Origin of the sequence: Pseudomonas sp. CYM-20-01 (genome assembly GCF_023169845.1) — a bacterium.
GTDB classification, from domain to species: domain Bacteria; phylum Pseudomonadota; class Gammaproteobacteria; order Pseudomonadales; family Pseudomonadaceae; genus Aquipseudomonas; species Aquipseudomonas azotoformans.
In genome coordinates this window covers 3,270,720-3,327,491 of the sequence record NZ_AP025169.1, presented here as the reverse complement: position 1 = coordinate 3,327,491, position 56,772 = coordinate 3,270,720, and the positions used below count along the sequence as shown (strand labels likewise).

At 62.1% G+C, this 56,772-nt stretch carries 54 protein-coding genes (2 of these 54 running past the window's edge); 28 read left to right on the top strand and 26 right to left on the bottom strand.

Features of this window, described 5'->3' with window-relative positions:
* Both M2497_RS14825 and M2497_RS14820 read right to left on the bottom strand, forming a co-directional pair.
* A protein-coding gene (locus M2497_RS14825; RefSeq protein WP_071495390.1) for a RidA family protein crosses the window boundary here: on the bottom strand, positions 1-301 show its 5' portion. It extends 170 nt beyond the left edge of the window; only the first 301 of its 471 coding nucleotides appear in the window; it begins with the start codon at positions 299-301; its stop codon lies beyond the left edge, outside the window.
* On the bottom strand, positions 298-516 hold the full coding sequence (locus M2497_RS14820; RefSeq protein ID WP_248488146.1) for a DUF6434 domain-containing protein: 219 nt from the start codon (positions 514-516) through the stop codon (positions 298-300). The genes M2497_RS14825 and M2497_RS14820 overlap by 4 nt, the downstream gene beginning before the upstream one ends.
* Before the next feature lie 508 nt (positions 517-1,024).
* Between M2497_RS14820 and M2497_RS14815 the strand changes: the two genes are divergently transcribed.
* Positions 1,025-1,456 (top strand): nuclear transport factor 2 family protein, encoded by a 432-nt coding sequence (locus tag M2497_RS14815; RefSeq protein WP_058424070.1) that lies wholly within the window; start codon positions 1,025-1,027, stop codon positions 1,454-1,456.
* Between the two features lie 28 nt (positions 1,457-1,484).
* On the opposite strand, the gene M2497_RS14810 is transcribed toward M2497_RS14815, so the two are convergent.
* Positions 1,485-2,810: a PLP-dependent aminotransferase family protein gene (locus M2497_RS14810; RefSeq protein ID WP_248488145.1), complete on the bottom strand. Its 1,326-nt coding sequence runs from the start codon at positions 2,808-2,810 to the stop codon at positions 1,485-1,487.
* A gap of 90 nt (positions 2,811-2,900) precedes the next feature.
* Between M2497_RS14810 and M2497_RS14805 the strand changes: the two genes are divergently transcribed.
* Positions 2,901-3,791 carry a DMT family transporter gene (locus tag M2497_RS14805; RefSeq protein ID WP_248488144.1) on the top strand — a complete coding sequence of 297 codons (891 nt, stop codon included), beginning with the start codon at positions 2,901-2,903 and terminating at the stop codon, positions 3,789-3,791.
* On the opposite strand, the gene M2497_RS14800 is transcribed toward M2497_RS14805, so the two are convergent.
* On the bottom strand, positions 3,788-4,354 hold the full coding sequence (locus tag M2497_RS14800; RefSeq protein ID WP_248488143.1) for a YceI family protein: 567 nt from the start codon (positions 4,352-4,354) through the stop codon (positions 3,788-3,790). The two genes, M2497_RS14805 and M2497_RS14800, sit on opposite strands and share 4 nt — an antisense overlap.
* A 121-nt stretch (positions 4,355-4,475) precedes the next feature.
* Between M2497_RS14800 and M2497_RS14795 the strand changes: the two genes are divergently transcribed.
* Positions 4,476-4,970 (top strand): PaaI family thioesterase, encoded by a 495-nt coding sequence (locus tag M2497_RS14795; protein WP_248488142.1) that lies wholly within the window; start codon positions 4,476-4,478, stop codon positions 4,968-4,970.
* Between the two features lie 44 nt (positions 4,971-5,014).
* Entirely contained in the window at positions 5,015-5,902 is an 888-nt protein-coding gene (gene yghX / locus M2497_RS14790) for a YghX family hydrolase (protein ID WP_248488141.1), read from the top strand.
* A 21-nt stretch (positions 5,903-5,923) separates the two neighbouring features.
* On the opposite strand, the gene M2497_RS14785 is transcribed toward yghX, so the two are convergent.
* Both M2497_RS14785 and M2497_RS14780 read right to left on the bottom strand, forming a co-directional pair.
* Complete coding sequence (locus M2497_RS14785) at positions 5,924-7,108, bottom strand: DUF2252 family protein (RefSeq protein WP_248488140.1); 1,185 nt, start codon at positions 7,106-7,108, stop codon at positions 5,924-5,926.
* A gap of 77 nt (positions 7,109-7,185) precedes the next feature.
* On the bottom strand, positions 7,186-8,064 hold the full coding sequence (locus M2497_RS14780) for a LysR family transcriptional regulator (RefSeq protein WP_248488139.1): 879 nt from the start codon (positions 8,062-8,064) through the stop codon (positions 7,186-7,188).
* A gap of 131 nt (positions 8,065-8,195) precedes the next feature.
* Between M2497_RS14780 and ampC the strand changes: the two genes are divergently transcribed.
* Complete coding sequence (gene ampC / locus M2497_RS14775) at positions 8,196-9,338, top strand: class C beta-lactamase (protein ID WP_248488138.1); 1,143 nt, start codon at positions 8,196-8,198, stop codon at positions 9,336-9,338.
* Between the two features lie 46 nt (positions 9,339-9,384).
* Here ampC and dctM read toward each other — a convergent pair whose 3' ends face one another.
* The 8 genes from dctM to M2497_RS14735 form a co-directional block, all read right to left on the bottom strand.
* Positions 9,385-10,665: a C4-dicarboxylate TRAP transporter large permease protein DctM gene (gene dctM / locus M2497_RS14770; RefSeq protein ID WP_058424079.1), complete on the bottom strand. Its 1,281-nt coding sequence runs from the start codon at positions 10,663-10,665 to the stop codon at positions 9,385-9,387.
* Positions 10,665-11,297 carry a TRAP transporter small permease gene (locus M2497_RS14765; protein WP_248488137.1) on the bottom strand — a complete coding sequence of 211 codons (633 nt, stop codon included), beginning with the start codon at positions 11,295-11,297 and terminating at the stop codon, positions 10,665-10,667. Before M2497_RS14765 ends, dctM begins: the two co-directional genes overlap by 1 nt.
* Before the next feature lie 149 nt (positions 11,298-11,446).
* Entirely contained in the window at positions 11,447-12,430 is a 984-nt protein-coding gene (gene dctP / locus M2497_RS14760) for a TRAP transporter substrate-binding protein (protein ID WP_248488136.1), read from the bottom strand.
* A 102-nt stretch (positions 12,431-12,532) separates the two neighbouring features.
* Entirely contained in the window at positions 12,533-13,348 is an 816-nt protein-coding gene (locus tag M2497_RS14755) for a CoA ester lyase (protein ID WP_248488135.1), read from the bottom strand.
* 15 nt (positions 13,349-13,363) lie between these two features.
* Positions 13,364-14,557, bottom strand: coding sequence for a CaiB/BaiF CoA-transferase family protein (locus tag M2497_RS14750; RefSeq protein ID WP_248488134.1), 1,194 nt, complete (start codon positions 14,555-14,557; stop codon positions 13,364-13,366).
* Between the two features lie 9 nt (positions 14,558-14,566).
* The gene (locus tag M2497_RS14745) at positions 14,567-15,916 is read right to left on the bottom strand and encodes an MmgE/PrpD family protein (RefSeq protein ID WP_248488133.1); all 1,350 of its coding nucleotides are present in this window, start codon (positions 15,914-15,916) and stop codon (positions 14,567-14,569) included.
* A 10-nt stretch (positions 15,917-15,926) separates the two neighbouring features.
* Positions 15,927-17,090 (bottom strand): acyl-CoA dehydrogenase family protein, encoded by a 1,164-nt coding sequence (locus M2497_RS14740; protein WP_058424085.1) that lies wholly within the window; start codon positions 17,088-17,090, stop codon positions 15,927-15,929.
* Positions 17,091-17,118: 28 nt separating this feature from the next.
* A complete protein-coding gene (locus tag M2497_RS14735; protein WP_248488132.1) occupies positions 17,119-17,937 on the bottom strand; it encodes a MaoC family dehydratase N-terminal domain-containing protein in 819 nt (272 codons plus the stop codon).
* 131 nt (positions 17,938-18,068) lie between these two features.
* Here M2497_RS14735 and M2497_RS14730 point away from each other — a divergent pair, with 131 nt between their 5' ends.
* A complete protein-coding gene (locus tag M2497_RS14730; RefSeq protein ID WP_248488131.1) occupies positions 18,069-18,968 on the top strand; it encodes a LysR family transcriptional regulator in 900 nt (299 codons plus the stop codon).
* Here M2497_RS14730 and M2497_RS14725 read toward each other — a convergent pair.
* Genes M2497_RS14725 through M2497_RS14710 form a run of 4 tightly spaced genes read right to left on the bottom strand, consistent with a single transcriptional unit; the run spans position 18,955 to position 25,171 of the window.
* A complete protein-coding gene (locus M2497_RS14725) occupies positions 18,955-21,831 on the bottom strand; it encodes a bpX6 domain-containing protein (protein ID WP_248488130.1) in 2,877 nt (958 codons plus the stop codon). The two genes, M2497_RS14730 and M2497_RS14725, sit on opposite strands and share 14 nt — an antisense overlap.
* The gene (locus tag M2497_RS14720) at positions 21,824-23,620 is read right to left on the bottom strand and encodes a hypothetical protein (RefSeq protein WP_248488129.1); all 1,797 of its coding nucleotides are present in this window, start codon (positions 23,618-23,620) and stop codon (positions 21,824-21,826) included. The genes M2497_RS14725 and M2497_RS14720 overlap by 8 nt, the downstream gene beginning before the upstream one ends.
* Positions 23,607-24,053, bottom strand: a complete 447-nt coding sequence (locus M2497_RS14715; RefSeq protein ID WP_248488128.1) for a hypothetical protein — start codon at positions 24,051-24,053, stop codon at positions 23,607-23,609. Before M2497_RS14715 ends, M2497_RS14720 begins: the two co-directional genes overlap by 14 nt.
* Entirely contained in the window at positions 24,050-25,171 is a 1,122-nt protein-coding gene (locus M2497_RS14710) for an AAA family ATPase (RefSeq protein WP_248488127.1), read from the bottom strand. Before M2497_RS14710 ends, M2497_RS14715 begins: the two co-directional genes overlap by 4 nt.
* A 91-nt stretch (positions 25,172-25,262) precedes the next feature.
* Here M2497_RS14710 and M2497_RS14705 point away from each other — a divergent pair, with 91 nt between their 5' ends.
* The 4 genes from M2497_RS14705 to M2497_RS14690 all read left to right on the top strand — a co-directional run bounded on the left by M2497_RS14705 (position 25,263) and on the right by M2497_RS14690 (position 29,248).
* Positions 25,263-25,751 carry a GFA family protein gene (locus tag M2497_RS14705; protein ID WP_248488126.1) on the top strand — a complete coding sequence of 163 codons (489 nt, stop codon included), beginning with the start codon at positions 25,263-25,265 and terminating at the stop codon, positions 25,749-25,751.
* A gap of 126 nt (positions 25,752-25,877) precedes the next feature.
* Positions 25,878-26,774: a dihydrodipicolinate synthase family protein gene (locus M2497_RS14700; RefSeq protein WP_248488125.1), complete on the top strand. Its 897-nt coding sequence runs from the start codon at positions 25,878-25,880 to the stop codon at positions 26,772-26,774.
* A gap of 91 nt (positions 26,775-26,865) precedes the next feature.
* On the top strand, positions 26,866-28,440 hold the full coding sequence (locus tag M2497_RS14695) for an aldehyde dehydrogenase (NADP(+)) (RefSeq protein WP_248488124.1): 1,575 nt from the start codon (positions 26,866-26,868) through the stop codon (positions 28,438-28,440).
* Between the two features lie 109 nt (positions 28,441-28,549).
* Entirely contained in the window at positions 28,550-29,248 is a 699-nt protein-coding gene (locus M2497_RS14690) for a GntR family transcriptional regulator (RefSeq protein ID WP_248488123.1), read from the top strand.
* 45 nt (positions 29,249-29,293) lie between these two features.
* Here the strand turns inward: M2497_RS14690 and M2497_RS14685 are convergent, their stop codons facing one another.
* The gene (locus M2497_RS14685) at positions 29,294-30,295 is read right to left on the bottom strand and encodes a 4-hydroxyproline epimerase (protein ID WP_248488122.1); all 1,002 of its coding nucleotides are present in this window, start codon (positions 30,293-30,295) and stop codon (positions 29,294-29,296) included.
* A gap of 21 nt (positions 30,296-30,316) precedes the next feature.
* Positions 30,317-31,741, bottom strand: coding sequence for an FAD-binding oxidoreductase (locus tag M2497_RS14680; RefSeq protein ID WP_248488121.1), 1,425 nt, complete (start codon positions 31,739-31,741; stop codon positions 30,317-30,319).
* Positions 31,742-31,993: 252 nt separating this feature from the next.
* Here M2497_RS14680 and M2497_RS14675 point away from each other — a divergent pair, with 252 nt between their 5' ends.
* The 6 genes from M2497_RS14675 to M2497_RS14650 all read left to right on the top strand — a co-directional run bounded on the left by M2497_RS14675 (position 31,994) and on the right by M2497_RS14650 (position 37,612).
* Positions 31,994-32,764 carry a transporter substrate-binding domain-containing protein gene (locus tag M2497_RS14675; RefSeq protein ID WP_248488120.1) on the top strand — a complete coding sequence of 257 codons (771 nt, stop codon included), beginning with the start codon at positions 31,994-31,996 and terminating at the stop codon, positions 32,762-32,764.
* Positions 32,765-32,815: 51 nt separating this feature from the next.
* Positions 32,816-33,478, top strand: coding sequence for an amino acid ABC transporter permease (locus M2497_RS14670; RefSeq protein WP_248488119.1), 663 nt, complete (start codon positions 32,816-32,818; stop codon positions 33,476-33,478).
* Positions 33,479-33,484: 6 nt separating this feature from the next.
* Complete coding sequence (locus M2497_RS14665) at positions 33,485-34,144, top strand: amino acid ABC transporter permease (RefSeq protein WP_248488118.1); 660 nt, start codon at positions 33,485-33,487, stop codon at positions 34,142-34,144.
* Complete coding sequence (locus tag M2497_RS14660) at positions 34,137-34,862, top strand: amino acid ABC transporter ATP-binding protein (RefSeq protein WP_248488117.1); 726 nt, start codon at positions 34,137-34,139, stop codon at positions 34,860-34,862. The genes M2497_RS14665 and M2497_RS14660 overlap by 8 nt, the downstream gene beginning before the upstream one ends.
* A gap of 126 nt (positions 34,863-34,988) precedes the next feature.
* Positions 34,989-36,803: a serine hydrolase domain-containing protein gene (locus M2497_RS14655; protein ID WP_248488116.1), complete on the top strand. Its 1,815-nt coding sequence runs from the start codon at positions 34,989-34,991 to the stop codon at positions 36,801-36,803.
* A 17-nt stretch (positions 36,804-36,820) separates the two neighbouring features.
* Positions 36,821-37,612: a MipA/OmpV family protein gene (locus M2497_RS14650; RefSeq protein WP_248488115.1), complete on the top strand. Its 792-nt coding sequence runs from the start codon at positions 36,821-36,823 to the stop codon at positions 37,610-37,612.
* A gap of 61 nt (positions 37,613-37,673) precedes the next feature.
* On the opposite strand, the gene M2497_RS14645 is transcribed toward M2497_RS14650, so the two are convergent.
* Together M2497_RS14645 and M2497_RS14640 are read right to left on the bottom strand one after the other, a co-directional pair.
* On the bottom strand, positions 37,674-38,951 hold the full coding sequence (locus M2497_RS14645; protein WP_071495368.1) for an ATP-binding protein: 1,278 nt from the start codon (positions 38,949-38,951) through the stop codon (positions 37,674-37,676).
* Positions 38,952-39,659, bottom strand: coding sequence for a winged helix-turn-helix domain-containing protein (locus M2497_RS14640; RefSeq protein WP_248488114.1), 708 nt, complete (start codon positions 39,657-39,659; stop codon positions 38,952-38,954). It lies immediately after the preceding gene.
* 157 nt (positions 39,660-39,816) lie between these two features.
* Between M2497_RS14640 and M2497_RS14635 the strand changes: the two genes are divergently transcribed.
* The gene (locus tag M2497_RS14635) at positions 39,817-41,016 is read left to right on the top strand and encodes an MFS transporter (protein WP_248488113.1); all 1,200 of its coding nucleotides are present in this window, start codon (positions 39,817-39,819) and stop codon (positions 41,014-41,016) included.
* Here the strand turns inward: M2497_RS14635 and miaE are convergent.
* Positions 40,972-41,574: a tRNA isopentenyl-2-thiomethyl-A-37 hydroxylase MiaE gene (gene miaE / locus M2497_RS14630; RefSeq protein WP_248488112.1), complete on the bottom strand. Its 603-nt coding sequence runs from the start codon at positions 41,572-41,574 to the stop codon at positions 40,972-40,974. The two genes, M2497_RS14635 and miaE, sit on opposite strands and share 45 nt — an antisense overlap.
* A gap of 155 nt (positions 41,575-41,729) precedes the next feature.
* Here miaE and M2497_RS14625 point away from each other — a divergent pair, with 155 nt between their 5' ends.
* Positions 41,730-42,593 (top strand): universal stress protein, encoded by an 864-nt coding sequence (locus M2497_RS14625; RefSeq protein ID WP_248488111.1) that lies wholly within the window; start codon positions 41,730-41,732, stop codon positions 42,591-42,593.
* A gap of 135 nt (positions 42,594-42,728) precedes the next feature.
* Here M2497_RS14625 and M2497_RS14620 read toward each other — a convergent pair whose 3' ends face one another.
* Entirely contained in the window at positions 42,729-43,199 is a 471-nt protein-coding gene (locus tag M2497_RS14620; protein ID WP_248488110.1) for a DUF1289 domain-containing protein, read from the bottom strand.
* A gap of 396 nt (positions 43,200-43,595) precedes the next feature.
* Between M2497_RS14620 and acnB the strand changes: the two genes are divergently transcribed.
* The gene (acnB, locus tag M2497_RS14615) at positions 43,596-46,205 is read left to right on the top strand and encodes a bifunctional aconitate hydratase 2/2-methylisocitrate dehydratase (protein ID WP_248488207.1); all 2,610 of its coding nucleotides are present in this window, start codon (positions 43,596-43,598) and stop codon (positions 46,203-46,205) included.
* 177 nt (positions 46,206-46,382) lie between these two features.
* Here the strand turns inward: acnB and M2497_RS14610 are convergent, their stop codons facing one another.
* A complete protein-coding gene (locus tag M2497_RS14610) occupies positions 46,383-47,660 on the bottom strand; it encodes a serine/threonine transporter (protein WP_248488109.1) in 1,278 nt (425 codons plus the stop codon).
* Positions 47,661-47,944: 284 nt separating this feature from the next.
* Between M2497_RS14610 and M2497_RS14605 the strand changes: the two genes are divergently transcribed.
* The 7 genes from M2497_RS14605 to M2497_RS14575 all read left to right on the top strand — a co-directional run bounded on the left by M2497_RS14605 (position 47,945) and on the right by M2497_RS14575 (position 54,217).
* Entirely contained in the window at positions 47,945-48,538 is a 594-nt protein-coding gene (locus M2497_RS14605; protein ID WP_248488108.1) for a TetR/AcrR family transcriptional regulator, read from the top strand.
* 183 nt (positions 48,539-48,721) lie between these two features.
* Positions 48,722-49,246: a cysteine hydrolase family protein gene (locus M2497_RS14600; RefSeq protein ID WP_248488107.1), complete on the top strand. Its 525-nt coding sequence runs from the start codon at positions 48,722-48,724 to the stop codon at positions 49,244-49,246.
* 53 nt (positions 49,247-49,299) lie between these two features.
* Complete coding sequence (locus M2497_RS14595; protein WP_248488106.1) at positions 49,300-50,253, top strand: 2-hydroxyacid dehydrogenase; 954 nt, start codon at positions 49,300-49,302, stop codon at positions 50,251-50,253.
* A gap of 129 nt (positions 50,254-50,382) precedes the next feature.
* Positions 50,383-51,450 (top strand): phosphotransferase family protein, encoded by a 1,068-nt coding sequence (locus M2497_RS14590; protein WP_248488105.1) that lies wholly within the window; start codon positions 50,383-50,385, stop codon positions 51,448-51,450.
* A gap of 9 nt (positions 51,451-51,459) precedes the next feature.
* Positions 51,460-52,227 (top strand): SDR family oxidoreductase, encoded by a 768-nt coding sequence (locus tag M2497_RS14585; RefSeq protein WP_071493152.1) that lies wholly within the window; start codon positions 51,460-51,462, stop codon positions 52,225-52,227.
* A 70-nt stretch (positions 52,228-52,297) separates the two neighbouring features.
* A complete protein-coding gene (locus M2497_RS14580; protein ID WP_248488104.1) occupies positions 52,298-53,731 on the top strand; it encodes a PLP-dependent aminotransferase family protein in 1,434 nt (477 codons plus the stop codon).
* 84 nt (positions 53,732-53,815) lie between these two features.
* The gene (locus M2497_RS14575) at positions 53,816-54,217 is read left to right on the top strand and encodes a cupin domain-containing protein (protein WP_248488103.1); all 402 of its coding nucleotides are present in this window, start codon (positions 53,816-53,818) and stop codon (positions 54,215-54,217) included.
* A gap of 136 nt (positions 54,218-54,353) precedes the next feature.
* Here the strand turns inward: M2497_RS14575 and M2497_RS14570 are convergent, their stop codons facing one another.
* On the bottom strand, positions 54,354-54,983 hold the full coding sequence (locus M2497_RS14570) for a DNA-3-methyladenine glycosylase I (RefSeq protein WP_248488102.1): 630 nt from the start codon (positions 54,981-54,983) through the stop codon (positions 54,354-54,356).
* A gap of 217 nt (positions 54,984-55,200) precedes the next feature.
* On the opposite strand from M2497_RS14570, the gene M2497_RS14565 reads away from it, so the two are divergent.
* On the top strand, positions 55,201-56,526 hold the full coding sequence (locus M2497_RS14565; RefSeq protein WP_248488206.1) for a C4-dicarboxylate transporter DctA: 1,326 nt from the start codon (positions 55,201-55,203) through the stop codon (positions 56,524-56,526).
* A 123-nt stretch (positions 56,527-56,649) separates the two neighbouring features.
* Positions 56,650-56,772, top strand: partial view of a FadR/GntR family transcriptional regulator gene (locus M2497_RS14560; protein ID WP_058424105.1) — the start only. Its footprint extends 579 nt past the window's final position; 123 of the gene's 702 nt are visible here — the first part of the coding sequence; it begins with the start codon at positions 56,650-56,652; the stop codon falls past the right edge of the window.

Here is a 56,772-nt window from a genome sequence, read left to right as displayed (position 1 = left end):
GCACGTACACGGTAATGCGCGGGATGGCCTTGATCTGGTCCAGCGAACCCAGGGCCTGCTGGAGCAACCCCAGGCAGCGCAACGCGCTGATGCCGGCAGCGACTTGCGCCTGGGCCAGGGTCAGGCTGTCACCGACCTTGCCCGGCAGCACGATGGCATCGCCGACACGCGGGATCTGGCCGCTGATGTACAGGTGGTTGCCATCGCGGACCAGCGGCGTGTAGTTGCCACCGATCTTGAATTCATTCAACTGATAGCCGATGCGCAGTTGGGCGGCCTGGTATTTTTCGTCGCGGGTCATGGGCGTGCATCCTCGTTGCGACGTTGCCACTCATCCACCACGTCGCCCAGGGTCTTGGGCCTATCGTTGCGAATCCAGGCCATGAAGGGCCGGTCGAACTTGAACCCTGGGCCGCAGTGCTCAAGCATGAAGCGGCGAACGTTCTGAGTGTTTTTGTAGTGGGGGGTGACGGGGGTGTCGCGGGTGATGGGGTCGCTGTGCCAGTCAAAATCCATGTTGTCTCTCGGGCGCCGTGGGGTTTCGGCGCTAGCATAGCGATGTGCTATTCGCACAGGAAGTGAGCTGTGATTCAACTGATGTGTTGGGACATCGTACAAGATAAAGGCTTGCTTATATTGCCTTAAAGCCCAGCCCTTTCAAGGTCTTTGAAAAAACGGCCATACCTGCCTGATACCCTCCCATCAAGGGTGAACACTACAACTGTGGCGAGCGGGCTTGTCCCGCGTTGGGCTGCGAAGCAGCCCCAGCACCAGCGGCCTAAGAATGCCTGGTTCAGCGCATTTCCCCTTCCAGGGTCGCTTCGCAACCCAACGCGGGGCAAGCCCGCTCGCCACAGAAGACTCATCGCCTGTTCTATCTGAAGACCTTGAAAGGGCTGACCTCAGTGCCGAAACTTTTCTGGATATTTCAAAATTTCACTTTCCTTCCCCCTCTGAAATATTGCATGGTTGTACGACGACTTACCCCGTCGTGCCAGCCCCCAACAACAATAAGGAAACACCCATGCAAAACGTCAAAGTGCTGATCGGCTTTCTGTGCCTGTTCAGCGGCTATGTCGCAGCAGCGCCTGCCCCTGCCGAAAAGGACGTGGCCCAAGCGGTCGACCAACTGACCCAGGCCATGCTGCACCTGGACCTCAAGCAGCTTCACGCGCTGACGTCCGACAAGCTCACCTACGGTCACTCCAGCGGCAAGGTGCAGAACAAAGACCAATTCATCGCTGACCTGGAAACCCACACCAGCGCGTTCAAGACCCTGGAAATGCAGAACCAGACCATCACCCTGCAAGGCGACACTGCACTGGTGCGCAACCACTTCCACGCTCTGGCCGTTAACAGCGGTGTAGAAGTGCCCACCGATATCGACAACTTCCAGGTCTGGCAGAAGCAAAAAGGCAAATGGCTGCTGATCGGACGCCAGGCCTACAAGTACTGATGCCCAGCGGTGAGCCGCTGACCCCGGCTCACCACGCCACCACCTTGCGCACCTTCAACAACGCCTCACGCAGCGCCGGCAGCGCCACCGAGCCCAAGGCCAAACGCAACGCATGCGGCACATGGGTCGACACGGCAAATGGCTCGGCGGTAGACACGGAAATGCCCTCGCGCTGCAAGCTCATGGCCACCTGATCGGCCCGCGCCTCGTCCGCCAGGGGCAACCACAGGAAATACGAAGAAGGATGGCTCACGTACGCCAGTCCCTTCAGCACCTGCGCCGCCAAGGCCTGCCGCGCCTGGGCATCCTGGCGCTTTTGTGCTTCCAGTTGCGCCACCGTGCCATCCTCCAGCCAGGCCACCGCAATGGCGCTCATCACACCCGGCACGTTCCAGGTGGTGGCCATGAGGGTGCGCTCCAGTGGTTTCACCCATTCCATCGGCGCTGCGACAAACCCGACCCGCAACCCGGTCGCGACGCTTTTCGACAGCCCGCCCACATACACCGTGCGCTCCGGTGCCAATGTCGCCAGCGGCGGCGGCGCTTCTTCGGCCAGGAACGCGTAGGCCGCGTCTTCGATGATCAGCAGATTATGCTGGCGGGCGATGGCGACCAAGCGTTCGCGCTGGGCCATGTCCATCACCCAGCCCAATGGATTGTGCAGGGTTGGCATGCTGTACACCGCGCGCACCGGGCGTTTGCGACACAAGTTGTGTAGCGCGTCCAGGTCCGGCCCCACCGGCGTGACCGGGATCGCGACGATTTCCAGGTGCAGGGTTTCGGCCAGCACCTTGAACCCCGAATAGGTCAAGGCATCCACCGCGATCACATCGCCGGGCTTGAGCAACGCCATCAACGTCACCGCCAGGCCGTGCTGGGCGCCGCTGACCAGCAGCACCTGCTCGGCGTCCACCCTGAGCCCGCGACTGAGCAAATGCCGCGCAACCGCCGCGCGCTCATGCAAGCGGCCGGCGTGGGGCTGGTAACGCAACAGAGCTTCAAGGTCGCCGCAGAGCGCCAACTGGCGCAACGCCGTGCGCAACCTATCTGCCTGGCCCGGCAACGAGGGGTAATTAAAGTTCAGGTCGAGCATGCCCGGCGCCACCGTCATCTGCCCACTGCCCTGCCCCGGCGGCAGCGAGATTTCGCGCACGAAGGTGCCACGACCGGCTTCACCGCTGACCAGCCCCATCCCTTCGAGCTCCGCGTACACCCGGCTGGCGGTGACCAGGGCCAGGCCATGCTCGGCGGCCAGTTGCCGGTGGGTTGGCAGCCGTGTGCCGGGCGGCATTGTTCCGCTGCGGATGGCTTGGGCAAAGGTATCGACCAACAACTTGTAACGGGCGCGCGGCATTGGGCTGTATCCATGACAATTTTTTGATTGTCTTAATCCTCACCCCTAGGATGACCGCAACGCAACCCCTCCTTGTCCGGACGCCTGATCATGCAACGCACCTCCTCTCTTGACACCCTGAATGGCAGCGCCCAAGGCTGGATCAACGGCTTTATCGGCGTGGTGATCTTCAGTGGCTCCTTGCCCGCCACGCGCCTGGCCGTAATGGAGTTCGACCCGGTCTTCCTCACCATGATTCGCGCGGCCATCGCCGCCCTGCTGGGCGTACTGCTGCTGTGGCTGTTCAAGGAAAAACGCCCCACACGCCAGCAGTGGGTGCCCCTGGCAATCGTCGCCCTGGGCGTGGTGATCGGCTTCCCGCTGCTCACGGCCCTGGCCCTGCAATACGTGACCTCGGCCCACTCCATCGTGTTCATCGGCCTGCTGCCGTTGGCCACTGCGGTGTTTGGTGTGCTGCGCGGCGGCGAGCGTCCGCGCCCGGTGTTCTGGCTGTTTTCGATCCTGGGCAGTGGGCTGGTGATGGGTTATGCCTTCGCCCAGGGCTTGAGCGCCGCACCGGCCGGCGACCTGCTGATGCTGTTGGCGGTGCTGGTCTGCGGCCTGGGCTATGCAGAAGGCGCCAAGCTGTCGCGCAGCCTCGGCGGTTGGCAGGTGATCTGCTGGGCGTTGGTGGTGTCAATGCCGGTGGTGGCGCCGTTGAGCCTGGTGCTGGCGCCGACAAGTTTGCACGGCATCAGCCTGCCCGCCTGGCTCAGCCTGGGCTACGTGGCGTTGTTCAGCATGCTGATCGGTTTTGTGTTCTGGTATCGCGGGTTGGCCCAGGGCGGGATCGCCGCCGTCGGCCAGTTGCAATTGCTGCAACCCTTCTTCGGCCTGGCGCTGGCGGCGGGCCTGCTACATGAGCAGGTCAGCCTGGGCATGGTGCTGGTCACGGTCGCGGTAATCGGTTGCGTGGCCGGTGCAAAGAAGTTTGCCCGTTAACGCTGCGGCGCGACCATCTTGAACTTGATGTTGATGTCATTGGACACCACGCTGTTGCCGGCCCATTCGCCCTCGCCGATCCTGAAGTCGCCGCGCTTGAGGATGAACTCACCGTCGAACACCCCAATGCCGCTCTGCTCCTTGAGCACCACGTCGACGTCCACCGGGCGCGTGGTGCCCTTGATGGTCAGGTTACCGCTGATCTGGTAGCGGTTATTCCCCAACGCCTTGACCCCGGTGGATTCATACACGCCCACCGGGTAGGTCGCGGTATCGAACCAGGAGGCGCGTTGCAGTTCGTCGTTGGCATCCGGGCTGCCGGCGTCGATGCTGGCGAGCTGGATCTTGAGCAAGGCATGCCCGGCTTCCGGCTGTTGCGTATCGAAGGTCAAGGTGCCCTCGAAGTCGCTGAACGTGCCATACACCCGCTGCCCCAATTGCTTGTAGGTGAAGCTGATCTGGCTGGCGGTGCGGTTGACGTCCTTGTACTCCACCGCCTGGGCGCTGGCGCCGTAGGCAAGGATCAAGGCCAGGACGGCGGCCGGGGACATTCGACGTTTCATGCAACGCTCCGCGACAGGTAAGAACACAGTATCGAGCTAACACCTCATACCAGGGATTTATTCCCATCGGGCGTTTGTCCTGCTAAACAGAGTAGTCGCCCCACAACAATAAGGACGCTGCATGCACGCCCCATCGCTCCAGGACATCACCGCGCCGGAAGGCATCTGCTACGGCTGCGGCGGCAGCAACCCCCATGGCCTGCACATCAAGAGCCGCTGGGACGCGGACGGTATCCACCTGGTCGCCGAGCACCTGCCCGAGGCAAAGTACACCGGCTGGCCCGACCTGGTCTACGGCGGCCTGATCGCGATGCTGGTGGACTGCCATTCCAACTGGACCGCCATGGCCTACCACTACCGCGCCGAACACCGCGAACCCGGCAGCCTGCCGCGCATCGATTGCGTGACCGGCAACCTCGGCATCAAGTTCATCAAGCCGACCCCCATGGGCGTCACCCTCACCTTGCGCGCCCGCGTCGACGGCGACGTGGGGCGCAAGACCCGCGTGATCTGCGAGGTGTACGCCGGTGACGTGCTGACCGCCGTGGGCGACTCGATCTTCGTGCGCGTCGACACCGGCCAACTGGCCGCCGCCGCCCATGGCCGCGACAGCTGATCCTGGTCTACATTGATGGCCACCGCTTATCGAGGACTGCACCGATGACTCGTCTCACCGCGAAAGACTTTGCGCCCGAACTGCTGGAGCTCTACGACGGCTACGCCCACGGCAAGCTCAACCGTCGCGAATTTCTCGACCGCGCCGCCCTGTTCACCTTTGGCGGCCTCACCGCTTCGGCCCTGCTCGCGGCCCTGAGTCCCAACTACGCCCTGGCCGAACAGGTGAAATTCACCGACCCGGACATCGTCGCCGACTACATCACCTACCCGTCGCCCAAAGGCAACGGCAGCGTGCGCGCCTACCTGGTGCGCCCGGCCAAAGCGGCGGGCAAATTGCCGGCGGTGGTGGTCGTCCATGAAAACCGTGGCCTCAACCCCTATATCGAAGACGTCGCCCGGCGCCTGGCCAAGGCCGGCTTTATCGCGCTGGCGCCGGATGGTCTGACCTCGGTGGGCGGCTACCCCGGCAACGACGAAAAAGGCGTGCAACTGCAACAGACCGTCGACCCAACCAAACTGATGAACGACTTCTTCGCCGCCATCGAATGGCTGATGCACCACGACAACAGCACCGGCAAGGTAGGCATTACCGGTTTCTGTTATGGCGGTGGCGTGACCAATGCGGCAGCCGTGGCCTACCCGGAACTGGGGGCGGCCGTATCGTTCTACGGGCGCCAGCCGGAAGCCAAGGACGTATCGCGCATCAAGGCGCCGATCATGCTGCATTACGGTGAGCTGGACACGCGGATCAATGAAGGTTGGCCGGCGTATGAAAAGGCCCTGAAAGCAGCCGGCACAACCTATGAGGCGTACATCTACAAGGGGGCCAACCACGGTTTTCACAATGATTCGACGCCGCGTTATGACGAAGCGGCGGCGAACCTGGCGTGGGAACGTACGCTGGGGTGGTTCCGCAAATACCTGGCCTGACTGCCCCCTGTAGGAGCGACCTCAGTGTTCCAGTGCATAGCGCCGGCAATGGTTGAGGTAGCCCTGCTCATGGCTCCCTACCAGTTGCACCACGCTGGTCCATAGCCACGACGGCGCATCCAGCTGTTTGGAGCGGTTCTCCTGCAATACCGCCATCCAGTCCTTGCGTGTATCGCGATCCATCTGCCGGGCATGGGCGATACCGACCACCCGTGCCAGGTAACCGGCGGCGTGCATGGCGTCGATCTCGCTCAACTCGTCCAGTTCCAGCTTCATATCCTGGGGCAACAGTTCACGGATGAAAAAACCATTGTCCAGCATGCGCGTCGCCACCATGCGTTCACCCAAACCAGGCGACAGCTGGCGGGCGCCCTCCACCACCCGGCGGCCATTGTCCCGGGGCATCTTCGCCCGTGCCGCACGGGGCGCCGCCGCGCCGACGGCCTGTTTGATATCGATCAGGCAATATTCCTGGTCATCCTTGTCGCCCACGCCGAGCAAGGCGGCATAACGCTGCAGGCCCAGGGAGCTGCAGCCCTTGACCCAATAGGCCGAGTCCAGCAACTCGACCCTGGCGTCCTTGGGGCGGCCTTTGAGTGACGTCACCAATTGATGGATGTCGGCCGAGGCGCAGAGCGTTTCCAGTGCGGTTTTTTCGGCCCGTGACAGCGACCAGAAATGCTTGCCCAAGGGAATGCTCGGGCGAGCATTTTCGATGCGCTCACGCGCCAGGTTCTTCCAGGTGCGCTCCACCGCGCTGCGCATGCCCGCCTTGACCTGGGACGGGCGCGGCGGCGCGGCGTCGGGCTTGTCTTTGAACGCCTGTTCGTAGCCCACCATCATTTCTTCGAGCATGCGCGCACTGGTGACCCCCGGCAGGTCCGAGCCGCGCGCAGCGGTGGCCAGGGACAGCGCCAGGCGCACCAGGTCGTGGGCCGGGTTGCCGATCACCGTCTGGTCAAGGTCGCGGATATGCATATCGATGCGGCCCTTGATATCGCCGGTAGGCCCCAGGTTGCCGGCGTGGCAGTCGCCGCAGATCCAGATCGCCGGGCCATGGGGCAAGCGGCGCCCGCTCTGGCTGTGCAGCCATTCGTAGAATTGCACGGTGCTGCCGCGCACGTAGGCGTGGGCAGAGCGGGCCATTTTCAGGTTACGTAGTTGGGTCAGGTGCGGCAGGCGGGCGGAGGGGCGCGGTATCTTCATGGAAAAACTCAGTGCAGGTGTTGCGGTAGAGCGCTGGCCCTCGACAAATGTTTCATTATGTTTCAAAAAAAAGCGTTTCAATCTTCCGCAGCCATGTCCCGCAACCAGCCTTTGAACGCCAGCATCGCCGCCGTCTCGGCCCGCGACTGCAAGCGCGTCAACCAGTAACTGCCGGTGGTGATGCCGACATCGAACGGCTGGCGAATCACATCGCTCTCCAGTTGCCGCGCAAACATCATCGCCGGCGCCAAGGCCACGCCGAGGCCTTGCAAGGCCGCCTCCATCATCGCCAGCGAAGAATCGAACACAATGCTGCGCGGCAGCAGGGTATCGGCGGGCAAGCCGGCGGCCTGGAACCACAGGTTCCACTCATCGGCGCGGTAGGAGCGCAGCAAGGTGTGTTTCAAGAGGTCGGCCGGTGCGCGTAATTGCTCGGCCAGTTGCGGCACACATAGCACGCTGAGCGGAGCTTCCAGCAGTTCGCAGGCATCCGTGCCGTGCCAGGCGCCGGCGCCGAAACGAATGGCGTAATCCAGGCCTTCGGCGGCCACGTCGACACGGTTGTTGTGGGTCGAAAGGCGCAGGTCAATAAACGGGTAGCGCTGCTGAAAATCCGCCAGGCGTGGCAGCAACCAGCCGACCGCGAAGGTGCCGACCGCCCCGACGGTAAGGACCTCGCGGTAGTGCCCGCCCTCGAACTGACCGAGGGTGTGAGCGATGCGGTCGAAGGACTCGCGCAACACCGGCAGCAGGGTTTCACCTTCACGCGTCAGCATCAGGCCGCGTGGCAGGCGCTTGAACAAGGCGACATTCAGTTGCGCCTCCAGGCTTTTCACCTGATGGCTGACCGCAGCCTGGGTCACGCACAACTCGATGGCTGCCCGGGTGAAGCTCAAGTGCCGGGCCGACGCCTCGAACGCGCGCAGGGCATTGAGGGGCAAATGGGAACGCAGCATGGTCTACCCTAGATTTTCTAATGGCAGCTGCAAGATATCATCGTTTGCCGAAGGGACCGAACCTGACTAGATTTGCCACGCCTGCGCAGGCCCCGATCGTCAGTGCATCATTTACATGGAAGCGAATAACCATGAACTCCAACGTAAGAAATTTCCTGATTTCAGCCTTATTTATCAGCTCCGGCACCTGTATGGCTGCCACCGACCTGCGCCAGGTCGTGGACAGCAGCGTCGAGCCCCTGATGCAGCAGCAAGGCATCGCCGGCCTGTCGGTGGCGGTGGTGAACAAGGGCAAGGTGCAATACTTTAACTACGGCGTCGCCAACAAAGACAAGCAACAGCCCGTTACCGAAGACACGCTGTTCGAGATCGGCTCGGTGAGCAAGACCTTCACCGCCACCCTCGGCGGCTACGCTGCGGCCAGCGGCAAGCTGAAGTTGTCGGACATGGCCAGCCAGCATCTCGCCGCACTCAAGGGCAGTGCCTTCGACCGCATCAGCCTGCTGCAATTGGCCACCTACACCCCTGGCGGCCTGCCACTGCAATTTCCGGACGCCGCCGACAGCGCCGACACCATGCTCGAATATTTCCAGCACTGGAAACCTGTCTATGCGCCTGGCGCACAACGCCTTTACTCGAATCCCAGCATTGGCCTGTTCGGCTACCTCAGTGCGCAAAGCCTGGGCCAGCCGTTCAACGTCGCCATGGAGAAAACCCTGCTGCCCAAGCTGGGCCTGAAAAACACCCATGTCAGCGTGCCGCCAGACAAAAACCAGACCTACGCCCAAGGCTACGACAAGGATCAGAAACCGGTACGCGTCGGCCCCGGCGCGCTGGACAGCGAAGCCTATGGCATCAAGACCAGCAGTCAGGACCTGGCGCAGTACGTGATGCTGAACATGCACCCGCAAACCCTGGAGAAACCGCTGCAACAGGCCATCGCCACCACCCACACCGGTTACTACACGGTGAACGGCATGACCCAGGGCCTGGGCTGGGAGTACTACCCCTACCCGATCACGCTGCAAGCGCTGATGGAAGGCAACTCCACACCGATGGCCATGGAGCCGCATAAGGTGAAATGGTTGACCCCGGCCCAGGTGCAACCGGCCAACGTGCTGTACAACAAGACCGGTTCGACCCGTGGGTTTGGCGCCTATGTGGCCTATGTGCCGAGCAAGGACATGGGGGTGGTGATTCTGGCCAACAAGAACTACCCGAATGCCGAACGGGTGAAAGTGGCCCATGCGATCCTGAGTGCGCTGGACCACTGATGCACACGCCCTGCAGGAGCCGGCTGGCGGGCTCCTGCAAGTTGGGTTACATCCCGAGCCAGTGCGGCAACGCCAGCGAAATGAACGGCAAGTACGTGACCATGATCAGGAACACCAACAGAATCATCAGCCACGGTAGCGCCGCGCGGATGGTCTGCCCCAGCGTCAACCCGGTCACCGCCGAGGTCACGAACAGGTTCAGCCCCACCGGCGGGTGCACCAGGCCGATTTCCATGTTCACCACCATCACGATCCCCAGGTGAATCGGGTCGATACCCAGCTTCATGGCAATCGGGAAGAAAATCGGCGCCAGGATCAGCACGATGGCCGACGGTTCCATAAAGCTGCCCGCCACCAGCAGCACCACGTTGACCATGATCAGGAAACCAATCGGCGTCAGCCCTTCGGAGATCACCCACGCGGTGATTTCCTGGGGGATCTGTTCGGTGGTCAGCACATGGGCAAACAGCATCGCGTTGGCAATGATGAACATCAGCATGATCGCCAGGCGCCCGGATTCGAGCAGCACCTTGGGACAGTCGCGCAGCTTCATGTCCTTGTAGACGAACAACGCCACGAACGCCGAGTACACCGCCGCCACCGCGGCCGCTTCGGTCGGGGTGAACATGCCGCTGTAGATGCCGCCGAGGATGATCACCAGCAGCAACAGGCCCCAGAAGGCGCGGCGCGCGCAGGTCAGCCATTCGCGGAAGGTCGCTCGGGGCTGGGCCGGCAGCTTCTTGATGCGCGCGACGATGTAGATGGCGATCATCAGCATCAGGCCCAGCAACAGGCCCGGAATCACCCCGGCCATGAACAGCTTGCCGACCGAGGTTTCAGTCGCCGCCGAATACACCACCATCACAATCGACGGCGGGATCAGGATGCCCAGGGTGCCGGCGTTACAGATGATCCCCGCCCCGAACTCCTTCGGGTAGCCGGAACGCACCATGCCCGCCACGGCAATCGAACCTACCGCCGCCACGGTCGCCGGTGACGAACCGGACAGCGCCGCAAACAGCATGCACGCCAACACCGCCGCAATGGCCAGGCCGCCACGGATATGTCCGACACAGGCGTTGGCAAAGTCGATCAGGCGCTGTGCCACACCGCCGGTGGTCATGAACGCGCCGGAGAGCAGGAAGAACGGAATCGCCAGGAAGGTGTAGGCGTCGGACGTCTCGAACAGCTTGATCGCCAGGGAGCTCACCGAGTCCTGGCTGAACATCAGGATCGACACCGCACCGGACAAGCCCAGGGAAATCGCGATCGGCACGCCGAGGAACATGAACACGAACAACAGCAGAAACAGACAGAGCACGGCCATCAGTGACGCTCCTCATGGCTGCCGGCCAATTTGCTGGCCTCGCCGGCCTCGTCGGCCAGCCCCAACCCGACCTGACGGTGGGTAAAAATGCGGTAGAAAATTTCCAGGTAGCGGATAAACACCATGGCAAAACCAATGGGCACGATGATCACGATGTCACCGACGTCAATGCCGTACTGGTCGAGGTCTTCTGCGCCGATATGCGCGGTCATCACCGCGCTGACCCACTTGTAGCTGGCGATCATGAACAGCCCGGCGTAGGCCAGGCAGCACAGGCAGGCAATCATGCCCAGCAAGCGTTGCACCGGGCGCCTGGTCAGCTTGACCAGTGCGTCGACGCCAAGGTGGCCGGCGGTGCGTACGCCGTAGGAAATACCGAAGAAAATCAGCCAGCCGAACATGGCCTTGGTCAGTGCCACGCTCCAGGTCATGTCCTGGGCCCAGGTCATGGTGTGGTCGCCCAGAGCACCGAAAAAGGCGCTGCTGAAAGCCCACTTGTCAGACAGGGCAAAGAACAGCGTATAGATGTTGTTGAGCATGACGTAGACAAAAGTCACCAGGGTCATGGCGGCCAGCAGGAAGGCAATGAAACCTTCCTCCAGGTGCTCCCAGACGCGCCTTAGCGTTTGCATGGCAAAACCTCGCGAAAGCAAATGAGATGTCAGGGTGAAAACCGGATCGATAGGTGGGAGGGGGCTTGCCCCCGATAGCGGTGGGTCAGAGACAGATGAGCAAGCTGACACACCGCAATCGGGGGCAAGCCCCCTCCCACACTGGGGGATTACTGGTTGGACGCGTCCGCCGCCTTGATCAGGTCCGCGCCGATCTCACCCTCGAACTTCTGCCACACCGGGCGCATGGCTTCGCGCCACAGCTGGCGTTGCTCCGGGGTCAGTTCGATGATTTCGCTGGTCTTGGCGTCGACGATCTTCTGCTTGGCCGACTGGTTCAGCGCTTCGGCCTGTTTGTTCACCTCGACGGTGACCTCGACCATGATCTGCTCCAGGGTGCTGCGGATGTCCGGTGGCAGGCCGTTCCAGAACTTGGCGTTGGTGATCACCATGTAGTCGATCAGGCCATGGTTGGACTCGGTGAAGTACTTCTGCACCTCGTTGACCTTCTGGCTTTCATAGTTCGACCAGGTGTTCTCGGTGCCGTTGACGGTACCGGTCTGCAGGCCCTGGTACACCTCGGCGAAGCTCATCTTGCGCGGGTTGGCGCGGATCGCCTTGAACTGCTCTTCCAGCACGCTGGAGGCCTGTACGCGGAACTTCAGGCCACGGGCATCCTTGGGCTCATGCAGCGCCTTGTTGGCCGACAGTTGCTTGAGGCCGTTGTGCCAATAGGCCAGGCCGAGGATGTTCTTATCCTGCATCGAGGTCAGCAGCGCCTTGCCCTGGGCCGCCTGGAAGCGGTCAACGGCGGCCAGGTCGTTGAACAGGAACGGCAGGTCATAGATCTGCACCTGCTTGGTGTATTGCTCGAACTTGGCCAGGGACGGCGCCAGCATCTGCACGTCGCCCAGCAGCAGCGCTTCCATTTCCTTGCCATCGCCGAACAGCGACGAGTTCGGGTACACCTCGACCTTCACCTTGCCCGGCAGGCGTTCTTCGGCGAGCTTCTTGAACAACAGCGCGCCCTGGCCTTTGGGGGTGTTTTCGGCCACCACGTGGGCGAACTTGATCACGATCGGGTCCGCCGCCTGGGCTAGGCCTGCGGCAAACAAGGTGGCGGCGCACAGCAGCGCCCGGGAGAGCTTGAGCATGGAAAATCACCTTCTTATTGTTGTGTTGTAAGGCAAGGTGCCTGATGTGACGCGTGTAGTGAATTTCGAATTTTAGATACCTGCGTTCGGCGTGGCCGAACGCTACGCCTGGGCCGCCAACAACCTTTGCGCGCGCAGCAACACCGGCGCATCCACCATCTGCCCATCGATCTGGTAGGCCCCTGCCCCATGGGCGCCGGCGTCCACCACCCGCTGCGCCCAAGCCAGGTCTGCGGCGCTCGGTGCGAGCGCTGCATGGATCACCGCCACCTGCTTGGGATGGATACACAGCGCCCCGGCAAAGCCCATTTCATAGGCATGCCGGATCGAACGGCGCAGGCCTTCCGGGTCATCGATGGCCGGGTGTACACCGTCCAACGGCGCGACCAGACCCGCCGCCCGCGAATGCACAATCAGCGCCAGGCGCGCCTGGTCCAGGGCGAACTGCGCAGCCGCGGAGTTGCTGCTCAGGTTCAGGTCCAGCGCCAGGTCCAGCCCGCCAAACGACAGGCGCTGCACCTGTGGCGCATGGGCGATCTCGGCCACGGCCAGCAAGCCACGGGCGCTTTCGATAATCGGCCAGATCACTTTGCCGGTGGCGGCAACCACCGCCACTTGCGCGGCACTTTCAACCTTGGGTAGCAATACCCCCGCCACATTCGGATGGGCTTTGCAGAACGCCACATCCTCGAAATGCTCGGCATGCTCCGGCGCATTGATGCGCACCCACACCTGGGCAGCGGGGTTCGCCGTCAGGAACACCCCGAGGTTATCCCGCGCCTGGCGCTTGAGCGGTTCTTCGACCGCGTCCTCGAAATCCACGATCACCGCATCGGCCCCACTGGCCAGGGCTTTGGAAAATCGTTCCGGTCGGCTACCGGGTACAAACAACGCCGAACGCACCAATGGCTTTGGCATCACAGAATTCCTTATTTAGATAACGCCGCGTGCACGCAGGCTGTCGATGGCATCGCCGGAGTAACCGAGCCGGTCGAGAATGCCCTGGCTGTGCTGGCCCAGCGCCGGAACGCCGTCCATGCGCGGGGTAAACGCCGCATTGCGGGCCGGCGGCAACAGCGACGGCAGCGGACCGGCCGGGCTATCGACCTCGCGCCAGCTGTCACGGGCCTTGAGTTGCGGGTGGTCCCATACGCCCTGCATATCGTTGACCCGGGCGCTGGCGATCTGCGCGTCCTCCAGGCGTTGGATCACCGCCTCGGCATCCAACTGCGCAAAGCTGTCGACGATGATCTGGCGCAGCACCTCACGGTTCGCCGAGCGTTTGAAGTTGGCGCTGAAACGCTCGTCCGTCGCCAATTCAGGCGTGAGCAGTACCTTGTCGCAGAACGCCGCCCATTCGCGCTCGTTCTGCAAACCGAGCATCACCGTGCCGCCATCGCCGGTGGGAAACGGGCCGTAGGGATAGATCGTCGAATGCGCGGCCCCGGCACGCGGTGGCTGCGGGGCGCCGTCGAAGGCGTAATACATCGGGTAGCCCATCCACTCCACCAGGCTTTCCAGCATGCTCACGTCGATGCGGCTGCCCTTGCCGGTCTTGCCGCGCAGCAGCAGCGCCGAGAGGATGCCGCTGTAGGCGTACATGCCCGCCGAGATGTCGGCGATGGAGCAACCGGCCTTGGCCATCTGGTCGTCGCCAGGGCCACCGGTCACCGAGAGAAAACCGCCCTCGCTCTGGATCAGCAGGTCGTAGGCCTTCTTTTTCTCGTACGGCCCGCCTTCGCCGTAGCCGGAAATATCGCACACGATCAGCCGCGGAAAGTGCGCATGCAGCGCCTCGAACGACAGGCCCATGCGCGCCGCCGCGCCAGGCGCGAGGTTCTGCACCAGCACATCGGCGTCGGCGAGCAAGGTGTCGAGAATATCGCCCGCCTCGTCCTGCTTGAGGTCCAGGGTCAGGCTTTCCTTGGAGCGGTTGGTCCACACAAAATGCGAGGCCAGACCGCGCACGCGTTCGTCGTAGCCACGGGCAAAGTCGCCGACGCCGGGGCGTTCGATCTTGATCACACGAGCGCCCAGGTCCGCCAACTGACGGGTGCAGAATGGCGCGGCAATCGCATGTTCCAGGCTGACAACGGTGATGCCGTCCAGCGGTCTTGGGTTAGTCATGACAGTTCCTCAGAGCCAGTGGGCCATGGACGTGGCGTTGCGCAAATCCCAGACCTTGTCGATCAAGGCGTTGGCCTGGGCCGGTGTGCGGGCGTTGCTGAATTGGGCGAGGCGCTGGAATTTGTCCGCCAGCTCCGTGCGGCTCAGGGTGTTGCCCGGATCGCCCTTGGGCTCGTCGATGGCGCCGTGCAGTGTGCGGCCATCCTGCGTGGTGACGGTGACACGGCCGAGCCAGCGTTGCGGGTAGGCGCCGTCGACTTCGCGGTCGAGGCTCATGCTGACCTTGTCGCGAAAAGCCGACACGGCCGGGTCGGTCAACGCCAGCTCATGGAACTCGGTGAGCCCGGCCTTGCCGTGTACGGCAATCAAGCCCAGCACAGTGCCCATGGAGAACTTGGCCTGGTGCACGCTGGCCGGTACGTTCACGCGCCCCAGTACATCGATGGCGCCCTGATGCACGCGGGTTTCCACGCGGGCAATATCGGCGGCGGCGAGCTGTTCGCGCTGCATCAGCTCCAACAGCGCATCGGCCGCAGGATGGGTATGGCGGCACGACGCATGAAACTTGAACGAGGTCTCCAGCAATGCCCAGCGACTGCCCAGGCCGGCGGACAACTTGCCCGGCTCGGCATCACTGGACATGCCCGCCGCCAGCCCTTGGTCGCCCTCAAGAATATTGCGTGCACCGGTCAGCCCATCCGCCGTCAGGTAAGCGGCGAGCAACCCGTCCGCTGCCGCCTTGGCCGTGTGCAGCTGCTTGGAGTCGGCGGCATCGCGCAGGAACTCCCACAACCCGGCGGCCTGGGTGCCTGCGCTGCCGAGCAGGTTGATGAATTGTTCCTGGTTGAAATCCAGCAACTTGCCCACCGCCACCGCCGCCGCCAGGGTGCCGACGGTGGCCGTGGTGTGGAAGATGCGGTAATGGGAGCGGCCCATGAATTCCCCGATGCGGATACCCGCCTCGTAACCGGCCACCGAGGCCAGCAGCAAGTCGCGCCCGGATTTGCCCAGGTCCTGGGCGGCGGCCAAGGCAGCCGGAAATACCACGGTCGCCGGGTGCAACACGGAGCTGTTGTGCAGGTCATCCTGCTCCACCAGGTGCGATGAAGCGCCATTGACCAACGCGGCGAAGTAGGCGCTGCTGCTGGTGCCATTGACGATCACCTGGGCCGGGCCGCTGCTCGGCCCCATCTTCCGGGCATAGCGCTCGAACAACGGAATCGGGTGCGCCCCTTTACTCGCCAGCGCCGAGGCCAGCCAATCCAGGTACAGGTCTTCGGTGCGCGCGAGGACGGTTTCGGGCAACTGTGCGTAGTGCAGATCCGCCAGGAACCGACATAAGGCTTGGGTATGGCTCATGGTCGGCCCCTCAGAAGCTGCGTGGCAGTTCGAGCAGGTGCTCGGCCACGTAGGACAGGATCAGGTTGGTGGAGATCGGCGCCACCTGGTACAGGCGCGTCTCGCGGAATTTGCGCTCCACGTCGTACTCGCAGGCAAAGCCGAAACCGCCGTGGGTTTGCAGGCAGGCATTGGCCGCCTCCCAGGACGCCTTGGCCGCCAGGTACTTGGCCATGTTGGCGCTGGCGCCGGCATGCTTGCCGCTGTCGTATTCCTCGCAGGCGCGCCAGCGCATCAGGTCTGCCGCTTCGATCTCGATATGCGCCTCGGCAATCGGGAACTGCACGCCCTGGTTCTGCCCGATGGGCCGGCCAAACACCACGCGGTCACGGGCATACGCGCTGGCCTTCTCGATAAACCAGCGGCCATCGCCGATGCATTCGGCGGCGATCAGCGTGCGTTCGGCATTGAGGCCGTCGAGGATGTATTTGAAACCCTTGCCCTCTTCGCCGATCAGGCTGTCCAACGGCAACTCCAGGTTGTCGAAGAACAGCTCGTTGGTCTCGTGGTTGACCATGTTGGCGATGGGCTGCACGGTGAGCCCGTTGCCGATGGCTTCGCGCAGGTCGACGAGGAAGATCGACATGCCTTCGGATTTCTTCTTCACCTCGGCCAACGGCGTGGTGCGCGCCAGCAGGATCATCAGGTCGGAATGCTGGACCCGCGAGATCCACACCTTCTGGCCGTTGATCACGTACTTGTCGCCGCGCTTGATTGCGGTGGTCTTGATCTTGGTGGTATCGGTGCCGGTGGTCGGCTCGGTCACGCCCATCGATTGCAGGCGCAATTCGCCGCTGGCCAGTTTGGGCAGGTAGAAGCGTTTCTGCGCTTCGCTGCCGTGCCGCAACAGGGTGAACATGTTGTACATCTGGCCATGCACGGTGCCGGAGTTGCCGCCGCAGCGGTTCACTTCTTCGAGGATGACCGAGGCCTCGGCCAGGCCCAGGCCGGAACCGCCGTATTCCTCGGGGATCATCGCCGACAGCCAGCCGGCGTCGGTCAGCGCCTTGACGAAAGCCTCGGGAAAGCCCTTCTCTTCATCGATCCTGCGCCAGTAGGCGGCATCAAATTCAGCGCACAAGGCGCGCACGCCTTCGCGGATGGCGTTGAGTTCTTCGTTGTCATTCGGGTTCATCTGCGGCTCTCCGCCTGTTGTTCTTGGATTATTCGAAATTCACCTGGGCTTGCTGCGCCAGGCCATCGCTATTGCCAGCCCACAGTTGGGCAACGCCGGTTTCGGTGACGCGCCCGCCCACTTCGAAGGGTTGCGGCGCAATCAATGGGCGCACACCGCGATAGGCAAACCGGCGCAAGGTGGCGTCGGGATGGGCGCGACAGAACGCACGCAAGTTCAGGGTGGCGATCAGCGGCCCGTGCACCACCAGCCCGGCATAGCCTTCGGTGCCGGTGACGTAGGGGTAGTCGTAGTGAATGCGGTGGCCGTTGAAGGTCACCGCGCTGTAGCGAAACAGCAGGGTCGCCGTGGGGTCGACGGTTTCGCACCACTCGCCCTGCTCCAGCGCCTCGCCGCTGCCCGATTTGGGCGGCGTGGGTTCGCGGTAGACGATGTCCTGTTCCTCGCGGATCGCCAGGCGGCCTGCCTGGGAGTAGTCGTGGCGCACGGTGACGAACAGCAGCGAGCCAGTGCGCCCGGTCTTTTCTTCGACCTGGGTGATGGTCGACACCCGGGTCGCCGCCTCACCGGCGCGCAGCGCATGCCGGAACTCGATGCGCCCGCCGGCCCACATGCGATTACGGTTGTCGGCCGGCGGCAGGAAGCCGCCACGGGCCGGATGACCGTCGCTGCCCAGGGCGGTTTCCGGCAGTGGATCCTGGAAGAAACACCACTGCCACAGCGGCGGGATATCCGCGCCGTCTTCGGGCACGGCTTCGCCAAAGGTGGCGGCAATACGCTTGAGCAGGTTATGGCTGAGGTGGTCGTGGGCGGTTTCGCTACGGCCGATCCAATCGGTGGCGCTCATCGGGTGCAGGTCCTCGGGCAGTGAGTGTCTGCCCCGGATCATGCAAGGGTGTACCCGTTCCGGGAATTTGCATTTCAATAAACCAGCGTTCGGTTATGCTGAACGCCGCCATCCTGTCCCGGGAGTCTTGCATGCACTTCGATCTGGCCGACCTGCGCCTGTTTATCCACATCGCCGAATCCCCCAGCCTGACCCAGGGCGCCAAGCGTGCGTTCCTCTCGCCGGCCGCCGCCAGTGCGCGGATCAAGGCCCTCGAAGGCCAACTCGACACGCGCCTGCTGTACCGCGACAGCCGTGGCGTGGAGATCACCCCGGCCGGAGAGCGCCTGCTGCACCATGCACGGTTGATCATGCGCCAGGTGGATTACCTGAAGAGCGAATTCACCCAATACGGCGTGGATTCGGCCGGGCATATCCGCATTTTTGCCAACACCACGGCGGTCACCGAATTCTTGCCGGAGGTGCTGGCGGGCTTCCTGTCCCAGCGCCCCGGCGTGACCGTCGACCTGCAGGAGCGCCTGTCCCGCGACATCGTGCGCGGCGTACTGGATGGCACCAGCGACATGGGCATCATCGCCGGCCCCGTGGAAGCCTCGGGGTTGCAGGTACTGCACTTCAGCACGGATAAACTGGTGCTGATGGTGCCGGTGGGGCATGCGCTGGCGGAACAACCCTCCGTCACCCTGGAACAGACCCTCGCCTACCAGCACATCGGCCTGCATGAAGGCAGCACCTTGCTGAGCTTCCTGCGTGAACACGTCGAGCGGCTGGGCAAGCAGCTGTCGCTGCGCATCCAGATGTCGAGTTTCGAGGCAATCTGCCGCATGGTCGAAGCCGGTGTGGGCATCGGCATCATTCCGGAGTCCGCCGCCGTGCGCCACAGCCGTACCATGCGGCTGGTGGCGGTGAAGCTGGATGAACCCTGGGCAATCCGCGAGCGCAGCATCCTGGTGCGGGAGCTGGAGGCGTTACCCGGCACCATTCGCGCGTTGATTGCCACGTTGATGCCGGACTCGGTCAGTGCAAACTGAGGTTACGCAGACGCGCACCGTCCACGGTGACATGGCTCAAGCGCCCCTGGTCGTCGAATAACAGCCAGCCGTCCTCGGTGCGACGGATGTTCACTTCGTAACGAGGCCAGTGCAGCACCGCACACAGGTGGTCACTGGCGCGATGGATAAAGTGCCAGCGCGTGTCGCGTTCGCCGGCAATATAGCCGAACACCAACCACTGCGCGTCGAGGGCAATGCGCACCGGGTCGCCGTCGAAGAAACCTTCGTCACAGCCCGGCATGCGATAACCCTTGCGGTTGCCATCGACATCCAGGATCAGCGTCGGCTCTTCGTCATCGCGGCACCTGATCCCGTACTCAATGGTTTGATCGAGTGCACAGTACAGCGCGTGGCTTTCCTGCGACTGCGTGGACGCCGGCTCGCGCCCGGCCAACCGACGCTCAGGCAAGCGATAGTGCCAGCGTTCGACACCCTCGCGCGGGTTGTAGAGCCAGAGGAACTCATTACGTTCGTTGCCTTTGAGCGCGCGCAGCGCCCCCGGCAAGTCGCTGACATGCCACAGGGTCTGAAAGTTGCGATCCACGTCCACCACGCGCAGTTGCCGGTCCTGACCGAGGGTCCAGGTGCTGCCGTCAAACTGCTCGGCGAACACATCCAGCACCTGCACGCCCAGGTCGGTGGCGGTACGGTTGACCAGGTCGAGTTTGCTGATACGCCATACCCGGTCACGCCGGGCCAGCACCAGCGCCATCTGCCGACTGTGAGCCAGGACAATCCGCTGGGCCGGCACGGCGAAGTGGAACAGTGGCTGGCCGCTGGCATCCGTCACCACCGCACCGGCCTCGCCCAGCGCCACCAGGTAACGCTCGTCATCCAGCGACACCGCGTCGTATATCGGTCGGCTACCCTGGGTCGGGGCGGTCCACTCCAGCGCATCGCTCACCCGTACCAACGAGTGCATGGCAGGCCGCTTCAGGGCCTGGCCAGGCAAGTCTGCCTGCAACAATTTATCGCGGCTCATCTTGACCAGCGCTTGCAGCTGATTGAAGTTCAGCCCGCCGCGACCACTGAGTTGGTCGGCGATCACTGCGTGCACGGTTGCACCGGCCAGCCAACTCAGGGCAGCGGCATCAGATTTGTGCGCCAACAGGGCGTGCGCCAGGGCGTCACGCTCGGCGTATCGGTCGGGAGCGTCGCGCAACTGTTCGATCCACGGCCCGTAAGCTTCCAGGGTCTGCGGCAGCAGAATCGCGCGTTTGACCAAGGCCCCCATCGCCAGCCGCCCACCGGCCGCTTCGGCATCCAGCAACCATTGCGCCGCGCGCGTGCGCTCATCCGGCAGGCTCCACACCACCTCGACGGCTTGCAGCCACAGGCCCTTGGCGATCAGCGATTCGGCCCACTCCAGGCGCAAACGCTCGGCAATCTGCGGCTGCCTGGCCTGGAGCAACACCACGGCATCGGCAAACGCATCGTCACGCCGCGCCACCAGTAAGGCACGCTGCCAGTTCTCGGCCAGGCACAGCAGACGCACGATGACCGCCGACGGCATGTCCCAGGCCAGGGCCAGGTCGGCAGCCTGTTGGTAACGTGCGTGCTTTTCCAGGTAGTCGACGGCTTCCTGGCGCTCCTTGAGCAGTTCGGCGAGGACAAATACCGCTTCTTCGATCCGGTTTTCCCGAGCCAGGCGTTCGTATGAGCGGCGATAGACCTCGCGCAGGTGCTCGGTCAGGCTTTGTTCGAAGTGGTAGGCGCGGCCTGGCCCGCTCTGCTGGCTGAGGGTCAGGTCGTCGCGCCGCTGCGGCGTACCGAAGTTCTGTTCAGCATCCGGCTCCTGGCCTCCCAGAGGAATGGCATGGCGCAAGGCTTCGGCAAAATCACCGTCCTCGAACATCTCCAGCATGCGCTGCATGTAGGCGGCCTGGCGTTTGCCGTAGAGCCTGGACAGTTTTGAAAGCTCGGTCAGGCGGGTCAGCCAACGGCGCCAGGCGGACGGTTTAAGCCGAGCCGGTGTGGCCCGCTCGGCGATGCCCGGATCCGCCGGTGCCGAAGGCGCGGCGCCGACGGGCTGCACGCCTCGACGCAGGTATTTGTTGATGCCCATCAACAAGGCAGTGAACACCGTTGCGCCTAGCAACATGCCCAGGATCACGCGGCTGATGTCTTCAGTGGTCGAAGCAGGAATCGGTGTCAGGGGTTGGGATTGGCTGTGAGTGCCCATCCAGATCAACCCGGCGACCAACGCCAGGGTGGCGCCCAGTTTCAACGCCGGGTACTGCGCGGGCGCCTCACTGGCCCATGGCTGGGCCGCCTTGGGAGGCGCTGCTTTCGGCGCTGGCGGTTGACGCTCCAGCAACGCGCGGATCACGCCTTCCTGCTCGGGACTGACCGGCGCCAAGCCGCCAAGGATCTCACGCACATCGGTGATGTCCGGCACGGGCAGCTGCGGCGCAACCGGCGCATGACAATCGAAGGTATCGAGTAAGGTGTAGGCACTGATCTCCAGCCACAACCCAGGCTCAAGGACCTTGGCGTCGCGCAGCTGCAAGGCGTGCACCTGGCTGGCGCGCACCAGCCACAAGTCGGCGGTGGGTAAAGCACGCAGCTCGTCAGCGGTCAGCCGTGCCGAACACAACCCACGCCCCTGGCGGACCAGCGGCCAGCCGTCTAAGGTCTGGCAATCGAGTGCGACGGGCACGCTGAACTGCAACACATCTCCGTCGGCAAAACGGTAGGCGGCGGCGCCCGCGCGCCAGTGTCCGAGGATCAGGCGAGCCCGCTCCTGCGTGGTGAAGCGGTCGGCAGGCAACCACACACCGTCGATGGACTGGTGGCCGGTCAGCAGCGGTCGGCGGATCAGCAGGGGTTCGTGCTCATGCATGGGCAGGCTCTTGTTTCAGGTCGCACATGACTTGCAAACGCATGGCGCGCTCGGTGACGTTGAACACCAGTAGTTCCCGGGCGGTGGTCAGCACCGCCACCAGCCCGCTCATGGGGCAGAAGCTGGCACGGGCAATCGGTGCGGAGGTGGTGAACAGCGTCTGTTGCAGACCTTCCGAGTACAGGCCGACGGTGTGCTGGTTCGGGCCCAGCAGTACCAATGCATAGCACTCCTGCGCGGCCACATGGTGATGCAGGCCGATAGCACTCCAGCCCGGCGCCAAGTCGATCTGCGCCCTTTTCGCGGGGAAGCTGTCGTGGGTCACCAGGCGCCAACTCTGGCGGCCATCATGGTGAGTGAGTAATGCGCACCCGCCAAAGGTGTACTTCCAGTGGGCGGTGCTGGCGAACAGTACCTGGCTGACCCCGGCCGCTGCACCGACCGCATAGCCGGAACTGCGGACACCAGAGGCCGTTGCGGGGTACGCCACCAGTTGCCCGGCCTCGCTGCGGGCGTAGACCAACGACAAGGCATCCAGCTGCGCCAAGCCTATGACATTGTTGGTTACCGAGAAAAACGCGCCCCTCGGTCCATGACCGGGACGCTGCCAGTGGGCGAGCTGACCATTTGTATCAAGCACATACAGGCGTTCCGCTTGTTGGCCGCGCAGCCACACCGCGGGCAGCAAGGTCGCGGTGCCCGGTGGCAGGTGCAGCTCTTCGCGTGCAGGTTTGTTGGCGGAAACAAGGCCGGGGATATTCCAGAAGGTCAGGATGTGGCCATCACCGAGCACCGCACCGAGGCTGCGATAATTAAACGCGGCGGCAAACACATGCTGGTGTTTGCCCCACAGGCGACGGCGTACCTCCAGGGCTTTTTTCTGGTTTTTGTGCGGCAGCTTGATCACCACCATGCCGTGTTCGTCGAGCAGGCGCAGGGCGACATAGTTGCCGGAGCCGGAGATGACCGGTGGCAATGTCAAAGCCACCCGCGCCACCCGCCCGGTGGCGGTGGGCGGCGGGGTATGCGCGGCGTTATCGAACTGGCCCTTGAGCAGGCGCACCGCCTGTTGCTCGTCGGGCATGGGCAGCGACACGCGTCGTGACTGCAAGGCAAAAGACAGACTGCGTCCGTCCAGGTTGCGCGCAATCTGCACGCGGTGGGTGCAGGTCTTGGAATCGGTAGGCGGCAAGCGCTGGCCGACCACCCAGCACTCTCCCACCCGATGTTCGGCCAAGGCGTCACGCCAAGCCAGCCAATGGGTGTCGCTCACCACCTCGTAGGTGCGGGCCTCGAGCAAGCGCTTGAGTTGCGCCGCCGAGTCCAGCTCATGCAACACCGGCGTGCCCTGCAGAATGCCCCAGCGCAATTGCGCCCCCGCCTCCTCGGCTCGCCGCGCCAGCAATATCAGCAGCGCCAGGTGTACCAGGCGCGCGACGCCCAATTGCAGGGGTCCGGCGTCGAACAACACCACGATCAGACGGTTCGCCGCCTGGGCGCGGTACTGTGGCGCGAGGAACATATGCTCGCCGCCGACCGCCCGGCGCAGGAACTCATCGGGTACTTCATCGGCCAGCAGCCATTCGCTGGAGAGCAGCCGCTCATAGGCACCGCGCCGGTGCAGGTCGCCCAGGCCGTCGGGCTCCGGCACACCGCCCTGGTGCAGGCCTCGCAGCGGTCCCAACAGCGGGTTGAGGCGGCCCAGCAGGTCGGCGAACACGGGTAACTGTTCCGGGGCAAACCATTCCAGCCAGTGCCGCCAGGGTTGCAGCGACTCAGGCAGTTGCATGAGTGACTCCCCAATAATCAGCGATACGTTGCACAAGGGCAGGCGAAACGGCCAGCAAGCGGTCCAACGGGACCACGGCCGCAGGCTCATGCCACACCAGCAGGGGCGAACGCTTGAAGCGTGCGGAAAAGGCCTGGCCCAGCAGGTCTTGGGGCACATCCGGCTCCCAGCTGGTCGGCAACCAGAGGTGTGGCGCGCTCGCGCTGGGAGCCGCGTAAGCCACGCCGTCGACCCACGGCAGATCAGCCGTCGAGCCGGTCACCACCAGCACCTCACCGTTGGCCGTGGCGTGCAGACGCGCGGCGTGTTCAGGCTCAAGCAGCGCCAGGCGCCTGAGCATCCGGCGTGCCGCATCACCCCAGGCCACGGCGGCTTGCGCCTCGACGGGTGCCTGGCGTGAGCGCCAGCGCCAAGGATGGGTCAACGCACTCATTCGGCAGGTATCAGCAAACGTGTAAGTTGCCCCCGCGCCTGCTGCAACGGCTCGGGCATCGTCTGGCTGTTGAAGTTCGCATCAATCTCGCGCAACAACCCTTCGAGCGCCGTACTGGTCGGCGGTTCGCTACGGGCGAGATAGTCTTCGGCGGTTTCCAGCAGGCGATTCAGACGTGACATCGGCTGCAACGTAGCCTCTTCCACGGCGCTGAACAGATGGCTGTTGCTGGACGCGGCAAACAGGTCGCGCAACACCTCACGCCCCTGTTGTTGGGTGGCCTGGGTCGGCAACACGTACAGCAGCGGCCACAGGTCAGCGTCGCTGGCTTCGAGGCGGCCGCTGAGCAACGCGGCGGCGGCGATCAGGCGTTGGGATTTGACGATGCGTCGGTCAGACAACTGGATGCCGGCTTCACGCAGACGACGAACCGCCTGGGCCAGGGCGGGACGCACGGCGGCCAGGTCGACGTTTTTCAACGCATGGCCAAGCGTGTCCAGTTGCGTGAGGCCCAGCAACTGCTGCACCGGGCGTTGCTCCGACTGCCAGCCACCGGCCAGCATGGCCTCCAATTGGTTGTCCGGCACCGACTCGACAAACAGGTGCAACAGGAAACGATCACCAAAGGCCGCCAGCGCTTCATCATCCGGCAGGCCGTTGGCCGCGCCGACGCACACCCGCAGCGGGCATTGCACCTGGGTGTGGCCACGGCGGAAACGCCGCTCGTTGAGTACGCCGAGCAAGGTATTGAGGATCGCGGTGGAGCCCAGGAAGACTTCGTCGAGAAACACGATGTCGGCTTCCGGCAGCATGCCGCTGACATCGGTTTCCACCGTGCCTTCGCGCAGCTTTTTCAGGTCGACCGCGCCAAACAGTTCGGACGGTTCGGTGAAGCGCCCGAGCAGGTACTCGAAATAGCGCCCGCCCATCGACTGCGCAACGCGCCGCACCACGGCGCTCTTGGCGGTGCCGGGCGGCCCGATCACCAGGATATGTTCCTGGGCCACCGCCGCCAGCACGATCAGTTCGGCCAATTGCTCGCGCCCCACCAAGCCCTCGGTTGCGGCACGTACAGCATGGCGGATTTGCGCGGCAGCGCTTTGCAACTGAGCAATCATGGGCGTCTTCCCTGAAACCAAAGCGCTGAATCTTGCCTGAGGCTAAGGTATTAGCAAAGCGTTGTTACATACCCTGATCAGGAGTCAGCCCATGCAGCTTGAAGGATCCTGCCATTGCGGCGCCGTCACATTCAGCCTCACCAGCGCCCACCCCTACCCTTACCAGCGTTGCTACTGCTCGATCTGTCGCAAGACCCAGGGCGGCGGTGGCTACGCGATCAACCTGGCCGGTGACACCGCGAGCCTGAAGGTGCGCGGGCGCAAAGCCATTTCGATCTACCACGCCAGGCTCAAGCCCGAAGGCGCCAGCCGCGCCCATGCGAGTAGCGCCGAGCGGCATTTCTGCTCGCAATGCGGCAGCGCGCTGTGGGTGTTCAGCCCGGAATGGCCGGAGCTGATCCACCCGTTTGCCTCGGCCATCGACACACCGTTGCCGGTACCGCCGGACCATACGCACTTGATGCTGGCGTCGAAGGCGCCATGGGTGGAGCTCACAGTGCGCAAGGGTGACCTGCAGTTTGACGAGTACCCGCAGGAGTCCATTGCGCAGTGGCATGAGCGGCATGGGCTGGCGCGTTAATCACCACAGAATTTTTTTGCCATAAAAAAAACAAGCCTCAGGTGGACAAGCGAAATTGACAGATTGTAGATTGGATACAGTTGACAATCTAAAAGCAGTCCCACCACAACAAAAAAGGTACTTGAAATGGCAATCTGGAAAGGCGTTTTCCCCGCAGTCACCACCAAGCTGACCGAGGATGGCGAGGTCGATTTGGCGGCAACCCAAGCCAGCATTGATCGACTGATCAATAATGGGGTTTCAGGCGTTGTTGTCCTGCCTATGCTGGGCGAGAACGCGTCAATGAGCATGCAGGAGCGCGAATCAGTCATTCGCGCGGCGGTCGAGGTCGCCGACGGGCGTGTGCCGGTGCTGTGCGGCCTGGCCGAAATCACCCTGCAAACGGCCAGGAAGCATGCGGCGCTGTACAAGCGTTTTGGCGCCCAAGGACTGATGGTGTTTCCAAGCCTTGGCTACAAGACCGATCATCGCGAGACGGTGGAATGGTACAAGGGCATCGCCAGCGCAACCGACTTGCCGATCATGATCTACAACAACCCGATCGCCTATGGCGTGGACTGCACCCCGGCGATCCTGGCCGACCTGGTGGACACACCCGAGATCGTCTGCGTCAAGGAAGAAACCGGCGACATCCGGCGCGTGACCGACATGTACGTGGCCTTCGGCGATCGCTTCAGCATCTTTTGCGGGGTCGACGACCTGATCGTCGAAAGCAGCGCACTGGGCGTCACCGGCTGGGTGTCGGGCATGACCAACGTGTGGCCGGCAGAATGCGTCAAGCTCTTCAATCTCTGCGCCCAGCAACGCTTCAGCGAAGCCCGCGAGCTGTACCACATCCTCACCCCGTCCTTTCACCTGGATGTACACGTCAAGCTGGTGCAGTACATCAAGCTGGCCGAGCACCTGGTCTACGGCGCGCCGGAATGGACGCGCGCACCACGCCTGGCCCTTGTAGGCGAGGAGCGCGAATACGTGATCAGCACCGTCCAGAAAGCGATCGATAGCCTCGCCGTTCGCGGCTGACGCAACGGGCCCTTTCGCCTCGTCAAGGGGCCCGCTCCGTCAACCATCATCCAACCCCTTCACAGCCATTTTTCATTGAGCGAGTCCCGTTATGTCCATTACAGGTGAGATGCTGATCGGTCAGTCGAAGGTTCGCGGTAAAAACGGTCAGATGTGGGGACTCAACGCCGCCACCGGTGAGCCCCTTTCCCCAGCCTTCGGTGGTGCCACGCTGGACGACCTCGACAGCGCTTGCGCACTGGCAAATGCGGCTTTCGATGCTTACCGCGAAACGACGCCAGGGCATCGTGCGGTTTTCCTGGAAACCATTGCGCGCAATCTCCTCGCGCTGGGTGATGCCTTGATCGAACGTTGCATGGCCGAAACAGGTCTGCCGCGCGGGCGCCTTGAGGGCGAACGGACCCGTACGGTCAACCAGTTGGCGCTGTTCGCCTCCGTTGTCCGCGACGGCAGTTTCCTGGAGGCTCGCGTTGATCCTGCATGCCCTGAACGCATACCACTGCCACGCGCAGACATCCGGCTGCGCAACATTGCCCTTGGCCCGGTGGCCGTGTTCGGCGCGTCCAATTTTCCACTGGCGTTTTCTGTCGCGGGGGGCGATACCGCCTCTGCACTGGCCGCCGGCTGCCCAGTGATCGTCAAGGCGCACTCGGCGCATCCAGGTACATCCGAGCTGGTGGGCCAGGCGATTCAGCGTTCAATACGTGCATGCAATTTACCGGAGGGCGTTTTCTCCCTGGTATTCGATACGCAGCACAGCATCAGCCAGGCCCTGGTTGCCGATCACCGGATCAAGGCGGTGGGCTTCACGGGTTCGCAACGAGCAGGCATAGCCTTGATGAATATTGCAGCGGCGCGCCCGGAGCCGATACCGGTCTACGCCGAAATGAGCGCGATCAACCCAGTGGTGTTGCTGCCCCATGCGCTGGCCGAACGCAGTGCGGCGATCGCTGACACCTTCGTCGCTTCGCTCATCCTGGGCGCAGGCCAGTTCTGTACGAACCCTGGATTGATCCTGGCGATCGAGGGCCCGTCACTCGCAGCCTTTGAGCACGCGGCAATCACCGCCCTGAGCGCCGCACCTGCGACAACCATGCTGACGCGTCTGATCTATGACAATTATTGCGATGGTGTCGAAAAACTGCGTGCGCAGTCTGGCGTAGAACTGCTTGGACGAGGACGACAAGGTGAAAGCTTCCAAGGGCAGGCCGCGCTGTTCGCCACCAGCGCGCATGCGTTCCTGAAAAATACAGAACTGCGTGACGAGGTCTTTGGCGCCTCATCGTTGATCGTTCGATGCCCCGATGCCTCCAGCCTGCTGCAGGTACTTGAAGCGCTGGGAGGTCAATTGACGATTTCCGTTCACGCCAGCACCAACGACTACCCCGCACTCGCCGCGCTGCTGCCCACACTGGAGAAAAAGGCCGGACGTATTCTGCTGAACGGTTTCGGCACAGGCGTGGAAGTCTGTCATGCCATGGTTCATGGTGGCCCCTTCCCGGCGACTTCCGACCCTCGCTCCACTTCAGTAGGCAGCCTGGCGATCAATCGATTCCTGCGCCCCGTGTGTTACCAGGACTTCCCCCAGGCTTTGCTACCCCCGGCACTCCAGGACAGCAACCCATTAGGGCTCAGCCGAAGGATAGATGGCACAGTGAAACCTTGACATGTTTCGCGCTCATTTACTGGAAGCGTCCTACACTCGTGAGCCTGAGGTATGATCGACCGATGGGGATCTCAAATCCTGGATCCATTCACCTGTCAGTAGTTGAAGAATGCCGAAGAAAGAGCCTTTACCCAACCTGCGCATCAAACGTCAAAGCTTGCCTGAAACCCTGGCGGAATCACTGCGTGAGCGGATCCTGAATGGGGAATTCAAGGAAGGCGAGTCGCTGATCCAAGAGACCATTGCGACCGAGTACGGTGTGAGCCGCATGCCGGTGCGTGAAGCATTCAAGGAGCTGGAGGCGTCCGGGCTGATCACGACGCAGATTCACAAAGGCTCCGTGGTGAAGTCCATTCCCCTTGAGCAAATCGCGGAGTTGTTTGACCTGCGTGCGCTATTGGAATCCGAGCTATTGGAACGCTCCCTGCCGAAAATGACCGACGCACACTTTGCGGCCACCAAACAATTGCTGCCGCAACTTGAAGCCGCCTACCTCGACGATGACATCGCGCAATGGGGCAAGCTCAACTGGCTGTTTCATCAAAGCCTGTATGCAGCGGCTGATCGTGTGCAAACGCTGGCTATCGTTCAAGGCATCAACGTTCAGACGGATCGATACATCCGCCTGCAACTGTTGCTGACCGCGGGGAAAAAAGAAGCCGAAGTCGACCACCGCGAGCTACTCCACCTGTGCGAAAAACGTGATGTCAAGAAAGCGGTTCAGTTCCTGCGCAAGCACATTCAGCGTGCAGGTTCTGACCTGGTCACACTGCTCAAGAAAAAACGCGATAAAGAAACCCAGGCTTGAATGCCAGTGGCGCCCCTCCTTGGCGGAGGGGCTTGTCCACTTGGCTCAATTGAGTTGAAACCCATGCGCCAGCGGATCGCGCTCATCCACAAGAATAGTGTTGTGCCCCGTGACCTGAGCCCAACCAGCAATGCTCGGCATGATGCCCGGGAAAGCACCTACCTCCGTCGCCGACTCGACCCGACAATCAAACAGTGTGCCGATGATGCTCTCGTGGACAAACGTATCGCCCACCTTCAAGCGGCTTCGGGCGACCAGTTGTGCCATGCGCGCAGAAGAACCTGTGCCACACGGTGAACGATCAATGGCCTTGTCACCGTAAAACACTGCGTTGCGCGCGTGCGCGCGTGGGTTCCTGGGTTTGTCACACCACATCACATGGCTGATGCCCTGGATACGACTGTCTTGCGGATGCACCGGCGCCAGCAGCGCCTGCGCGGCCTTACGAACCAGAGGACTCAACCGAATAATTTCACTGACGTCCATTGAATCCAGGCCATCCCAACCGGCTTGCGGCTCGATGATGACGTAGAAATTTCCTCCATACGCCAGGTCTATGTTCAATTTGCCCAGGGTGGGTACATCAAGCGCCACATTAGCTGCGTGGAGATAACTCGCAACGTTGTACAGGCGAACCTGCTCCACTCTCGTACCGTTTTTCACGTAGTCGATCGCAACGCGCCCGGCCGGCGCCTCGATGGCCAACGAACCCTCGATCCTCGGCACCACCAGACCGGCTTCCAGCGCCGCAGTCACCGTTCCGATGGTGCCGTGACCGCACATTGGCAGGCAGCCACTGACCTCAATGAACAACACGCCGATGTCGCAATCCTCACGTGACGACGGATACAAGATGCTGCCTGACATCCCATCATGACCACGCGGTTCGAACATCAACGCTTGTCGCACCCAATCATGCTCGCGCTGGAAAATCTGACGCTTTTCAGCCATTGAAACATTGGGCAGCAAAGGCCCCCCCGCGGTGACGATGCGCACCGGATTGCCACAGGTATGCGCATCGATGCAAAAGAACGTATGACGAGACATAGGAACTCCCTTTTGAACGCGTTAGTTGAAACGGCTGATTGCATAGGGTTCAAGGTCGACCAAAGAGGGTTTGCCCAGAGCAATATCGCTGACCAAGCGACCGGTTGTGGCCGCCTGGGTAAGCCCGAGATGACCATGGCCAAAGGCGTATATCACCGAGGGATGGCGCGCTGAGGCGCCGATCACCGGCAGGCTGTCAGGGGTCGCAGGGCGATGCCCGGCCCAACGGGTACCGCCCTCCGTACGCAACCCGGGCAGATAGAGCGCGGCCAGCCTGGCCAAGGCCTGGGAGCGCTTGAAATTCGCCGGTGCATTCAACCCGCCGAACTCCGCGGCGCCACCGACCCTCAAACCACAGCTCAACGGCGTGGCCACGAAGTGGCGCTCCGCGAAGATCACCTCCCTGGACAAGACGACACCCGGTTCGGGAAGGGTGGTGTTGTAGCCTCGCTCGCTTTCCAGCAAGACCTTGTCGCCAAGGCGCTGGGCGAGTAGGCCTGACCACGCACCGGCGGCGACCACGACCTTATCGGCCGTTAACCACCGGCCATCGACGAGCCCCACCGACACAGCGCTACCCTCAAGGCCCGGCCGGATACCACAGGCCTCGGCGACCTGAATGCAAAGCCCCCTGGCAAGCAATGACTGACGCAACTTATCAACCAGGGTCTTGGGGTCCCTGACGTGTGACCACTGGGGTGTGAACACCCCGCGCGTGATTGTCCGACCCAGTGCAGGCTCGATTTCACGTGCTTCGTTGCCGGTCAACGTGCGCACCTCAACACCCCACGCTCGTTTGAGGCCCCACTGCATTGCGTCCTTGTCAAACGCCGCTTCTTTCTCGTAGACCGTCAGGGCGCCGAGTTGTAGCAGCTCTTCGCGAAGATTGTGTTCCGCGAGCAGCGGCAGCAGGTCGTCGTAGACCCGAGCGTTAAGTGCCGCCAACGCCGCCGATATGCGCTTGAACTCCGAGGGCCTGCCGGCACGGGAGAAACGCAGCAGCCACGGTATCAACCTGGGCGCGTGCCCCGGACGTATCGCCAGGGGTCCCAACGGGTCCGCCAGCCATCCGGGCACTTTCCACAACACGCCCGGCACCGCAGCTGGAATCACTTCCGTGACCGCGATGCCTCCGGCATTGCCGAACGATGCTTTGTCACCTTCAGGGTCGCGGTCAACCAGGGTGACGCGGACTCCCGCCCCCAGCAGATGATGCGCCGTTGCCAGCCCCACAATGCCGGCGCCAATGACGATTACGTGCCTCATGAATCGCACCCTTTTCAGATGGAAAAAATGCACCTTTTTGAAAGCAATCATGCCCGATCTGATCGACCAGAACGAGCGCATGTAGATTGGATACAATAAACACAATCTGTCAACCGTCGCTGCTGCGTCTGCCAAACCCTGACACACTTCATAGTCAGCAACATCTTTTTTATTAGACACAACCAATTGTTTTTTAAGGTTTATTTAGAATTTATAGGCTGTTTTTTTGACCTTCAATGCAAAAAACCCTGTTTCCCCCTCTACTTCCGCGAATAAACATTTGGTAGATTTTTCGACAGATGTAGATTGGATACAACGCATACCAACGCCACACCCCTAAAAAATACAATGCCAATCAGATCGGGGATTTCCATGAACATTGCACGTCACGCAAGCACCTCTCTCCTGCTCGTCCTCGCCACAACCGCTTCCATGAACTCAGCCGGCGCCGGTTCCACCCTGGACCAGGTCATTTCATCAAAAACCCTACGATGCGGTGTGCAACTCGACTACCCGCCGGCGGGTTTTCGCAACCAGGCCAATGAGCCGGAGGGATACGACGTTCAGTACTGCAAGGACATGGCCAAGGCCCTTGGGGCAAAGGCCGTGATTGTCGAGACACCTTCCTCCGAACGTATTCCCGCACTGGTGTCCAATCGCATCGACGTGCTGATTGCTTCCACCTCGATCTCACCCCAGCGCGCCATGAGCGTGAATTTTTCCCAGCCCTACGTGAACTACACCAACGTTGTACTCACCCGCAAAGACGCCAACATCGAACGTTTCGAGGACCTGAAAGGCCGCAACATCGGTGGTGTCACAGGCACCACGACCGAGCAGGAACTGCAGGCGCTACGCAAAGGCTGGGATGACCCGAACGGCAGCTATACGGGGTTCGGCAGCGAAGCCGAAGGTTACCTGGCACTGGCCCAGGGCAAGATAGACGGCGTGATCATCGGGAATGCATCGGCGGCCGCACTGGTTCAGAGCGGTCAATTTCCCACGCTCACGATCAAGGGAGTAGCACCTACGCCTCCCGACCTGTGCGGCATCGCCGTCAAAAAGTCAGACCCGCAGATGCTCAATTGGGTGAAGACCTTCGTATGGACCCAAGTCAAGAACGGTCGCTACCAAGAACTGTATGCGCAGTACTTCGGTGACGGCGAGGCGCCTTTGCTGACAGTTGCCGGCGTGGACTACTAACCTCACCTTCCGAGCGGCCGGCCGCGGCCGCTCCTGCCTGGAGCCTGCGCTATGTTCGGGTACACGTTTTATTGGTCAATGGTCTGGGAGAAGCTCCCCGAGCTGATCGAGGGGGCAAAAACGACGCTGGTGCTGACCGTACTTTCAATGATCATCGGCACGCTGATCGCCCTTGCGCTGACCCTGTTACGTCAACAGGAAAAAGGCCTTGGATACGCTGTCGCAACGTCCTGGATCGAAGTCGCTCGCAATACACCAGCGCTGTTCCAGGTGTACATGATCTATTTTGGCCTTGGCGCACTGGGGCTGCATTTCTCCAGCTACCTGGCGATGCTGTTCGCCCTGTCTTTCAACAACGCCGGCTACCTCGCCGAGATTTTTCGTGGCGGGTTGCAGGCTATTCCACGACAACAACACCGCGCAGCCAGGTCGTTGGGTATTTCATCATTCGCTGCCTACACCCATGTGGTCTTTCCGCAGCTGTTCAGGATTGTCTATTTCCCTTACGTCAACCAACTCAACTGGGCCCTGCTCAACAGCTCGCTGGGCATGATCATCGGCCTGCGCGAACTCACGGGCGCCACGCAGGCGGCCCAGTCCGAATCCTTCAGGACGTTTGAGTTTTTCATCATCGCCGCCGTGATCTACTTCGTCATGTCCAAGCTTATCGAGGGCGGCGCCCGACTCACTTTCTGGCGCGTGTTCAAGGGGTAGGCAATCATGCAATTCCAATTGGCTTACTCAGGTTTGCACTGGGGCGATCTTCCGTTTGTGCTCACCGGTATGTGGCACACCTTGTTACTGACGCTGCTGGCCACCTTTTTTGGCAGCCTGCTCGGCGTGATGATCGGTTGGCTTCGACAAGAATCAGTGTTCGCCCGTCTCGCACTCGGACCGTTCGTCAACGTCATCCGCAGCATTCCGCTGATCATCCAGTTCATCCTGGTCAACAGCCTGTTTGCCATGGCCGGCTTCGGGATGAGCCCACTGTTTATCGGGGTTGTCGTCCTCAGCCTGTACATGGGCATGCTGACCTCGGAACTGGTCCGCGCGGGTTTGCAATCCGTGCGCCCGCAACTGAAAAAAGCCAGCCGGTCACTCGGGCTGAGCTATTGGCAGGAGCTGCGCCACCTATCCGCCCCGCTTGCCTTTCGCACACTGCTTCCCGGCTGGATTGGCACAGTGATAGGCCTGACAAAAGATACAGCCCTCGTGAGCGTAGTGGGCTACATCGAGCTGCTGAGAGCTTCACAGATCCTGATCAACCGCTCGAACGAAGCACTCCTGGTGCTCGCGGGCGCAGGTCTCTTCTACTTTGCGATCTGCTACCCGATCTCCCGCTACAGCCGCCATCTCGAAAAGGTAATGCACCATGATTGATATCAAGGATGTCCGCAAAAGCTTCGGCGCTGTCGAAGTCATCAAGGGCGTCAACCTGACCATCCAGAAGAGTGAAGTGTTGTGCCTGATCGGCGCCAGCGGGTCGGGGAAGTCCACCTTGCTCCAGTGCATCAATGGCCTGGAGCCGATTCAAGGAGGTAGCATCATGGTCGACGGCACGGATGTGCACGCCAGGGGAACCGACCTGAACAAGTTGCGCCAGAAGCTCGGCATCGTGTTCCAGCAATACAACGCATTCCCCCACCTCACCGCCCTGGAGAACGTGGCGCTGGCGCCGCGCCTGGTCAAGAAGCTTCCCAACGCCCAGGCTCTGCAACTGGCTCGTGACCACCTGGCTTTCGTCGGCCTCGACAATCGCGCAGACATGCGCCCTGCCAGCCTGTCTGGAGGCCAGCAGCAACGACTGGCGATAGCGCGCGCCCTGGCCATGCAGCCTGACTACATGCTATTCGACGAGGTCACCTCCGCCCTCGACCCTGAACTCGTGGGAGAGGTGCTGGATACTATCCGCAAACTCAAGGACTCAGGCATGACCCTCATCATGGTGACCCATGACATTGCCTTCGCTCGCGAGTGCGCAGACCGAATTGCATTCTTCGATAACGGGTTGATCTGTGAAGTCGGTGACGCTCGCCAGGTAATCAATGAGCCACAGGAAGAAAGGACACGGCAGTTCCTCCAACGCGTATTGCACTGACGTGACATGAGCCACACACCTTGGCGCGTTAACAGTCTTTGACAGTTTCTCGACAAAGCTGTCAAAGACCCCCGGGCGCCACGCCCCTAGCATTTGAGCATCCAAACCACCTGCCGGGTGCTCATCATGCTTCGCACGTTGCGCGGTATTCCATTGCTCGGTTGCCTGTTGGGCAGCATCGGCTGCCAGGGGCAAGCCTCTACCCCGCCGCCGATCCCCAAGGGCGACTACAGCGCGATCATCCGCTACCTGCAAACCCGCATCCCCCGGGATATGGCCCAGGCCAATGTGCCCGGTTTGTCGATTGCACTGGTCAACGGGCAGGAGTTGATCTGGGCGCGCGGGTTCGGCATGGCCGACAAAGCCCTGGGCGTGCCCGTGACGCCGAACACGGCGTTTCGCGCTGGTGCGATTTCCAAGCTGCTCACCGCCAGCGCCGCCCTGCAACTGGTTGAACAGCAGCGGCTGGCGCTGGACGCACCGATCCAACAGACGTTGCGCGAGTTCTATGTGCGTTCGCGTTTCCACACCGACCAGCAGGCCGCCGACCGCGACATCACCTTGCGTCGCCTGCTCAGTCATCAATCCGGCCTGCCCAGCGAGCACCTGCGCGACCTGCGCAACAGCTATGCCATGGGGCAGATGCCGATGCGCCTGTCCGGCGTCTGGCTGAGCACACCGCCCGGCACCCAAGTGGCCTATTCCAACCTGGGTTATGCGCTGGTCGGCGCGGCGATCGAACGCAGCAGCGGCAGAGAGTTCGAGGCTCAATTGCAACACAGCCTGCTCAAGCCGCTGGAGATGAACCAGGCGAGTTTTATCGGCACCGCAGTACAGGCGGGTTATCGCGCCCAGGGCTATCAGGGTGGTATCGCCAGCACTGACGCGCAAGTGCGTGACCTGGCGGCCGGCGGTTTGTGGGCCAGCCCCAAGGACCTCAGCCATTACGTACAGATGTTGTTCGCCGAGGGCCTGTACAAGGGCAACCGGGTGATGAACCAGCGGTCCATCGATGACATGTTCACCCAGCAAAACACCGGCAACGCCCTGGACTTCGATTGCCGGATCGGCCTGGCCTGGTTTCTCGCGCCGTGCGGTGACGAGCCGGTCGGGCCTGGCGTGCGCACCTACCAGCACAGCGGTGGCGGCGATGATTTTGCCGCGCAGTTGACCCTGCTGCCGGACCAGCAACTGGCGGTGATCATCATGGCCAATGACAGCAACGCCGAAGACCTGGTCGCCAACCTGGCCACCGACACCCTGCGCCTGATGCTCCAGGCGCAGACCGGCGAGCCGGTGTGCAGCGACGAGTGCCAGGCGCCCCGTCACGGGCTCAAGCTGCGCCAGGTGGCGGCCGCCATCGACCGCCAGCGCCTGTCCGGCTTTTACGCCACCGCCTGGGGCGTGTTCCGCATCCGGGACGACGCCGGTCGGCTACGCGGCGAACTGGCCGGCTACGACTTCGAGCTGCTGCGTGACGACCACGGCTGGCTGCGCGCGCAAAAGAAAGTCCTCGGGTTCTGGCTCAAGGACCTCGGCGAACTCGGCCGCGTACAACTCGACGTGATCACTGTGCAGGGCCGACAGATGCTCACCGCGCGCAGCCACGGCCAGCGCATCGCCATCGGCGAACGCATCGACCCGCCGCCCTTGCCCATGGCCTGGGCCGACACCGTCGGCACCTATCAAGTGCTCAACACCCATGAACCCGACGCGCCGTTGAGCGGCATCAGCGTGCGCCTGGAAGACGGCTTCCTGGTGATTCGCGGCCAACTGCACGACGAGCCTTTGACCGATTACATCCTGCTGCCGGTGGACAACGCCCACGCCGTACTCGCCGGCAACGGTTATGGCCTGGGCGACACCGTCAGCCGCCAGGTCAACGGCCTTAGCGCCTCGGGATACTCCTTCAAACGTACCCATCCACCCTTGAGTTTCTGACCGACATGAAAACCCTGATGAGCCCCAAAAACCTCTGCCTGTCCCTCACCTCGCTGTGTTTGCTGGCAAGCGCCGACGCAGTGCTGGCCGAGGACTGGACCTACACGCTCAAAGCCGGCGTGGCCAACCTGCCCCGCTACAGCGGCAGCGATGAGCGCATGACTGCGCCGGTGTTCGGCGGCGCCATCGTCAGCCCCTGGGGGATTTTCCTCGACACCGACAAAGGCCTGGGCTGGGGCTACGAAGGCAATGCCTTGAGTTTCAGTGCGTATGTCGGCGCCAGTGCATCGCGCAAGGACAAAAACGAATCCATGCACTTGGGCTCCAAGCGCCTTAAGGGCATGGGCGAAATCAAGTCACGCCCGCAGCTGGGCGTGAGCGCCCACTACAATCTCGGCGGCGCCATTGTCGGCGCGACCCTGGAGCACGCGCTCAAGGAAGATGACCACAAGGACAGCGGCAAGGCCTTTACGCATTTGGAGCTGAGCCTGGGCACCACGCTGTACGAAGGCCGTTATGGCTCCGTCGATGCCAACATCAACAGCCACTTTGGCGACCGTGACTATATGCAGACCTGGTACGGCGTCACCACCGGCCAGGCCGCACGCAGCCGCTTCAAGGCCTACAAGGCCGGTGCCGGCAATATCAGCAATGGCCTGAACCTGGTCTGGAGCCTGCCGATCAGCGAGCACACCGAGTTCTCGACCTTGCTGGATGTGCAGTACCTGGCGGATGAAGCGGGCAAGAGCCCGATTGTGGAGCGACGCTTGCAGACGTCGGTGATGGGCGTGCTGGAATACACGTTCTGATTGGATAGGTGGGAGGGGGCAAGCCCCCTCCCACACTTGATCTCCATTGAATGTAAAAGCGCTATTCGGCGTAGGCCCAGGTCATCCGGAACGACGCGCCGCCCCATTCCGAATCCTGCACCTGCACCTGGCCACCGTGCCACTGCGACACCCGCTGCACCAGCGCCAGGCCCAGGCCGAAGCCACCGGTGCGGCGGTCACGGCTGGCATCCAGGCGCATGAAGGGTTGGAAGATCTTCGAACGGCCTTCCTCCGGCACGCCAGGGCCGTCATCACACACCCGCACTTCATACCCGCTGCCGAACTTGACCAACGACACTTCCACACGGCGCTCGGCATACCGAATGGCATTGCGCAGCAGGTTGATCACCGCACGCGCCATAAAGCGCGGCTCGATCTGGATATAGTCCACTTCGCAGGTGCGCAACGACAACTGGATGCCCGCGGCTTCGGCCTCCAGCGCCACGCTGCCGATCACACTGTCGAGCCAGCTGTGGGCCTCGATGCGCTCGCGGGTGACCTGGGTGGCGCCGCGCTCCAGGCTGGCGTAGGTGAGCAGTTCGGAGACCATTTCTTCCAGCTCGCCCAGGTCGGCATACATGTCGGCGATCAGTTCGCCACGCAGACGCGGGTCGGCTTGTTGCTTGAGCTGGTCGAGCTCGAACGACAGGCGTGCAATCGGCGTGCGCAGCTCGTGCGACACCGCATTGGTCAGTTCGCGCTGGTTGGCGATCAGGCTTTCGATGCGCTCGGCCATCTGGTTGAAGTGCCCCGCCAGTTCGCGCACGGTGGAACGGCGCGGCAGCAGGATGCGAGAACTGAGGTCGTTGTCACCAAAGCGTTGTGCGGCCAGGCGAATATGCTCGAGGTCGCGCCAGTGCGGGCGTACCCAGAAATACAGCACGATCGCCAGGCACACCCCGAGGAAACCATAGGCCCACAGGTAGAGCCACTTGGGTTCTTCCGGCAGCTTGATTTCCAGCAGTTGCGGGCCGCCGTCAATACTGGTGAGAAACTCCATGAAATCACCGCGCACCACCAGCAAACCCGCAGCCAGCAGTTGCGTCTCGCGCTCGGTGAGTGCCTGGGTGTCCTTCTGGACCAACTTCAAGTGCAGCCCGTAATGGGGTTGCAGCTCAGCCAGCCGGGCCGGGCGTTCGTCGGCCCTGAGCGGACGCAGTTGCTCCACCAGGGCATACGCCGGGCCGCGCAAGGCTTCGCGGTTATAGGTTTCGTTGGCTTCGGGCAACAGCTCGTCGAAGGTGTAGTTGACCAGCCAGATCGCCCCCGCCAGACCGAGCGCCAGGATCACATACAGGCGCAGAAACAGCCGCAGCATTTAAGCCTCCCACGCGAACGGATTGAACAGGTAGCCCTTGCCCCAGATGGTCTTGATACACACCGGTTCACGGGGGTTGTCGTTGAGCTTGCTGCGCAGTTTGCTGATGTACACGTCGACGCTGCGGTTGAGGCCGTCGAACGCGATACCGCGCATGCGGTTGAGGATGTCATCGCGGGACAGGATCGTGCCCGAGTTGCTGGCCAGCAGCCACAGCAGCTCGAACTCCATGGTGGTCAGATCGATCTTGTCGTCGCCCAGGCTGACGCCCCGGCAACTGCGATCAATGGCCAACCGCCCGAATGCCAGGGCACCGCGCACGGTCGGCTCCGGGGCCTGGCGTCGTTGCAGCGCACGCAGGCGCGCCAGCAGCACAGGCGGCTTGATCGGCTTGATCACATAGTCGTCGGCACCGGACTCCAGGCCGAGGATATGGTCCAGGTCGTCTTCCTTGGCCGTGAGGATCACGATAGGTGTGTCGGACACCGTACGGATCCCGCGGCACACATGCAGACCGCTCTGGCCAGGCAGCATCAGGTCGAGCACGACGATCTTCGGCTTGAACTCCAGGAACGCAGCCAGGGCCTCGTCGCCCCGGTGCTCCACACGCACCTCGAAGCCATGCTGCGCCAGGAAGTGCGCAATCAGCCCCGCGAGTTTTTCGTCGTCTTCAACGAGCAAGACCTTGCCCAGCCCCAGGTTTTCCATAAGTTCTCAGTGTGCAGACGCGGATTGAAGAGCTGGCATTATAGGTGGCAAGCTGCGCAACTAAAGCAACTGCGCAGCGGCTGCCGACGAAGCTTCATGCTTTTAAGAGTTTTTAACAAATACCCCGCACTCTTTAACGCCGTCCACAGGGAGTTGTATGCGCAAGGATTACCTGGCGTTCTTTGTTTCGCTGTTCCTGTCGCGGCTGGCGGACCAGATCCTGCTGTTCATCGTGCCCCTGATCGTATTCCAGACCACCCAGAGTGTCGCCTGGGCCGGGCTGGCGTTCTTCGTCGAATCGCTGCCGCGTTACCTGGCGTTCCCGGTGTGCGGCGCCTTGTGCGACAAGTTCACGCCGGTGCGCCTGCTGCTGATCAGCCAGGTATACCGGGCGCTGGCGTGCGTGCTCGCGGTGGTGTTGTATGGGGTGTTCGATGGCCTTTACTGGATTGTCCTGCTCTCGGCGCTGTGCGGGGTGCTCACGACCCAGGGCATCATGGCGCGGGAAGTGCTGATGCCGCATATCTTCGCGCACTACAGCTACGCCAAGACCCTCTCCTACTCGCAGATCGCCGACCAGAGCGGGCTGGTGCTGGGGCCGCTGGTGGCGGCGCTGATGCTGGAAGTCTGGGCCTGGCATTGGGTGGTACTGGCCGTGGCCGGATTGTTTGTGCTGGCCGACCTGGCGATGCGCGTGTGGCAACGCTCCAGCACGGCGCACCTGGAAACCTTCGAACAGCATCAGGACATCTGGCTGCAACCCCTGAAGATTGCACTCGGGCACATCCGCAACCTGCCGGACTTGAAACGGATCATCACCCTGGCCGTGGGGGTGAACCTGATCATTGGCGTGACCCTGGCCACGTCGGCGGCGATGGTCACCGGCCAGTTTGCGGCGGGCAAGGACGCTTATGCCCTGCTGCAGGCAGCAGGCGCGCTGGTGACCATCGCGATTCTGTTTTACCTGGCCCGCGCCGTCCTGCCGTTGAAGGTACTGGGCGGCTTGTCGTATTCGATGATCGGCGTGGGGGCGGTGATCATGGCCGCAAGCCCAGGCGTGTGGCCGTACGCCGTGGGTTTCCTGTTGGTGACCGGCTTCGACAAGATGTTCAACGTCTACCTGCGCAGCACCCGCCAGCGGGTGATCCCCGTGCAGGACTTCGGCAAGACCGTGGGCGTGATCACCCTGCTCAACAACCTGCCGCAACCCTTGGCGGGCCTGGCGGTGGCGTTGCTGGCGGCGCCGCTGGGGACGCAGGCGGTGATCCTGCTGCTGGCCGGGATCACCCTGTTGCTTGGCGTGGCCGTGGCCTCAGGCTGGCACGCCACTGTGAAAGCGGAACTCGATGTCGGGTGACTCGATCAGTTCCTGCTCGGTCGCCCTCACCCGCTCGATCACCTGGGCGACGTCCTTGGCGTCGCCGTATTGGTACGCCAGCTTCAGGTAACCCTGGAAGTGCCGCGCCTCGCTTTTCAGCAGGCCGAAGTAAAACTTGCCGAGTTCCTCGTCCAAATGCGGCACCAGGGCTTCGAAACGCTCGCAACTGCGCGCTTCGATAAAGGCGCCAACCACCAAGGTATCCACCAGTTTCACGGGTTCATGGCTGCGCACCACTTTGCGCAAACCGGAGGCGTAACGCCCGGCATGCAGTTGGCGCAGCTCGATCTTGCGCTTCTTCATCAGGCGCATGACCTGCTCGTGGTGCACCAGCTCCTCGCGGGCCAGGCGCGACATCATGTTGATCAGGTCGACATGGCTGTAGTACTTGGCGATCAGGCTCAGGGCGGTGCTGGCGGCTTTGAATTCGCAGTTCTTGTGGTCGATCAGCAGGGTTTCCTGATCGGCCAGCGCGGCCTGGACCCAGGCATCAGGGGTGCGGCAACCGAGGAATTCGTGGATTTCTGGCAGGTTCATCGGGCTCACGGGCAAAAGGATCACAAAAGGCCGGCGATTATACCGACCCCGCCGCAGACCACCAGCCACCGGCCTTGATGTGCATCAACATGACGTGCGCACGCCAGCAACTATAGTTGTTCCAGGCCCCCGTCCTTTTTATGGAGATCCCGATCATGCAAGCCATCCGCAGCATCCTGGTGATCATCGAACCCGAGCATTCGGAAAGCCTGGCCCTCAAGCGTGCCAAGCTGATTGCCGGGGTCACCGATGCGCACCTGCACTTGCTGGTGTGCGACAAGAAGCATGAGCACTCGGCGCTGCTGGCCCTGCTCAAGGCGGGTTTGAAGGAGGACGGCTACAGCGTCAGCACCGAACAGGCGTGGAATGCCAGCCTGCATGAAACCATCATCGACGTGCAGCAGGCCGAGGGCTGCGGATTGGTGATCAAGCAGCACTTCCCGGACAACCCGCTGAAAAAAGCCCTGCTGACGCCGGCGGACTGGAAGCTGCTGCGCTATTGCCCGAGTGCGGTATTGCTGGTCAAGACGTCCACACCCTGGACGGGCGCAAAGATCCTGGCGGCGATCGACGTCGGCAATACCGATGGCGAACACCGTTCGCTGCACAATTCGATCATTGACCATGGCTTTGATATCGCCAACCTGGCCAAGGCGCAGTTGCATGTGATCAGCGCGCATCCTTCGCCGATGCTGTCGGCGGCGGACCCGACGTTCCAGCTCAAGGAAACCATCGAGGCGCGGTATCGCGAGCAATGCAGGGCGTTCCAGGCGGAGTTCGATGTGGATGACAAACACCTGCATATTGAAGAAGGCCCTGCCGATGTACTGATCCCCTACCTTGCCCACAAACTGTCGGCGGCGGTCACGATCATCGGCACCGTGGGGCGCACCGGGATTTCCGGGGCGCTGATCGGTAACACCGCAGAGGTGGTGCTGGACGCCCTGGAAAGTGACGTACTGGTGCTGAAACCTGACGAAGTGATGGATCGCCTCGTGGAGCAGGCCAACAAGGCCTGATGCCGACCTTTCAAACAATGAAGATAAAAAAATGTGGGAGGGGGCTTGCCCCCGATGAGGGTGTGTCAGTGGATAAATCCCAGGCTGACACACTGCCATCGGGGGCAAGCCCCCTCCCACAGGGGTTATCCGTTGTCAGTTGGAAAACACATCGCGCAGAAACCCCGGCGCGATATAGCGCTGGTAATGCGCCTCGGACAGGATAAAGAACTCCCGATCAATCGCATCGCGCAGGTCCGGCAACGGCCAGTCGCGAAACTCCGGCAATAGCACCATGCCATAGGCCTCCAGGTTGGAGATCACCCGCGCCCCCCGGGCGATCAACTGGTAGGCCCAGCAGTACTCGGACTGGTGCGGCACGAAGCGGATCTTGCGCTGTTCCAACTGGCCGCGCAGGGTCTTGGGGTCGAAAACCTCCAGTTTGCCGGCCATTACCTGCACCAACAGCTGCTCCAGGCGTAGCCAGACCGCACGTTTTTCTTCTTCGTTATAGCCATTCCACTGGATCACTTCGTGGTGGAAGCGCTTGCAGCCCCGGCACACCAGATCGCCGTAAACCGTGGAGCACAGGCCGACGCAGGGGGTCTTGATGGTTTGGTTGGACATGGGTAACGGCACGCAGATCAGCAAAACAATGCGCCATGTTAGCCCTTTGTCTAAGCTTGATCACCCAGCAAACTTGGTCAGGCAACTTACCTTTAGAAATTTTTTGCCGTAGAATCATCCGGCCTTGTAAGGCGCCAATAATCCGCTGGAAGCTGTTTTCAAAGCGTCACGAGCACAGTCGTTCCTTCAGAACGGTGTTGGCGCGGGTCATGACTCGGTAGGTCAGAGCCCTCGCCAACCCTCATCAGCTCCGTTCTGCAGGCGTAAAACTTTGAAAGCAGCTTCTGTGAGGAATGCCGGCAGCGCTGGCTTTGCGGCCCAAAAAGCCCCCGAGCGCATGCGTGCCGTTCATTTCTGGATGAGCGTCCCGTGGGACCACTGATGAGGGTAATAACTGTGCTTGAAGCCTACCGCAAACATATCGAAGAGCGTGCAGCCCTGGGTATTGTTCCCCAGCCGCTTAACGCCGAACAAACCGCAGGCCTGGTCGAGCTGCTGAAAAATCCCCCGGCTGGCGAAGAAGAATTCCTCGTTGACCTGATCACCAACCGCATCCCACCAGGCGTTGACGAAGCTGCCTACGTCAAGGCCGGTTTCCTGTCTGCCCTGGCCAAGGGCGAAGCCACTTCCCCCCTGATCGACAAGAAACGCGCCGTTGAACTGCTTGGCACCATGCAAGGCGGCTACAACATCGTGACCCTGGTCGAGCTGCTGGACGACGCCACACTGGCTCCCGTCGCCGCCGCCCAACTCAAGCACACCCTGCTGATGTTCGATGCGTTCCACGACGTGGCCGAAAAAGCCCGTAACGGCAACGAACACGCCAAAGCCGTGATCCAGTCCTGGGCTGACGGCGAGTGGTTCCGCAACCGCCCTACCCTGGCCGACAAGATCAGCCTGCGCGTGTTCAAGGTGACCGGCGAAACCAACACCGACGACCTGTCCCCTGCGCCGGATGCCTGGTCCCGTCCAGACATCCCGCTGCACGCCCTGGCCATGCTGAAAATGGCCCGTGAAGGCATCGTGCCTGACGAGCAAGGCAAGACCGGCCCGATGAAGCAGATCGAAGAAATGCGCGGCCAAGGCTTCCCGATCGCCTACGTCGGTGACGTGGTCGGTACCGGTTCCTCGCGTAAATCCGCGACCAACTCCGTGCTGTGGTTCTTCGGCGACGACGTTCCGTATGTGCCGAACAAGCGTGCCGGCGGCTTCTGCTTCGGCAGCAAGATCGCCCCGATCTTCTACAACACCATGGAAGATGCTGGCGCACTGCCAATCGAGTTCGACGTTACCAACATGAACATGGGCGACGTGATCGACCTGTACCCGCATGCTGGCAAAGTCTGCAAACACGGCACCGACGAAGTCATCACCACCTTCGAAATGAAGACCCCGGTGCTGTTGGACGAAGTCCGCGCCGGCGGCCGTATCCCGCTGATCATCGGTCGCGGCCTGACCGACAAGGCCCGTGCCGAGCTGGGCCTGGGCCCAACCGACCTGTTCAAGCTGCCTGAAGCGCCTGTCGACACCGGCAAAGGCTTCACCCTGGCGCAGAAAATGGTCGGCAAGGCGTGCGGCCTGCCAGAAGGCAAAGGCGTTCGTCCTGGCACCTACTGCGAGCCGAAGATGACCACCGTGGGTTCCCAGGACACCACCGGTCCGATGACCCGTGACGAACTGAAAGACCTGGCGTGCCTGGGCTTCTCGACCGACCTGGTGATGCAGTCGTTCTGCCACACCGCGGCCTATCCAAAGCCGATCGACGTGACCACCCACCACACCCTGCCTGATTTCATCATGACCCGTGGCGGTGTATCGCTGCGTCCAGGCGACGGCATCATCCACAGCTGGCTGAACCGCATGCTGCTGCCGGATACCGTCGGCACCGGTGGCGACTCCCACACCCGTTTCCCGATGGGCATCTCGTTCCCAGCCGGTTCCGGCCTGGTCGCGTTCGCCGCAGCCACTGGCGTAATGCCGCTGGACATGCCGGAATCGATCCTGGTGCGTTTCAAAGGCAAGATGAAACCTGGTATCACCCTGCGTGACCTGGTTCATGCCATTCCTTACTACGCGATCCAGTCGGGTCTGCTGACTGTAGAGAAGAAAGGCAAGAAGAACGCCTTCTCCGGCCGCATCCTGGAAATCGAAGGCCTGAACGACCTGACGCTGGAACAGGCTTTCGAGCTGTCCGACGCCTCGGCTGAACGTTCGGCTGCTGGTTGCACCATCAAGCTGTCGAAAGAGTCGATCACCGAGTACCTGAACTCCAACATCACCCTGCTGCGCTGGATGATCGGTGAAGGCTACGGCGATCCACGTACCCTGGAACGTCGCGCTCAAGCGATGGAAGCCTGGGTCAAGAACCCTCAGCTGATGGAAGCCGATGCCGACGCGCAATACGCCGAAATCATCGAGATCGACCTGGCCGAAATCAACGAGCCGATCCTCTGCGCACCGAACGACCCGGACGATGCCCGTCTGCTGTCGAGCGTTGCCGGCGAGAAGATCGACGAAGTGTTCATCGGTTCGTGCATGACCAACATCGGTCACTTCCGTGCCGCCGGCAAGCTGCTGGAGCAGGTCAAGGGTCAGCTGCCAACCCGTCTGTGGCTGTCGCCGCCGACCAAGATGGACGCTCACCAACTGACCGAAGAAGGCTACTACGGCATCTACGGCAAGGCTGGCGCGCGCATGGAAATGCCGGGCTGCTCGCTGTGCATGGGTAACCAGGCACGTGTTGAGCCGAACTCGACTGTTGTGTCGACTTCGACCCGTAACTTCCCGAACCGTCTGGGTGACGGCGCCAACGTCTACCTGGCTTCGGCCGAGTTGGCAGCGGTAGCTTCTACCCTGGGTCGCCTGCCGACCGTCGAGGAGTACATGGGTTACGCAGCGAAACTGGACACCATGGCCAGTGACGTCTACCGCTACCTGAACTTCGACCAGATTGCGGAGTTCCGCAAGATCGCAGCAAGCGCCAACATTCCGGTGATTCAAGCCTAAGGTGTTGATGTGAAGAGACGCCGCGTATCGTGAGGTACGCGGCGTTTTTTATGCCTGGAATGCAGTACAAATGTGGGAGGGGGCTTGCCCCCGATAGCAGTGGGTCAGCCAATAAATCCGGCACTGAGACACCGCGATCGGGGGCAAGCCCCCTCCCACATTTTTACCGCGTCAGGTTTAAGCGAAGAACGAATAGACCACCGCAGTAATCGCCACCAGGCCAACCGCCGTGACGAACACATTGGACGCCTGCCCCCGGTACTTGGCCATGGCCGGCACCTTGCGAATGGCATACATCGGCATCAGGAACAGAATCGAAGCAATGATCGGACCGCCCAGCGCCTCGATCATGCCGAGGATGCTCGGGTTCAACGTCGCCACGATCCAGCACACCACCAGCATGAACGCCGCCGTCATGCGGTCCAGGCGCTTGGCCTCCGGACGACGCCCCGTCTTCAGCACCAGGCCCTTGAGGCCTTCGCTGGCGCCGATGTAATGGCCCAGGAACGACTTGGCAATCGCCACGAACGCAATCAACGGCGCTGCGAACTCGATGGTCGGGTTATTGAAGTGGTTGGCCAGGTACGACAGGATCGACAGGTTCTGCGCCTTCGCTTCGGCCAGTTGCGCCGGCGACAGGGTCAGCACGCAGCTGAACACGAAGAACAGCACCATCACCACCATCAACAGGTGCGCGCGGGACAGGATCTGCGAGCTGCGCTCATCGGCGTGGGCGCCGTACTGGCGCTTCTGGTCCACTGCAAAGGCCGAGATGATCGGCGAATGGTTGAACGAGAACACCATCACCGGAATCGCCAGCCACAAGGTGTTGAGCAATGCGGACGGTGCGGGGATGACGCTGGCGGTGCTGAGGATGCCGCCATTCCAGTGCGGGATCAGGTACACCGCCAGGAACAGCAACGCGACGATAAACGGATACACCATCAGGCTCATGGCCTTGACGATCACTTGCTCGCCGCAACGCACCACGCCCAGCAGGCCGAGGATCAGCACGAACGACAGGATCGCCCGTGGCGGTGGCGCGATGTGCAGTTGATGCTCCATGAAGCTGCCGACCGTGTTGGTCAACGCCACGCTGTAGATCAGCAGGATCGGGAAGATCGCAAAGAAGTACAGCAAGGTAATCAGCGCGCCGGCCTTGATGCCGAAGTGTTCTTCCACTACGTCGGTGATGTCGGAGCCTGCGCGGCCAGACAGTACGAAACGGGTCAGGCCACGGTGGGCGAAGAAGGTCATCGGGAACGCCAGCAGCGCGAGGATCACCAGGGGCCAGAAGCCGCCCAGGCCCGCGTTGATCGGCAAGAACAGCGTACCGGCGCCGATGGCGGTGCCGAACAGGCCAAGCATCCAGGTGGTGTCCTGGCGGCTCCAGCTTGTGAGGGTTGCAGGTGTCGTTGCATAGCGTTCGTCGACGCTATTGGCCTGATCATTCATCCGGTCGGATCTCCGCATTTACACAGCCGGGACGAGTCAGAAAAACCTGACAGGCAGCGCCCCGACCATAGAAGGGGCCGGATTGTCCGGGATTCTTGTGAATAAGCAAAGACTTAGCTGAGGAACGGTGGTGCGGTGCAAGCCCGTAGGGGCGGCTGTAGGCGGCGGTTTTCGCGGCGCTTGGCGAGATACCTGATATACATTCCCGCACAAATCTATTTTAGAATTTCACACGTTACTGTAGTTTTCACACAACGCCCACCGTGTATCCAGAGAGCCCCGCCATGCCTCGCGTCTCCCGCAAACAAGCCGATCTCAACCGCGAAATCATCGTCGAGGCCGCCGCGCACCTGTTTCGCGAACGCGGGCTGCATGGCATCAGTCTGTCAGACGTGATGGCCGCTGCCGGCCTGACCCACGGCGGGTTCTACGGCCACTTCGCCTCCAAGGAGGCCCTGGCCACCGAAGCCTGCCAACAGGCATTCGAGCACGCCAACCTGGGCTGGCAGGCCAAAATCGAGCACAGCGACGATCAACAGGCCGCCCGCCAGGCGGTGCTGGGGCCTTACCTGACCGCCACCCATCGCGACAACCCTGGCGACGGTTGCCCGGTCTCGGCCTTCGCCCCGGATATGTGCCACGAACCCGCTGATACCGCCTTGCAGCACACCTTTATAGAAGGCGTGGAAAAGTCCCTGGAGATTTTCTCTCAACTGGACGACGGAGACCGTCAAGCCATGCTGGCCCATTACGCGATGATGGTGGGCGCAGTCACCTTGGCGCGTGCGACACGGGGCAATAGCCTGTCGGACGAGTTCCTGAAGGCTGCAAGAAATACCCTGTTGCCCGTTGACAGCCCTTCCCCCATCCCAGCATGATCGGGCCATGAACATTATCCAGCTCGTCCTCACCCGTACCACCATCACGACCGCTTACGGCGGGTCGCGCGGTGGCTGTGGGTGCTTGAGCTAGACACTTCACAGATCCAACCCAAGGCCCCGCCAGCAATGGACGGGGCCTTTTTTTGCTCCGTCCGTTCGGCAACCACCAGGAGCAACACCATGGCTGACGCCCTGCTGATCATCGATATGCAAACCGGTTTATACGATGGCCCGGACAAACCGTTTGAACGCGAACGCGTGCTCGCCTCCATCAACCAGCTGATTCATCGTGCGCGCAACGCAAGCGTACCGATCTTCGTGGCGCGCCACACCGGCCCTGGGGGCTCACCGATTGCAGCCGGCAGCCCGTTCTGGCAGCTGTGGCATGAGCTAGAGGTCGACGAATCCCGCGATTACCTGTTCAACAAGACCCGTCCCAGTTGCTTCCTGGGCACCGATCTTGAGCAGCAACTGAGCGCGGCGCAGGTCAAGGAGTTGGTGATCGTCGGGATGAAAACCCAGTTCTGCATCGACACTACCTGCCGGGTCGCCGTGGAGTTGGGGTTTTCGGTGGTGCTGCCCGAAGATGGTCATACCTGCATGGACACGCCGGCGCTAAAAGCCGAGGCGATCATCGAGCATCACAATACGACCCTGGCCGGTGCGTTTGTAAAGCGGGCCAGCGTGGCCGAGATCCGCTTCTGACCGCACAAATACGGCATACTCCTCCCCTCAAACCCTTCAGGAAGAGCCTTCCGATGACCGCTACTGTTCTGGTCCTGGTTGAAACCATCAACGAATACCTGCCCATCATCGAGGGCAATGACTTTCATGTGATCCTGGCGCCGACCCCTGCCGAACGCGCCGAAGCGATCAAGGCCCACGGCAGCCAGATCAAGGCGGTGCTGACCCGTGGCCCGCTGGGCTTGTACGCCGAGGAAATCGCCGCCCTGCCCCTGCTGGAAATCATCTGCGTGATCGGCGCCGGCTACGAACACGTCGACCTGCAGGCCGCCAGCAATCGCGGGATCGTGGTTACCAACGGCGCCGGGGTGAATGCGCCGTCGGTGGCCGATCACGCCATGGCGTTGCTGCTGTCGCTGGTGCGCGGCATCCCGCAGACCGACGCCGCGGTGCGCCGCAGCGAATGGCCCAAAGTGATGCGCCCGTCCCTGGGCGGCAAGCAACTGGGCATTCTCGGGTTGGGCGCCGTGGGCATGGAGATCGCCAAGCGCGCTGCCCTGGGGTTCGGCATGGAAGTGAGCTATCACAACCGCCAACCGCGTGACGATGTGGACTACACCTACTGCGCCACCGCCGTTGAACTGGCGCGCACCTCGGACTTCCTGATCCTGGCCACGCCGGGCGGCGCCAGCACTCGCCACCTGATCGACCGCCACGCCCTGGATGCCCTGGGGCCGAATGGCTACCTGGTCAATATCGGCCGTGGCAGTGTGGTGGTCACCGCCGACCTGGTCGCCGCCCTGGAGCAGCGTCGCATCGGTGGCGCCGCGCTGGACGTATTCGACGACGAACCCAAGGTGCCCGACGCGCTCAAGAAGCTCAGCAATACCGTGCTCACCTCCCACGTGGCCGGACTGTCGCCGGAAGCCGCCCACGACACCGTGCAACGCGTGGCCGACAACCTGGTGGAGTACTTTGCCGGCCGCCCGGTGCTCACCCCGGTCGCCCTGCCCCCGCCCACTAAATGACCGATCAGGCACGCTGATCATCGTCCAACACGCTAACCTATTAAGCCGCCCCGACCTTGTCGCTGGGCGGCTGCGCGCATTAGATTAGGAAATAGTCCAAGGCCTTTAGAATAAGCAGAAGGGATAAGCATGGCGCTGAACGACCAATCGACCCAGATTCGCCCAGGCGAAGAGCTTGATGCCAGCCTGATCGATCCCTACCTCAAGGCCCATATCCCGGGCCTGGACGGCACGCCCAGGATCAGCCAGTTTCCCGGTGGTGCGTCCAACCTGACCTACCTGCTGGAATACCCCGGCCAGGAATTCGTGCTGCGTCGCCCGCCCTTTGGTCACAAGGCCAAGTCCGCCCATGACATGGGCCGCGAATACCGCATTCTCAACCAGCTCAAGGACGGCTTCCCGTACTGCCCCAAAGCCTATGTGCATTGCACGGATGAGTCGGTGATCGGTGCCGAGTTCTATGTGATGGAGCGCGTCAACGGCATCATCCTGCGCTCCGACCTGCCAGCCGAACTGGGCCTGGACGCCAGCAGGACCGAGGCGTTGTGCAAAAGCTTCATCGATAAGTTCGTCGAACTGCACCAGGTGGACTACCACGCCTGCGGCCTGGCCGACCTGGGTAAGCCCGAGGGCTACGTGGCACGCCAGATCCGCGGCTGGAGCGACCGCTACGAGAAAGCCCTGACCCCCGACGCACCGCGCTGGGAAGCGGTACGCGCCTGGCTCAACGACAAGATGCCGGCCGATCACCCCACGTCCAGCATCGTGCACAACGACTACCGCTTCGATAACGTGATCCTCGATCCGCACAACCCGATGCAGATCATCGGCGTGCTGGACTGGGAACTCACCACCCTCGGCGACCCGCTGATGGACCTGGGCAACACCCTCGCCTACTGGATCGAAGCGGCGGACCCGGCACCGGTGCAACTGATGCGGCGCCAGCCGAGCAACGCCCCCGGCATGCTCACCCGCCGCGAGTTCGTCGACTATTACGCCGAGCGCGCAGGCCTGCAGATCGACAACTTCGACTTCTACTACACCTACGGCCTGTTCCGCCTGGCCGGCATCGTGCAACAGATCTACTACCGCTTCTTCCATGGCCAGACCCAGGACAAACGCTTTGCGCAGTTCATTCACATGAACAAGCTGCTCGAGCAGATGAGCCTGAACGTCATCAGCAAATCGTCCCTTTAAGGAACCGCTATGTCCAAGACCCACCTGTTCGACCTCGATGGCAAGATCGCATTCGTTTCCGGCGCCAGCCGTGGCATCGGCGAGGCCATCGCCAAGTTGCTGGCCCAGCAAGGCGCCCACGTGATCGTCTCCAGCCGCAAGCTGGAAGGCTGCCAGCACGTCGCCGACGCAATCATCGCCGACGGCGGCAAGGCCACGGCCGTGGCCTGCCATATCGGAGAAATGGAGCAGATCACCCAGGTATTCGCCGGCATCCGCGAGCAGTTCGGCCGCCTGGATATCCTGGTCAACAACGCCGCGACCAACCCGCAATTCTGCAACGTGCTGGACACCGACCTCGGTGCGTTCCAGAAGACCGTGGACGTGAACATCCGTGGCTACTTCTTCATGTCCGTGGAAGCCGGCAAGTTGATGCGCGAGAACGGTGGCGGCAGCATCATCAACGTCGCCTCGATCAACGGGATCTCGCCGGGTGTGTTCCAGGGCATCTACTCGGTGACCAAGGCCGCCGTGATCAACATGACCAAGGTGTTCGCCAAGGAATGCGCGGCGTTCGGCATTCGCTGCAACGCCCTGCTGCCGGGCCTGACCGACACTAAGTTCGCCTCGGCCCTGGTCAAGAACGACTCGATCCTGAAAATGGCCCTGGCGCAGATCCCGCTCAAGCGCGTGGCCGAGCCGAGCGAGATGGCCGGTGCGGTGCTGTTCCTGGCCAGTGACGCGTCCAGCTACACCACCGGTGTATCGCTGAATGTGGACGGTGGTTTCCTGTCCTGAGTACGCCTGGGTTTCTACAGATCGATTTGCGCGTAACCTTGGCGCAGATCGAACTGTCTCGGGATGAAACATGGAATTCCACATCGTTATCAAAGGGCGCAAGGACCTGGCTGCCCAGCTGTATCAGCAGTTGCGTGAAGCCATCGCCAGCGGGCGGCTCGCGGCGGGTGCGCAACTGCCACCCAGCCGCCTGCTGGCCGAGCAATTAGGCATATCGCGCAAGACCGTGTCCGACACCTACGCCACGTTGACCTATGAAGGCTTGCTGGTAGGCAAGACTGGCCGTGGCACCTTCGTCAATGCCTGGGCGCCACAGGCGAACCGCGTGCAAACCGCCACCGACCTGGCCTGTGCCGCCAACCTGGCGAAATGGCAGGCGCTGCCCTCGCCGATGCGTCATCCCACACGCGATAGCACCTTGCGCTATGAATTTATCGGCGGCGCCACCAGCCGCAACCAGTTCCCCCAGGACGAATGGCGTCGCTGCACCCAGGACGCGCTGCGGCGCATTGCCCAGAACAGTGGTTTCTACAGCCAACCCGAGGGCTTGCCGGCGCTGCGCAGCGCGATCGCCGGGCACATCGCGTTCTCCCGTGGGGTCAACTGCCGCGACAGCGACATCGTGGTCACCAACGGCGCGCAACAGGCGCTGGACCTGATTGCCCGCGTGGTGCTGGAACCAGGCAGCATTGTGGCCATGGAAGACCCCGGCTACAGCCCTGCCCGCCAGATGTTCATCGCGGTAGGAGCCCAGGTCGCCAGCGTGCCGGTGGACGAACAGGGCATCCGGGTCGACCGGATCCCCGATGGCACACGGCTGATCTACGTGACGCCCTCCCACCAGTTCCCCCTCGGCATGCCGATGAGCCTGGCACGTCGCGAAGCCTTGCTGGCGCGTGCGTTTGCGCTGGGCGCAATCATCATCGAGGACGATTACGACAGCGAGTTCCGTTACGAAGGACGGCCCACCGACTCGCTGCAAAGCATGGACACCCGTGGCGTGGTGACCTATGTGGGCACCTTCTCGAAAACCCTGCTACCCGAGCTGCGCCTGGGCTACGCAGTGCTGCCGCCGGCCATCTACGGTGCGGTGCTCAAGGCCAAGCAATTGACCGACCAGCACAGCTCCACCCTGCCCCAGTGGGCGCTGGCCAAGTTCATCAGCGAGGGCTACCTGCTCAAGCACATCCGTCGCTGCCATACGGTCTACGCCGGGCGTCGCGAGCGCATCCTGCAGCGCCTGGCGGGGGACCTGTCGCCGTGGTTCGAAGCGGTGCCGACCGTGGCCGGGTTCCACATGGCGGCGCTGTGCAAGGTGCCGGTGAATATCCCGCTGCTGATGGAGCTGGCACGCCGGGTGGAAGTGGGCTTGTACCCGCTGGATGTGTTTTTCCATGACGCGCCGGTACGCTCGGGCCTGATCATCGGCTTCGGCGCGATCGAGACCCTGGACATCGACCCGGCGCTGGACAAGGTGCGCGATATTCTCCAGCAGATTGGCTAGCGAATTTTCCGCCGGATTGGTTATTGGTCACCCAGGCACTGCGGCGTAGGGTGAACAGGTCTCGAACTACTCGGAAACTTCATCATGAAACGATTGCTCGCCGCCTCCCTAATGCTCGCCTCGCTCAGCGCCTTTGCTCATGAACCGGTGTACAACCAGGAGTCGATCAAGGTCTTGCAGGAGCACGCGCTGACCAATGTCCCGGGCAAGAAAACCCTCATGCTCACCGTCGACTATGCCCCCGGCCAGGCCACCGTGCCCCACAGCCACACGGGCACCGCCGTGGCCTACGTGCTGGAAGGCGCGATCACTTCACGGGTGAATGACGAGCCCTCAAAAACCTACAAGGTCGGCGAGTCGTTCTACGAGCCGGCCGGTTCCCGGCACTTCGAATCGAGCAATGCCAGCCAGACCCAACCGGCCAAGCTGCTGGTGGTGATGGTGCTGGATGACAAGGCCGAAGTGCTTACACCCCTGCCCAAGTAACCCGCCACACCACAAATCAGAAAGGTGGGAGGGGGCTTGCCCACGATAGCAGAGTGTCAGCCAATGACTCTGCTACTGATACGCCGCCATCGGGGGTAAGCCCCCTCCCACATTTTGATTTGCATCGGTCAGTGACTCAGGGGCGCTGGAACTGGCGGCGCAGGCCTTCGATCCGCTCGCGGCAGGAGCAACCTTCCAAGTGATCATTGACCATGCCCATCGCCTGCATCAACGCATACATCGTGGTCGGCCCCACGAACGTCCAGCCGCGCTTCTTCAAGGCCTTGGACAAGCGCACTGAGGCCGGCGACGTGGGATTGCCCGTCCAGTAAGCCATGTCCACCACCGCCGGCCGTTCCTCCTCACCGGGTTCGAACGCCCACAACCAGCGCGCCAGCGACCCGGTCTCATCCACCAGCTCACAGGCGCGGCGCGCATTGTTGATCGTGGACACGATCTTGGCCCGATTGCGCACAATGCCCGGGTCCTGCATCAAGCGCGCGATATCCGCCTCGCCGTACTGCGCCACCCTTCTGAAATCAAAGCCCTCGAACGCCACTCGAAACTGTTCGCGCTTGCGCAAAATGGTGATCCACGCCATGCCCGCCTGAAAGCCCTCCAGGCAAATCTTCTCGTACAGCTGAATGTCATCCGCCACCGGCACGCCCCATTCGGCGTCGTGGTAACGCGGGTATTCCGGCGCCGCCGTGCGCCAGCTGCAGTGGGTGTGCCCATTGTCGTCAGTGGTCAGTCCTGGTGTGTCCATCCATCACCTCATGTGCCGAGCAGCGGATGATAAGCGAAAAAAATTCCGCCCTGCCAACCGCTCAAGCATCGCCGTTACCGACCAACTGGTCAGACCGGGACCTGTAAACCGCCAAATAATTGCTTGTGATTTCAAAAATACCGGGCGTAGACTGGCCCCGCACTGGACTTACCGGTAAGACCACAAAAATTAAGCCCTGGAACCACCAGGGCACCGAATAGAGATCCCTCCCATGCTCAGATGGTGCTCGCGTTCGATTTTCCTGCAAGTCGTGATTGGCCTGATGCTCGGCATCGCCTGCGGCCTGACCCTTCCCGAATTCTCCTCGCAACTCAAACCCCTGGGTGACGGCTTTATCAAGCTGATCAAAATGCTGATCGGCCTGATCGTGTTCTGCGTGGTGGTCAGCGGCATTTCCGGCGCCGGCGACTTGAAGAAAGTCGGACGCATCGGCCTCAAGTCAGTGATCTACTTCGAGATCCTCACCACCGTTGCGCTGGTGATCGGCCTGGTCATGGCCTTCAGCACCGGCATCGGCCAAGGCGCCAATATCCACCTGGAACAGTTGTCGTCCGCTGGTTTGAATGAACTGGCCGACAAGGGCCAGCATATCCGCGGCACCAGCCAGTTCCTGATGGACCTGATCCCCAACTCGGTGATCGGTGCCTTTGCCGACAACAACGTGCTGCAAGTACTGCTGTTTTCGGTACTGTTCGGCAGCGCGCTGAACCTGGTGGGCGAAGCGGCATCGGGCATCTCGCGGCTGATCAACGAACTGAGCCACATCATCTTCCGCATCATGGGCATGATCGTGCGCCTGGCGCCGATCGGTGTGTTCGGTGCAATCGCCTTCACCACCAGTACCTACGGGCTGGACTCGCTGCAGCACCTGGGGAGCCTGGTGGGCCTGTTCTACCTGACCTGCTTTGCCTTCGTCGCGCTGATCCTCGGCCTGGTGATGCGCCTGTCGGGCCTGCGCATGTTGCCGCTGCTCAAGTACCTGCGTGAAGAACTGCTGATCGTGATGGGCACCGCTTCCTCCGACGCCGTGCTACCACAGATCATGCGCAAACTGGAACACCTGGGCATTGGCAGCTCCACGGTCGGCCTGGTGATTCCAACGGGGTATTCGTTCAACCTCGATGGCTTCTCGATCTACCTGACCCTGGCCATTGTGTTTATCGCCAATGCCACCGGTACCCCCCTGTCGATGACCGACCTGTTGACGATCCTGCTGGTATCGCTGATCACCTCCAAAGGCGCCCACGGCATTCCGGGGTCGGCGCTGGTGATCCTGGCGGCGACCCTCACGGCGATCCCGGCGATTCCGGTGGTGGGCCTGGTGCTGGTGCTGGCGGTGGATTGGTTCATGGGCATCGGCCGTGCATTGACTAACCTGATCGGCAACTGCGTGGCGACCGTGGCCATTGCCCGCTGGGAGAAAGACATCGATATCCAGCGCGCCAACAAGGTGCTCGACGGTCAGCAAGGCTATGCGTTCCAGGCCAAGAAGCCGGTGTTGCCCGCACACCAGGAGTTCTGAAATGTGGGAGGGGGCTTGCCCCCGATAGCGATCTACCCGTCAGTGATTCTGTGACTGACACACCGCCATCGGGGGCAAGCCCCCTCCCACACATCTATTCGCAACATCAAGGAGACGCACGACGTGATCAGCACCTCAACCGTCGTCAATTCAGTCGTAGAAAAACTCCGCGCCGCCTTGGCGCGTGGTCAGTGGCGCCGGGGTGAAATGCTCCCCGGCCAGCGCGAACTGGCCGAACAGATGGGC

Coding starts and splice junctions, on each gene's coding strand:
- M2497_RS14820 (WP_248488146.1), bottom strand. CDS start 516: ATGGATTTTGACTGGCACAGCGACCCCATCACCCGCGACACCCCCGTC.
- M2497_RS14815 (WP_058424070.1), top strand. CDS start 1,025: ATGCAAAACGTCAAAGTGCTGATCGGCTTTCTGTGCCTGTTCAGCGGC.
- M2497_RS14810 (WP_248488145.1), bottom strand. CDS start 2,810: ATGCCGCGCGCCCGTTACAAGTTGTTGGTCGATACCTTTGCCCAAGCC.
- M2497_RS14805 (WP_248488144.1), top strand. CDS start 2,901: ATGCAACGCACCTCCTCTCTTGACACCCTGAATGGCAGCGCCCAAGGC.
- M2497_RS14800 (WP_248488143.1), bottom strand. CDS start 4,354: ATGAAACGTCGAATGTCCCCGGCCGCCGTCCTGGCCTTGATCCTTGCC.
- M2497_RS14795 (WP_248488142.1), top strand. CDS start 4,476: ATGCACGCCCCATCGCTCCAGGACATCACCGCGCCGGAAGGCATCTGC.
- yghX (WP_248488141.1), top strand. CDS start 5,015: ATGACTCGTCTCACCGCGAAAGACTTTGCGCCCGAACTGCTGGAGCTC.
- M2497_RS14785 (WP_248488140.1), bottom strand. CDS start 7,108: ATGAAGATACCGCGCCCCTCCGCCCGCCTGCCGCACCTGACCCAACTA.
- M2497_RS14780 (WP_248488139.1), bottom strand. CDS start 8,064: ATGCTGCGTTCCCATTTGCCCCTCAATGCCCTGCGCGCGTTCGAGGCG.
- ampC (WP_248488138.1), top strand. CDS start 8,196: ATGAACTCCAACGTAAGAAATTTCCTGATTTCAGCCTTATTTATCAGC.
- dctM (WP_058424079.1), bottom strand. CDS start 10,665: ATGGCCGTGCTCTGTCTGTTTCTGCTGTTGTTCGTGTTCATGTTCCTC.
- M2497_RS14765 (WP_248488137.1), bottom strand. CDS start 11,297: ATGCAAACGCTAAGGCGCGTCTGGGAGCACCTGGAGGAAGGTTTCATT.
- dctP (WP_248488136.1), bottom strand. CDS start 12,430: ATGCTCAAGCTCTCCCGGGCGCTGCTGTGCGCCGCCACCTTGTTTGCC.
- M2497_RS14755 (WP_248488135.1), bottom strand. CDS start 13,348: ATGCCAAAGCCATTGGTGCGTTCGGCGTTGTTTGTACCCGGTAGCCGA.
- M2497_RS14750 (WP_248488134.1), bottom strand. CDS start 14,557: ATGACTAACCCAAGACCGCTGGACGGCATCACCGTTGTCAGCCTGGAA.
- M2497_RS14745 (WP_248488133.1), bottom strand. CDS start 15,916: ATGAGCCATACCCAAGCCTTATGTCGGTTCCTGGCGGATCTGCACTAC.
- M2497_RS14740 (WP_058424085.1), bottom strand. CDS start 17,090: ATGAACCCGAATGACAACGAAGAACTCAACGCCATCCGCGAAGGCGTG.
- M2497_RS14735 (WP_248488132.1), bottom strand. CDS start 17,937: ATGAGCGCCACCGATTGGATCGGCCGTAGCGAAACCGCCCACGACCAC.
- M2497_RS14730 (WP_248488131.1), top strand. CDS start 18,069: ATGCACTTCGATCTGGCCGACCTGCGCCTGTTTATCCACATCGCCGAA.
- M2497_RS14725 (WP_248488130.1), bottom strand. CDS start 21,831: ATGCATGAGCACGAACCCCTGCTGATCCGCCGACCGCTGCTGACCGGC.
- M2497_RS14720 (WP_248488129.1), bottom strand. CDS start 23,620: ATGCAACTGCCTGAGTCGCTGCAACCCTGGCGGCACTGGCTGGAATGG.
- M2497_RS14715 (WP_248488128.1), bottom strand. CDS start 24,053: ATGAGTGCGTTGACCCATCCTTGGCGCTGGCGCTCACGCCAGGCACCC.
- M2497_RS14710 (WP_248488127.1), bottom strand. CDS start 25,171: ATGATTGCTCAGTTGCAAAGCGCTGCCGCGCAAATCCGCCATGCTGTA.
- M2497_RS14705 (WP_248488126.1), top strand. CDS start 25,263: ATGCAGCTTGAAGGATCCTGCCATTGCGGCGCCGTCACATTCAGCCTC.
- M2497_RS14700 (WP_248488125.1), top strand. CDS start 25,878: ATGGCAATCTGGAAAGGCGTTTTCCCCGCAGTCACCACCAAGCTGACC.
- M2497_RS14695 (WP_248488124.1), top strand. CDS start 26,866: ATGTCCATTACAGGTGAGATGCTGATCGGTCAGTCGAAGGTTCGCGGT.
- M2497_RS14690 (WP_248488123.1), top strand. CDS start 28,550: ATGCCGAAGAAAGAGCCTTTACCCAACCTGCGCATCAAACGTCAAAGC.
- M2497_RS14685 (WP_248488122.1), bottom strand. CDS start 30,295: ATGTCTCGTCATACGTTCTTTTGCATCGATGCGCATACCTGTGGCAAT.
- M2497_RS14675 (WP_248488120.1), top strand. CDS start 31,994: ATGAACTCAGCCGGCGCCGGTTCCACCCTGGACCAGGTCATTTCATCA.
- M2497_RS14670 (WP_248488119.1), top strand. CDS start 32,816: ATGTTCGGGTACACGTTTTATTGGTCAATGGTCTGGGAGAAGCTCCCC.
- M2497_RS14665 (WP_248488118.1), top strand. CDS start 33,485: ATGCAATTCCAATTGGCTTACTCAGGTTTGCACTGGGGCGATCTTCCG.
- M2497_RS14660 (WP_248488117.1), top strand. CDS start 34,137: ATGATTGATATCAAGGATGTCCGCAAAAGCTTCGGCGCTGTCGAAGTC.
- M2497_RS14655 (WP_248488116.1), top strand. CDS start 34,989: ATGCTTCGCACGTTGCGCGGTATTCCATTGCTCGGTTGCCTGTTGGGC.
- M2497_RS14650 (WP_248488115.1), top strand. CDS start 36,821: ATGAGCCCCAAAAACCTCTGCCTGTCCCTCACCTCGCTGTGTTTGCTG.
- M2497_RS14645 (WP_071495368.1), bottom strand. CDS start 38,951: ATGCTGCGGCTGTTTCTGCGCCTGTATGTGATCCTGGCGCTCGGTCTG.
- M2497_RS14640 (WP_248488114.1), bottom strand. CDS start 39,659: ATGGAAAACCTGGGGCTGGGCAAGGTCTTGCTCGTTGAAGACGACGAA.
- M2497_RS14635 (WP_248488113.1), top strand. CDS start 39,817: ATGCGCAAGGATTACCTGGCGTTCTTTGTTTCGCTGTTCCTGTCGCGG.
- miaE (WP_248488112.1), bottom strand. CDS start 41,574: ATGAACCTGCCAGAAATCCACGAATTCCTCGGTTGCCGCACCCCTGAT.
- M2497_RS14625 (WP_248488111.1), top strand. CDS start 41,730: ATGCAAGCCATCCGCAGCATCCTGGTGATCATCGAACCCGAGCATTCG.
- M2497_RS14620 (WP_248488110.1), bottom strand. CDS start 43,199: ATGTCCAACCAAACCATCAAGACCCCCTGCGTCGGCCTGTGCTCCACG.
- M2497_RS14610 (WP_248488109.1), bottom strand. CDS start 47,660: ATGAATGATCAGGCCAATAGCGTCGACGAACGCTATGCAACGACACCT.
- M2497_RS14605 (WP_248488108.1), top strand. CDS start 47,945: ATGCCTCGCGTCTCCCGCAAACAAGCCGATCTCAACCGCGAAATCATC.
- M2497_RS14600 (WP_248488107.1), top strand. CDS start 48,722: ATGGCTGACGCCCTGCTGATCATCGATATGCAAACCGGTTTATACGAT.
- M2497_RS14595 (WP_248488106.1), top strand. CDS start 49,300: ATGACCGCTACTGTTCTGGTCCTGGTTGAAACCATCAACGAATACCTG.
- M2497_RS14590 (WP_248488105.1), top strand. CDS start 50,383: ATGGCGCTGAACGACCAATCGACCCAGATTCGCCCAGGCGAAGAGCTT.
- M2497_RS14585 (WP_071493152.1), top strand. CDS start 51,460: ATGTCCAAGACCCACCTGTTCGACCTCGATGGCAAGATCGCATTCGTT.
- M2497_RS14580 (WP_248488104.1), top strand. CDS start 52,298: ATGGAATTCCACATCGTTATCAAAGGGCGCAAGGACCTGGCTGCCCAG.
- M2497_RS14575 (WP_248488103.1), top strand. CDS start 53,816: ATGAAACGATTGCTCGCCGCCTCCCTAATGCTCGCCTCGCTCAGCGCC.
- M2497_RS14570 (WP_248488102.1), bottom strand. CDS start 54,983: ATGGACACACCAGGACTGACCACTGACGACAATGGGCACACCCACTGC.